Source organism: Intrasporangium calvum (assembly GCF_028446585.1).
Lineage (GTDB): Bacteria > Actinomycetota > Actinomycetes > Actinomycetales > Dermatophilaceae > Intrasporangium > Intrasporangium calvum_A.
The window spans coordinates 1-50,422 of record NZ_JAPFQL010000010.1 but is presented as its reverse complement, the minus strand read 5'-3'; the positions used below and the strand labels follow the sequence as shown (position 1 = coordinate 50,422).

Annotated in this window: 51 protein-coding genes; 23 read left to right on the top strand and 28 right to left on the bottom strand. The window is 72.0% G+C overall.

Annotated features, from left to right (window positions below):
- Window positions 1-248 (bottom strand): hypothetical protein (locus OO014_RS03845; RefSeq protein ID WP_272460951.1); only part of this gene is annotated, 248 nt, incomplete at its 3' end.
- Between the two features lie 242 nt (window positions 249-490).
- Here OO014_RS03845 and OO014_RS03840 point away from each other — a divergent pair.
- From OO014_RS03840 to OO014_RS03825, 4 genes are all read left to right on the top strand, one after another.
- Window positions 491-1,153, top strand: coding sequence for a hypothetical protein (locus OO014_RS03840; protein WP_272460950.1), 663 nt, complete (start codon window positions 491-493; stop codon window positions 1,151-1,153).
- 105 nt (window positions 1,154-1,258) lie between these two features.
- Window positions 1,259-1,969, top strand: coding sequence for a class F sortase (locus OO014_RS03835; protein WP_272460949.1), 711 nt, complete (start codon window positions 1,259-1,261; stop codon window positions 1,967-1,969).
- A gap of 17 nt (window positions 1,970-1,986) precedes the next feature.
- A complete protein-coding gene (locus OO014_RS03830; RefSeq protein ID WP_272460948.1) occupies window positions 1,987-2,289 on the top strand; it encodes a hypothetical protein in 303 nt (100 codons plus the stop codon).
- A complete protein-coding gene (locus OO014_RS03825; RefSeq protein WP_272460952.1) occupies window positions 2,289-3,224 on the top strand; it encodes an ornithine cyclodeaminase family protein in 936 nt (311 codons plus the stop codon). The genes OO014_RS03830 and OO014_RS03825 overlap by 1 nt, the downstream gene beginning before the upstream one ends.
- Window positions 3,225-3,234: 10 nt before the next feature.
- Here OO014_RS03825 and OO014_RS03820 read toward each other — a convergent pair whose 3' ends face one another.
- The 5 genes from OO014_RS03820 to OO014_RS03800 form a co-directional block, all read right to left on the bottom strand.
- Complete coding sequence (locus OO014_RS03820) at window positions 3,235-4,056, bottom strand: SRPBCC family protein (protein WP_272460947.1); 822 nt, start codon at window positions 4,054-4,056, stop codon at window positions 3,235-3,237.
- Between the two features lie 7 nt (window positions 4,057-4,063).
- A complete protein-coding gene (locus OO014_RS03815) occupies window positions 4,064-4,921 on the bottom strand; it encodes an FAD binding domain-containing protein (protein ID WP_272460946.1) in 858 nt (285 codons plus the stop codon).
- A complete protein-coding gene (locus OO014_RS03810) occupies window positions 4,918-7,407 on the bottom strand; it encodes a xanthine dehydrogenase family protein molybdopterin-binding subunit (protein WP_272460945.1) in 2,490 nt (829 codons plus the stop codon). The genes OO014_RS03815 and OO014_RS03810 overlap by 4 nt, the downstream gene beginning before the upstream one ends.
- Window positions 7,404-7,919: a (2Fe-2S)-binding protein gene (locus OO014_RS03805; RefSeq protein WP_272460944.1), complete on the bottom strand. Its 516-nt coding sequence runs from the start codon at window positions 7,917-7,919 to the stop codon at window positions 7,404-7,406. Before OO014_RS03805 ends, OO014_RS03810 begins: the two co-directional genes overlap by 4 nt.
- A gap of 108 nt (window positions 7,920-8,027) precedes the next feature.
- Window positions 8,028-8,636: an ArsR/SmtB family transcription factor gene (locus OO014_RS03800; RefSeq protein ID WP_272460943.1), complete on the bottom strand. Its 609-nt coding sequence runs from the start codon at window positions 8,634-8,636 to the stop codon at window positions 8,028-8,030.
- A gap of 66 nt (window positions 8,637-8,702) precedes the next feature.
- Between OO014_RS03800 and OO014_RS03795 the strand changes: the two genes are divergently transcribed.
- From OO014_RS03795 to OO014_RS03785, 3 genes are all read left to right on the top strand, one after another.
- Window positions 8,703-9,965, top strand: coding sequence for an MFS transporter (locus OO014_RS03795; RefSeq protein WP_272460942.1), 1,263 nt, complete (start codon window positions 8,703-8,705; stop codon window positions 9,963-9,965).
- A gap of 49 nt (window positions 9,966-10,014) precedes the next feature.
- Window positions 10,015-11,058, top strand: coding sequence for an L-glyceraldehyde 3-phosphate reductase (mgrA, locus tag OO014_RS03790; RefSeq protein ID WP_272460941.1), 1,044 nt, complete (start codon window positions 10,015-10,017; stop codon window positions 11,056-11,058).
- Window positions 11,059-11,223: 165 nt separating this feature from the next.
- The gene (locus OO014_RS03785; protein ID WP_272460940.1) at window positions 11,224-12,765 is read left to right on the top strand and encodes an HNH endonuclease; all 1,542 of its coding nucleotides are present in this window, start codon (window positions 11,224-11,226) and stop codon (window positions 12,763-12,765) included.
- A 4-nt stretch (window positions 12,766-12,769) separates the two neighbouring features.
- Here OO014_RS03785 and sigJ read toward each other — a convergent pair whose 3' ends face one another.
- Window positions 12,770-13,693, bottom strand: a complete 924-nt coding sequence (gene sigJ, locus OO014_RS03780) for an RNA polymerase sigma factor SigJ (protein ID WP_272460939.1) — start codon at window positions 13,691-13,693, stop codon at window positions 12,770-12,772.
- A 93-nt stretch (window positions 13,694-13,786) separates the two neighbouring features.
- Here sigJ and OO014_RS03775 point away from each other — a divergent pair, with 93 nt between their 5' ends.
- From OO014_RS03775 to OO014_RS03755, 5 genes are all read left to right on the top strand, one after another.
- Entirely contained in the window at window positions 13,787-14,740 is a 954-nt protein-coding gene (locus OO014_RS03775; protein ID WP_272460938.1) for an NAD-dependent epimerase/dehydratase family protein, read from the top strand.
- Window positions 14,741-14,845: 105 nt separating this feature from the next.
- The gene (locus OO014_RS03770) at window positions 14,846-15,391 is read left to right on the top strand and encodes an RNA polymerase sigma factor (protein ID WP_272460937.1); all 546 of its coding nucleotides are present in this window, start codon (window positions 14,846-14,848) and stop codon (window positions 15,389-15,391) included.
- On the top strand, window positions 15,388-16,383 hold the full coding sequence (locus OO014_RS03765; RefSeq protein ID WP_272460936.1) for a hypothetical protein: 996 nt from the start codon (window positions 15,388-15,390) through the stop codon (window positions 16,381-16,383). The genes OO014_RS03770 and OO014_RS03765 overlap by 4 nt, the downstream gene beginning before the upstream one ends.
- Window positions 16,384-16,560: 177 nt before the next feature.
- On the top strand, window positions 16,561-17,109 hold the full coding sequence (locus tag OO014_RS03760; RefSeq protein WP_272460935.1) for an RNA polymerase sigma factor: 549 nt from the start codon (window positions 16,561-16,563) through the stop codon (window positions 17,107-17,109).
- On the top strand, window positions 17,106-18,041 hold the full coding sequence (locus tag OO014_RS03755; RefSeq protein ID WP_272460934.1) for a hypothetical protein: 936 nt from the start codon (window positions 17,106-17,108) through the stop codon (window positions 18,039-18,041). Before OO014_RS03760 ends, OO014_RS03755 begins: the two co-directional genes overlap by 4 nt.
- A gap of 71 nt (window positions 18,042-18,112) precedes the next feature.
- Here the strand turns inward: OO014_RS03755 and OO014_RS03750 are convergent, their stop codons facing one another.
- From OO014_RS03750 to OO014_RS03700, 11 genes are all read right to left on the bottom strand, one after another.
- Window positions 18,113-19,315, bottom strand: a complete 1,203-nt coding sequence (locus OO014_RS03750) for an XdhC family protein (RefSeq protein ID WP_272460933.1) — start codon at window positions 19,313-19,315, stop codon at window positions 18,113-18,115.
- On the bottom strand, window positions 19,308-20,489 hold the full coding sequence (locus OO014_RS03745) for a vWA domain-containing protein (protein WP_272460932.1): 1,182 nt from the start codon (window positions 20,487-20,489) through the stop codon (window positions 19,308-19,310). The genes OO014_RS03750 and OO014_RS03745 overlap by 8 nt, the downstream gene beginning before the upstream one ends.
- Window positions 20,486-21,433, bottom strand: a complete 948-nt coding sequence (locus OO014_RS03740; protein WP_272460931.1) for an AAA family ATPase — start codon at window positions 21,431-21,433, stop codon at window positions 20,486-20,488. The genes OO014_RS03745 and OO014_RS03740 overlap by 4 nt, the downstream gene beginning before the upstream one ends.
- Before the next feature lie 80 nt (window positions 21,434-21,513).
- Window positions 21,514-22,188: a nucleotidyltransferase family protein gene (locus tag OO014_RS03735; protein WP_272460930.1), complete on the bottom strand. Its 675-nt coding sequence runs from the start codon at window positions 22,186-22,188 to the stop codon at window positions 21,514-21,516.
- A gap of 33 nt (window positions 22,189-22,221) precedes the next feature.
- Window positions 22,222-24,024: an ABC transporter substrate-binding protein gene (locus OO014_RS03730; RefSeq protein WP_272460929.1), complete on the bottom strand. Its 1,803-nt coding sequence runs from the start codon at window positions 24,022-24,024 to the stop codon at window positions 22,222-22,224.
- Between the two features lie 345 nt (window positions 24,025-24,369).
- Window positions 24,370-25,095: an esterase family protein gene (locus OO014_RS03725; protein ID WP_272460928.1), complete on the bottom strand. Its 726-nt coding sequence runs from the start codon at window positions 25,093-25,095 to the stop codon at window positions 24,370-24,372.
- 26 nt (window positions 25,096-25,121) lie between these two features.
- On the bottom strand, window positions 25,122-26,267 hold the full coding sequence (locus OO014_RS03720; RefSeq protein WP_272460927.1) for an alpha/beta hydrolase-fold protein: 1,146 nt from the start codon (window positions 26,265-26,267) through the stop codon (window positions 25,122-25,124).
- Window positions 26,264-27,214: a Type 1 glutamine amidotransferase-like domain-containing protein gene (locus tag OO014_RS03715; protein ID WP_272460926.1), complete on the bottom strand. Its 951-nt coding sequence runs from the start codon at window positions 27,212-27,214 to the stop codon at window positions 26,264-26,266. The genes OO014_RS03720 and OO014_RS03715 overlap by 4 nt, the downstream gene beginning before the upstream one ends.
- A gap of 15 nt (window positions 27,215-27,229) precedes the next feature.
- Complete coding sequence (locus OO014_RS03710; protein ID WP_272460925.1) at window positions 27,230-28,453, bottom strand: ATP-grasp domain-containing protein; 1,224 nt, start codon at window positions 28,451-28,453, stop codon at window positions 27,230-27,232.
- Between the two features lie 187 nt (window positions 28,454-28,640).
- Entirely contained in the window at window positions 28,641-29,249 is a 609-nt protein-coding gene (locus tag OO014_RS03705; RefSeq protein ID WP_272460924.1) for a response regulator transcription factor, read from the bottom strand.
- Window positions 29,246-30,346, bottom strand: a complete 1,101-nt coding sequence (locus OO014_RS03700; RefSeq protein WP_272460923.1) for a sensor histidine kinase — start codon at window positions 30,344-30,346, stop codon at window positions 29,246-29,248. Before OO014_RS03700 ends, OO014_RS03705 begins: the two co-directional genes overlap by 4 nt.
- Window positions 30,347-30,598: 252 nt before the next feature.
- Here OO014_RS03700 and OO014_RS03695 point away from each other — a divergent pair, with 252 nt between their 5' ends.
- The 9 genes from OO014_RS03695 to OO014_RS03655 all read left to right on the top strand — a co-directional run bounded on the left by OO014_RS03695 (window position 30,599) and on the right by OO014_RS03655 (window position 37,542).
- The gene (locus tag OO014_RS03695; protein ID WP_272460922.1) at window positions 30,599-31,042 is read left to right on the top strand and encodes a hypothetical protein; all 444 of its coding nucleotides are present in this window, start codon (window positions 30,599-30,601) and stop codon (window positions 31,040-31,042) included.
- Window positions 31,043-31,100: 58 nt separating this feature from the next.
- Window positions 31,101-32,624, top strand: coding sequence for a molybdopterin-dependent oxidoreductase (locus tag OO014_RS03690; RefSeq protein ID WP_272460921.1), 1,524 nt, complete (start codon window positions 31,101-31,103; stop codon window positions 32,622-32,624).
- Between the two features lie 81 nt (window positions 32,625-32,705).
- On the top strand, window positions 32,706-33,347 hold the full coding sequence (locus OO014_RS03685) for a fasciclin domain-containing protein (protein ID WP_272460920.1): 642 nt from the start codon (window positions 32,706-32,708) through the stop codon (window positions 33,345-33,347).
- A 55-nt stretch (window positions 33,348-33,402) separates the two neighbouring features.
- The gene (sigK, locus tag OO014_RS03680) at window positions 33,403-34,026 is read left to right on the top strand and encodes an ECF RNA polymerase sigma factor SigK (protein WP_272460919.1); all 624 of its coding nucleotides are present in this window, start codon (window positions 33,403-33,405) and stop codon (window positions 34,024-34,026) included.
- Window positions 34,023-34,793: an anti-sigma factor gene (locus tag OO014_RS03675; RefSeq protein WP_272460918.1), complete on the top strand. Its 771-nt coding sequence runs from the start codon at window positions 34,023-34,025 to the stop codon at window positions 34,791-34,793. Before sigK ends, OO014_RS03675 begins: the two co-directional genes overlap by 4 nt.
- A 121-nt stretch (window positions 34,794-34,914) precedes the next feature.
- A complete protein-coding gene (locus OO014_RS03670; protein WP_272460917.1) occupies window positions 34,915-35,319 on the top strand; it encodes a hypothetical protein in 405 nt (134 codons plus the stop codon).
- A gap of 23 nt (window positions 35,320-35,342) precedes the next feature.
- Window positions 35,343-35,996 (top strand): vWA domain-containing protein, encoded by a 654-nt coding sequence (locus OO014_RS03665; RefSeq protein ID WP_272460916.1) that lies wholly within the window; start codon window positions 35,343-35,345, stop codon window positions 35,994-35,996.
- Between the two features lie 46 nt (window positions 35,997-36,042).
- On the top strand, window positions 36,043-36,585 hold the full coding sequence (locus OO014_RS03660; protein WP_272460915.1) for a hypothetical protein: 543 nt from the start codon (window positions 36,043-36,045) through the stop codon (window positions 36,583-36,585).
- A gap of 15 nt (window positions 36,586-36,600) precedes the next feature.
- Window positions 36,601-37,542, top strand: a complete 942-nt coding sequence (locus OO014_RS03655; RefSeq protein ID WP_272460914.1) for a phosphotransferase enzyme family protein — start codon at window positions 36,601-36,603, stop codon at window positions 37,540-37,542.
- Here OO014_RS03655 and cobA read toward each other — a convergent pair.
- The 6 genes from cobA to OO014_RS03625 form a co-directional block, all read right to left on the bottom strand.
- The gene (gene cobA, locus OO014_RS03650; RefSeq protein ID WP_272460913.1) at window positions 37,535-38,767 is read right to left on the bottom strand and encodes a uroporphyrinogen-III C-methyltransferase; all 1,233 of its coding nucleotides are present in this window, start codon (window positions 38,765-38,767) and stop codon (window positions 37,535-37,537) included. The two genes, OO014_RS03655 and cobA, sit on opposite strands and share 8 nt — an antisense overlap.
- Window position 38,768: 1 nt before the next feature.
- Window positions 38,769-39,530 (bottom strand): phosphoadenylyl-sulfate reductase, encoded by a 762-nt coding sequence (locus OO014_RS03645; RefSeq protein WP_272460912.1) that lies wholly within the window; start codon window positions 39,528-39,530, stop codon window positions 38,769-38,771.
- Window positions 39,527-41,272 (bottom strand): nitrite/sulfite reductase, encoded by a 1,746-nt coding sequence (locus tag OO014_RS03640; RefSeq protein ID WP_272460911.1) that lies wholly within the window; start codon window positions 41,270-41,272, stop codon window positions 39,527-39,529. The genes OO014_RS03645 and OO014_RS03640 overlap by 4 nt, the downstream gene beginning before the upstream one ends.
- An 83-nt stretch (window positions 41,273-41,355) precedes the next feature.
- Window positions 41,356-42,180 carry a lytic transglycosylase domain-containing protein gene (locus OO014_RS03635; protein ID WP_420485474.1) on the bottom strand — a complete coding sequence of 275 codons (825 nt, stop codon included), beginning with the start codon at window positions 42,178-42,180 and terminating at the stop codon, window positions 41,356-41,358.
- A 198-nt stretch (window positions 42,181-42,378) separates the two neighbouring features.
- Window positions 42,379-43,620 (bottom strand): glycosyltransferase, encoded by a 1,242-nt coding sequence (locus tag OO014_RS03630; RefSeq protein WP_272460909.1) that lies wholly within the window; start codon window positions 43,618-43,620, stop codon window positions 42,379-42,381.
- Between the two features lie 38 nt (window positions 43,621-43,658).
- Entirely contained in the window at window positions 43,659-44,288 is a 630-nt protein-coding gene (locus tag OO014_RS03625) for a TetR/AcrR family transcriptional regulator (protein WP_272460908.1), read from the bottom strand.
- A gap of 90 nt (window positions 44,289-44,378) precedes the next feature.
- Here OO014_RS03625 and OO014_RS03620 point away from each other — a divergent pair, with 90 nt between their 5' ends.
- Window positions 44,379-45,533 carry a carbohydrate kinase family protein gene (locus OO014_RS03620; protein ID WP_272460907.1) on the top strand — a complete coding sequence of 385 codons (1,155 nt, stop codon included), beginning with the start codon at window positions 44,379-44,381 and terminating at the stop codon, window positions 45,531-45,533.
- A 93-nt stretch (window positions 45,534-45,626) separates the two neighbouring features.
- On the top strand, window positions 45,627-46,922 hold the full coding sequence (locus tag OO014_RS03615) for a UPF0158 family protein (protein ID WP_272460906.1): 1,296 nt from the start codon (window positions 45,627-45,629) through the stop codon (window positions 46,920-46,922).
- Window positions 46,923-47,005: 83 nt separating this feature from the next.
- Here the strand turns inward: OO014_RS03615 and OO014_RS03610 are convergent, their stop codons facing one another.
- The 4 genes from OO014_RS03610 to OO014_RS03595 form a co-directional block, all read right to left on the bottom strand.
- Window positions 47,006-47,758 (bottom strand): CPBP family intramembrane glutamic endopeptidase, encoded by a 753-nt coding sequence (locus OO014_RS03610; RefSeq protein ID WP_272460905.1) that lies wholly within the window; start codon window positions 47,756-47,758, stop codon window positions 47,006-47,008.
- Between the two features lie 117 nt (window positions 47,759-47,875).
- The gene (locus tag OO014_RS03605) at window positions 47,876-48,412 is read right to left on the bottom strand and encodes a mycothiol transferase (RefSeq protein ID WP_272460904.1); all 537 of its coding nucleotides are present in this window, start codon (window positions 48,410-48,412) and stop codon (window positions 47,876-47,878) included.
- Window positions 48,413-48,509: 97 nt separating this feature from the next.
- A complete protein-coding gene (locus tag OO014_RS03600; protein ID WP_272460903.1) occupies window positions 48,510-49,439 on the bottom strand; it encodes a carbohydrate ABC transporter permease in 930 nt (309 codons plus the stop codon).
- Window positions 49,436-50,350: a carbohydrate ABC transporter permease gene (locus tag OO014_RS03595; RefSeq protein ID WP_272460902.1), complete on the bottom strand. Its 915-nt coding sequence runs from the start codon at window positions 50,348-50,350 to the stop codon at window positions 49,436-49,438. The genes OO014_RS03600 and OO014_RS03595 overlap by 4 nt, the downstream gene beginning before the upstream one ends.
- Window positions 50,351-50,422 lie beyond the last annotated feature (72 nt).

The following is a 50,422-nucleotide window of genomic DNA, read 5'->3' as shown; positions in this document are numbered from 1 at the left end:
ACGAATCGGACGAGCTTCGGGGTGACGAAGTGGGTGAAGCTGAAGTCGAAGAGCGCCAGCAGGACGCCCTTCGAGTCCTGCGCCGCTCCCATGGCGGTCTGGATGGGGCTCTGCGCCGCAAGCGTCTCGGCTCGGGTCGGCTGGTGCGAAGCGATCGGGGTCGTCGGCTCGGTGGGCTCACCGAACACCGGTGGCTCAGCAGGGTGGTGGCCGAAGGACGTCTGCTCGGGCGGGCTCTGGTCGGTCATGTCTCTCCTCGCTGCAGGCCCGAATCCCTCGGGCCGTGGTTTCGGCACTGACGGGCATCGAGCCTAGGCCGTCGACCCGCTTGGTAACGACCGGGTGACAGCCCGGGCTCTGGAGTGGTGGTGCCGGCGAATCCCGAGTAGGAACGATATGTCCACTGGTCTCCCCTCCGGCAGCGTGGACGATCGGCGCCGTCGGGGGTGCCTGGGGACGCCGACATCGACTTGGAGTTAGGGGAACTGTCATGACCACCACCATCGGCCTGCGACGTCGAGCGCTCTCGCTCGCGACGGCCGTGGCCTTCGCCGCAACAGGGGCCTTCGCGCTCGCGAACGGGTCCGCAGCCAGCGCGAACGAGCACACCGTGTGGGTGTACGTCTGCAAGTACGTCGGGACGCCGGGAGAGGACGAGCGCCTGCAAACCGGGCAGAACCCCATCCTTGTGGAGGCCCACTCGCTCGAGTCACCGCCCGTGATCGGGGCCCCCTTCCAGGACGAGCAAGGACGCTCGGTCGTGATCGGCTACGGCGAGCCGGGCGGGGGCCAGGAGGGCGAGCCCGAGCCGGTCTGCCCGCCGGAGCTGCCGCCGCCTCCCACCGAGACGACTCCGCCGCCCACCACGAGCACCACCACGACCACCACCACCACGACGACAACGGCAACGACGCCGCCGACCACGGAAACGACGCCGCCGGAGACCGAGCCGACGACCACCACGCCGCCTACGGGTGCCGGTGGTGGCGTCACGCCCGGGCCCGGCGCTCCCGACACCGGTGGCGGCCCCGCAGACCCGAGCGGGGACTCGACGCCGATCAACGGCCTCATCGGCACCGGCCTGCTGCTCGGTGCGGCCGGCATCATGACGGCTGAGGCGGTCCGCCGCCGCCGCGAGACGACGCAGGGCTGATCCCCTGAGCTGAGCCAGCGATGCAGGGGCCGCCGGTCACGTCGACCGGCGGCCCCTGCATCATGCTGGGAAGCACAGCCCACGCCCAAGGCACCGGGAGGAGACGTGAAGCCGAGCCCACGGACCGTGCTCGCGACCGTTGCGGCCGCCCTCGTGGCGATCATCGCGGTCTGGGTCATCGTGGCCGAGCCGTTCGGCACCGGTGCTCCGCGGCAGGGGCAGGCCGCCACCCGGCGAGCCGATGTCCCGACCGCTCCGAGCGAGACCTCGACGGCACGCGAGTCCACGGCGACGTCAGCGTCGGCGTCGACGTGCCGGGCCGGTGTCCCCGCGCGTCTCGTCATCCCCGCCCTGGGTGTCGATGCGCCCTTCGAGCAGATCGGGCTGGATCGCGCGGCCCCGCCGGATGCGGAGGGCAGGCGGCCGCTCGGCAACCCCACGGACCGCACCAAGGCCGGTTGGTACGCCGACGGGCCGAGGCCCGGGACCGGCGTGGGCACCGTGCTCACCAACGGGCACACCTACCGCGACAACTCGGCGATCTTCCGGGAGGACTTCGCGGAACGCATCGAGGTCGGCCAGCTCATCCACGTCAGGCAGCGCAACGGCTCGACCTGCTCCTACCGCGTCGACCGGGTCTGGCGGGAGGTCAACGCCGCCCGGGAGTACCCACGCATCGTCGTGTCGGAGCGGCTCTACGACTTCGAGGGCCCGGAGCGCCTCTTCCTGACGACCTGCGGCGGCAGCTGGAACAGCCTCACCCAGAACTACGACGACATCAGCCTGCTGATCGCCTCTCCGGTGCGGCGCGGTTGACGACATACGCTCGGCGCATGCCGCAGGTCAGTGCCGACGCCCACGTCCCCCTCGGACCCGATGCCGCGAGCGCCCTCGCCGAGTCGCTCCCACCGACCCCGCTGCGCGTGCCGCCGCACGTCCGGTCCCTGCACGCGTCGTGGCGGTTCCGGCCGGAGCCCGAGGGAGCGCTCGCGATCCACACCATCGCGTATGCCGCTGGGCCGGCTTGGCTGGCCACGCTCGCTCACGAGCCCACCCAGTGGGTGCTGCGCCGACAGGCGACCCGACGGGTGGAGCAGCTCGCGGCGGCTGCTCGTTCGGGGGGGTGGGGCGCGTGATGGCGGCTCCCCGCTGGGTCGACGCGGCGGAGATCCACCGGGTGCTCTCACCGGATCGGGCCCGGCGGCTGATCCGGGCCACTCTCGAGGCCGGCTTCGACCCCGCCGGTGACCCAGCGCGACTGTCCCCCGTCGTGCCGGGCGGACAGCTGCTGATCATGCCGTCGTCGGCCCCCGGCGCCGTGGGTGTGAAGGTGTTGTCGGTCGCCCCGGACAACCCGGCGAGGGGGCTCGAGCGGATCCAGGCGCTCTACGTGCTCTTCGACCCGGAGACGTTGGCGCCGTCGGTGATCCTGGACGGCAGCGCCATCACCTCGCTCCGCACGCCCGCCGTGTCGGCCGTGGCGATCGACGAGCTGGCGCCGGCGACGGTGCACGAGGTCACGGTCTTCGGCGCCGGGCCGCAGGCCCTCGGGCACGTGGAGGCGATCCTGGCGATCCGGCAGCCGGAGCTGGTCACCGTCGTCGCGCGCCAGAACGACCGCGCCCGGGCCACTGCGGACCTGGTCGCGGGGCTCGGCGTGCGCGCGACCGCCCTCACCGCCGGCGACTCCGCCGTGGCGGCCGCCGTCGAAGCCTCCGAGATCGTCGTCACGGCCACGTCAGCGGGCACGCCCGTCCTCGACGGCTCGCTCGTCGCCGACGGCGCCTGTGTGATCGCCATTGGTTCGCACGAGCCGGACCGTCGCGAGCTCGACGCGGGCCTCATGGGGCGAGCGCTCGTCGTCGTGGAGGACGTCGCCACGGCGCTTCGTGAGGCCGGGGACGTCGTCATGGCCGTGGCCGAAGGGAGCCTGAGTCAGGATGCGCTCCGCCCCCTGAAGGACCTGGTGACCGGCGGCGTGACGCGCGCCGCCGGTCGACCAAACGTCTTCAAGAGCGTCGGCATGTCCTGGGAGGACCTCGTGATCGCGAAGGGTGCCGCGGAGGCCTGACGAGGCGGGGTCAGCGCGAGCCGCGCCTCCCCGCGAGCCAGCCGATGATGACGCCCACGGCCACGGCGGCGGCATAACCGGCATACCGCTGCGCGAGCACCGGCAGCACCGCCGAGCCGAGGTCGAGCGCGTCATCCGCCGACTCCGCGGCCGGTGCGGGCCGCCGGAGCGCCGCTGGTGGGCCCGCTGCCTCGGCCGCCTCGGCCGCCTCGGCCTTTGATCGGGCCACCTCCTGCGCCAGGGTGAGCGGCTCTCCGGTGTCACGCACCTGCTCGGGCACGGCGTCGGTGACGATCTCGGGACGCGTCGCGGCCTCGTCGACGTCCTGCACGGTCGCCTGTGGGACGGGGGCCCCGGCAGCGCCGGCGCCGGCGCCGGCGCCTCCGGCTGTCCCACCCAACTGCTTCTCGATGCAGGCGATGAACTGACCCAGCAGCTTGTCCGAGACGTCCTGCATGACGCCGCGACCGAACTGCGCGGGCTTGCCGGTCACCGCCAGGTCGGTGACGACATCGGCCCGGGCCCCACCACCGTCCGGCGTGAGCTGGACGGTCACGGTCGCGCCCGCGGTGCCGTTGCCCCGCTTGTCCTTGCCCTTCGCCTCGATGACCGCGCGGTGGTTCGCGTCGTCCCTCGCCACGAACGAGCCCGAGCCGCCGTAGACGAGGGCGATCGGCCCGAGCTTGACCTTGACCGTGCCGGTGAAGCCCTCGTCGGTCACCTCCGTGACGGTCGCACCGGGGAAGCAGTCGCCGACGCGCTGCAGGTCCGTCAGGAGCGCCCAGGCATCGTCGGCCGAGGTCGGCACGGTGAAGGAGTGGGTCAGCTCCATCGCCGGATCACGCCCCTGCCGCAGCGAGGACCGCCCGACGGGTCAGCACCGTCGCCAGGTGCCTGCGGTACTCGGCGCCACCGTTGAGGTCGGACGGCGGGTTGGTGCCCTCCGCGACCTGAGCCACTGCCGCTCGGACCGCCTCGTCGGTCGCCGCGCGCCCCACGAGCGCCTCCTCGACGGCCCGGGCCCGCAACGGCGTCGCCCCCATGTTGGTGAGCCCCACCCGCGCCTCGGCGATGGAGCCGCCGTCGACGCGCACCGCGGCGGCGACCGCGACGATCGACCACTGGTGGCTGACCCTCACGAACTTCTCGTAGTGCGAGCCCCAGCCCGTGTGCTTGGGGATCCGGATCTGCGTCAGCAGCTCGCCCTCGCCGACCGCCGTCGTGAAGAGGTCCTCGAAGAAGTCGTCAGCGGCCACGGTGCGGGTCTGCCCACCCGCGCCCGCGATGACCAGCTCGGCGCCCAGCGCAAGGACCGGCGCCCCCACGTCACCAGCCGGGTCGGCGTGGACGAGGGCGCCACCCACCGTCCCGCGGTGGCGGATCTGCGGATCGGCGACGGTCGCGACCGCCTTGGACAGCAGCCCGGCGTGAGTGGAGACGAGCTCGGAAGCGAGCACAGCGGCATACGGCGTCATGGCGCCGATGACGATGGCGTCACCTTCCTCGGACACCCCTTGGAGCTCGGGGATCCGCCCCAGGTCGACGACGACGCTCGGGGCGTTGAGCCGCATCCGGAGGATCGGCAGCAGGGACTGTCCACCGGCGAGCACCTTGGCGTCGTCACCGTGCTCGGCCAGCGCCGCGAGCGCGTCCGCGACCGTCGTCGGGGCCACGTAGTCGAACGATGCGGGGATCACTGGGCACCGCCTTCCGTCTCGGGGGTGTCTTGGTTGGGGGCCGCCGGATCGAAGTGCGGCTGGGCGTCACCGGAGGACTCGACCTGGCGGGTCGAGCCGCCCGACTGGATCGCCCGCCAGACACGCTCGGGCGTGCAGGGCATCGGCACGTCGTGCACGCCCATCGGGCGCAGCGCGTCGACGATCGCGTTGACCACTGCGGGTGTCGACGCGATGGTGCCCGCCTCGCCGACTCCCTTGGTGCCCAAGGTGTTCGTCGTCGACGGGGACTCCGTGCGGTCGGTGACGAAGCTGATCGTGTCGGCCGCCGTCGGGAGGGTGTAGTCGACGAAGGAACCGGTCACCAGCGTGCCGTTCTCGTCGTACTCCGCGCCCTCCCAGAGAGCCTGCGCGATGCCTTGCACGAGCCCGCCGTGCACCTGGCCCTCGGCGATGAGCGGGTTGACGACGACACCGATGTCGTCGACGCAGACGTAGGAGCGCATCTTCGTCGCGCCCGTCTCCGTGTCGACCTCCATGGCGCACAGGTGCGTGCCGTGCGGGAAGGAGAAGCTCACCGGGTCGTAGGTGGCGTCGGAGTCGAGCCCCGGCTCCACCCCGTCGGGGAGGTTGTGGGCCGCGAAGCTGGCCAGCGCGATCTCGGCGATGCCGAGGCCCTGGTCGGTGCCCTTGACGCCGAAGCGCCCGCCGGTGAACTCCAGGTCGTCCGCACTCGCCTCGAGCAGGTGGGCCGCGACGACCTTCGCCTTCTCGATCACCTTGTCCGCCGCGAGGACGAGCGCCTCGCCACCGACGACGAGGGAACGCGAGCCGTAGGTGTCGAGCCCCTTGTGGCTGATCTGCGTGTCGCCGTGGAGGACCTCGACGTCCTCGAAGGGCACGCCGAGCCGGTCCGCGACGATCTGGCTCCACGCCGTCTCGTGGCCCTGGCCGTGCGGCGACGTGCCCGTCACGACCTCGACCTTGCCGGTCGGCAACATGCGGATGTTCGCGTGCTCCCAGCCGCCCGCGCCGTAGCTCAGCGAGCCGAGCACCCGGGACGGGGCCAGCCCGCACATCTCCGTGAACGTCGAGACGCCGATCCCCAGCTGGACCGGGTCGTTGGACGCCCGCCGCCGCTGCTGCTCCGCTCGCAGGCCCTCGTAGTCGAAGAGCTCACGAGCCCGGGCCGTCGCCGCCTCATAGTTGCCGGAGTCGTAGGTCATGCCGGCGACCGTCGTGAAGGGGAACTCCTCGTGCTTGATCCAGTTCTTCTCGCGGAGCTCCAGGGGGTCGAGCCCCAGCTCGGCCGCGAGCTCGTCCATCATCCGCTCGATGCCGAAGGTGGCCTCCGGCCGGCCGGCGCCACGGTAGGCGTCGACCCAGGTCTTGTTGGTCAGGATCGTCTGGACGTTGAACCGGTAGGCCGGGAACTTGTAGATCGAGTTGAACATCCAGGCCCCGAGCACCGGCACCCCGCCGCCGACGAGGGCGACGTAGGCACCGAGGTCGGCGAGCAGTTCGACCTTGAGGCCGGTCACCGTGCCGTCCTTGGTGGCGGACAGGGTGAGCTTCTGCCACTGGTCGCGGCCGTGGTGGCCTGACAGGAGGGACTCGGAACGGGTCTCGGTGTACTTCACCGGCTTGCCGAGCTGCCGTGCCGCGGCGAAGGCGATGAACTCCTCCGGGGTCGTCTGGAGCTTGCCGCCGAAGCCGCCACCCACGTCGGGCGCGATGACCCGGATCTTCGACTCGGACACCCCGGTCGTCGCGGCGAGGAGGAAGCGCAGGATGTGCGGGATCTGCGTCGCCGACCACATGGTGATCTGCTCACCCGTCGGGTCGACGACGACCGACCGCGGCTCCATGAACGCCGGGATGAGCCGCTGCTGGCGGTACTCGCGTTCGATGACGACGCCGTCGGTGCGGGCCGCCTCGATGGCCGCGTCGACGTCATCGCCCGTGCCGCCCTCCTTGGAGTCGAGCTGCCAGAAGGCTGACTTGTTGGTGCCGAGATCGGGGTGCGCGAGCACCTCGTCCTTGAGCGCCTCCTTCATGTCGAGGACGGCGGGCAGCTCCTCGTAGTCGACGTCGACGAGCTCGGCGGCGTCGCGAGCCTCCGCGGCGGAGCGGGCCACGACGCAGGCGACGATCTCTCCGGCGCAGGCGACGTGGTCGACCACCATCGGCAGGTGCGTCGGAGTCACCTGGTCGGCGCTGATGGGCCAGGCGTTGGCGTTGGCGCCCTGGACGTCCTTGAGATCGGCCCCGGTGAGGACGGCGACGACGTTGCGGGCGGCCTTGGCCTCGTTGGTGTTGATCGCCGTGACCCGGGCGTGCGCGAACGGGCTGCGGACCATCGCGATGTGGAGCATCCCGGGCAGGGTGACGTTGTCGGTCCAGCGGGTCCGGCCGGTGATGAGGCGCTGGTCCTCCTTGCGCCGGCGGGCCCGGCCCACCTCGGCCTGACTCGACTCGGCGGTGGGGTTGTCCTCGGTGATCGTCATGACGCCACCTCCTCGCGGGCCGGCTCGGGCTGGTCGGTCGCCATCGCCGCGGCCGCCTGCTGCACCGCCTTGACGATGTTGTGGTAGCCGGTGCACCGGCAGAGATTGCCCTCCAGGCCCTCGCGGATCTCCTGCTCGGACGGGTCGGGATTCTCCTTGAGCAGGTCACACGCCTGCATGATCATGCCTGGTGTGCAATAGCCGCACTGGAGACCGTGTGCCTCGTGGAAGGCCACCTGCATCGGGTGGAGCTTGCCGTCGCTGCCGGCGGTCTCCGCCAGGCCCTCGATCGTGGTGACCTCGTGCCCGTCCGCCTGGACGGCGAGCACGTTGCACGACTTCACGCTCCGCCCGTCGAGGTGCACGGTGCACGCTCCACAGTTGCTCGTGTCGCACCCGACGACGGTGCCGGTCTTGCCGAGCGTCTCCCTCAGGTAGTGGACCAGCAGGGTCCTGGGCTCGACATCGTCGGAGTACTCCACTCCGTCGACGTTTACGGTGATACGGGTCATTCCTTGTCCTCCTGCCGCACTGCAGTGACGAATGCCATAGTTCGCGGGGGTTGCCCCTTGGGAGTCTCACCCGCCGCTGCCGCGGAAACAAGACCAGATCGTCACGGATCAGTCGGTTGAGTCGGGAGCGACCGGGACGAACGAGAGCACGAGGGACATTCGCGTGGCGCCTTCTGGCGCGTTGCCCGAGTGCCGCTCGGGCAACCCCCGCAGCAGGTCCTCGATGCGGGCCACGACCTCGCGGCGCTCCTCGTCGGTCAGCCAGGTCTCGCTGATGCTGATGCCGACGTTGTCCCTGGGTCCCGGGCGCTTGCCGCTGCCCGGCTGGGCGGCGGCCTCGCTCGCCGCGACCTGGGTGGCGATGTTGTGGGCGAGCCTGGCGAGCTCGCCACGCACCACCGCGTTGGCGACCACGACCCCGTCGGGTGACTTGGGTGCATAGCTGAGCTCGGTGAACCGCGACCGCCATGGTCGCGTGCGGGCGTCGCCGGCGCCCTCTGCTCGCTCGGCGATTCCGTAGCGCTCGAGAGCCCGCAGGTGGTGGCTCACGGCCGAGGGCGTGAGGCCGACGAGCTCGGCAGCCTCGGTCGCGGTCATGACACGGCCGGCCAGGAGCTCGTTGATGATCCGCTGCCGGGCGGGGTGGGACAGCGCGCGCAGGGCGCGAGGGTCGTCGACCTCGAGTGCGCGGGTGGGGCGGCGCCGGGGCGTGGCCATGGGGCCATCGTAGGACAGGTGTGAAGTCTTGACTTCACAACTTGTGAAGCACTACCTTCACTTCTTGTGAAGGAACTGCTTCAGATTCGGGATGCACGGATCGCCATCAGCGCGCGGGCCCTGGCGCAGCTCGGCGACGCCATGATCCTCATCGCCCTGTCGATCCTCATCGCCCAGACGGGGCGGCCCCTCGACCTCACCGTGCTGCTCATCGCCTTCGCGGCCCCGGTCGTGGCACTGTCGGGCTGGGCCGGTCGGCTCGTCGACACGCGCGACTCACGGGCGATCCTCACCTGGTCGGCGCTCGCCCAGGTCCTCGGCGCAGCGGGGCTCCTCGCCTCGACGTCGCTGGTCTGGCAGGTGGCCTGCATCCTCCTGATCCAGTCGGGACAGACCGTCGTCGCCCCCGGCTGGGGAGCACTCCTGCCTCGCATCGTCGGTGAGGAGAAGGTCGGCCGGGCCATCGGACTGCAGCAGGCGCTCGGGTCGGCGGCCTGGCTGGCCGGGACGGCCGTCGGCGGCCTCGCCTACGCGGCCGTGGGCTTCCGGGGAGTCGTCCTCGTGGCGGCGACGACGTTCGCGGCCCTCGTCATCGCCCCCCGCGCCGTGCGCACGCACCGCGGGCCCACCTCGGCCCCCAGGGCCACCGCATCGTCCACCGACACTCACCCGGACACCACCCGGGACCCTCGAACCTTGGAGTCGGGGTGGCACGTCCTGCGCCGCGACCGCGTGTCGGGTCTCGTCGTCGTCGGCCTGGTCCTCTTCGTCGTCGCTCTCGAGGGCACCAACGTCGTCGAGGCGTTCCTCGTCATCGACGTGCTCGGCGCGGGGCCCGCCGCTTACGGCCTGCTCGGCTTCTGCCTCGGCGGTGGCGTGACCGTCGGGTCCCTGCTGGCCGCACGGATCGAGGACGACCGGCGGCGGATCACCGTGCTCGCCTCGGCGGCCGCCGTCCTGGGGCTGACCATGTCCTCGGCCGGGCTCGCCCCCTCGGTCACCTGGCTCTACCCGCTCTTCGTCGTGGCCGGGCTGGCCAACGGGTTCATCAACGGCCTCGGCTTCGCGCTCGTCGTGGGCCGCACGGCGGACGCGGCGCGGGGCCGGGTCCTCGCGGCGGCGATGGGCACGATTCGGGCGGGATCGGTCCTCTCGCTCCTGGCGGCCGGTCTGGCCGCCGGCTGGTTCGGACCTCGCGCCGTGTTCGTGGGTGCCGGGCTGCTCACGATCACGGTCGCGCCAGCCCTGCTCCTCGGCCGGCGACCCCTGTCCGACGGCGTCCGGCCCGCGGCCGCACCGGTCCCTGACGCGGTCGAGTCAGCCGCGTGACGGATACCCACCCGCGTCCACACGTGGCGCCGCCCGGCAGACTGGGTCCATGACGTACCTCGTGGACGACTACCAGGCAGCCCGGACGCGCTACGACTCGATGACCTACCGTCGCTGCGGGCTGAGCGGCCTCGACCTGCCGGCGATCTCGCTCGGCCTGTGGCACAACTTCGGTGACGACGTCCCGCTCGACCGGCAGCGGGCCATCCTGCGGCGCGCCTTCGACCTCGGCGTGACGCACTTCGACCTCGCCAACAACTACGGCCCGCCCTACGGCTCGGCAGAGCGCAACTTCGGCACGATCTTCGCCCAGGACTTCAAGCGCTACCGCGACGAGCTGATCCTCTCGACCAAGGCCGGCTACGACATGTGGCCGGGCCCCTACGGACAGGGCGGCGGCTCGCGCAAGTACGTCCTCGCCTCGCTCGACCAGTCCCTCGCCCGGATGGGCGTGGACTACGTGGATGTGTTCTACAGCCACCGGTTCGACGAGACGACGCCGCTCGAGGAGACGATGGGTGCTCTCGACACCGCGGTCCGCAGTGGCAAGGCGCTCTATGCCGGCATCTCCTCCTACTCCGCGCAGCGCACCCAGGAGGCCATCGAGATCCTCGGCGAGATGGGCACCCCGATGCTCATCCACCAGCCGAGCTACTCCATGCTCAACCGGTGGATCGAGGAGGACCTCCTCGACACGCTCGGCGAGGAAGGGGTCGGCTGCATCGCCTTCTCGCCGCTCGCCCAGGGCATGCTCACCGACAAGTACCTCGGCGGCATCCCCGAGGGCTCGCGAGCGAGCCAGGGCAAGTCGCTGAGCCCCGACCTGCTGACGGACGACGCCCTCCGCCACGTCCGGGCCCTCAACGAGCTCGCCCAGTCTCGCGGTCAGACGCTGGCCCAGCTCGCTCTCGCGTGGGCGCTGCGCGACGAGCGGGTCACCTCGGTGCTCATCGGCGCCTCGAGCGTCAAGCAGCTCGAGAACAGCCTGGGCGCCCTTGACGGCCTGGCCTTCTCGCAGGAAGAGCTCGACCGGATCGACGAGCACGCGGTCGAGGCCGGCATCAACCTCTGGAAGCGGTCGAGCACCCACTGATCGTCGGGCGCGGTCCCAGCTCAGCGGCATACGACATCTGCCGTATGCCGCTGAGCTCGCTCCCAGCGTCCCTGACCGCGGGTGCGCGGATTCGTTTGATGATCAACCAGATTCGGTTGGGGATAACTCACACACCTCGCGGTCGGGTCGGTTAGAGTCGAACATATGATCGAGTCAGTCCGGAGGCCGGCGGCCCTCGCCGCCCACGATGTGGCTCCGTGGCTGTCCCGGCTCGCCGAGACCGACGGGAGCGGGCTCGGCGCGGCGGACCTCGTGGACGTGCTCGATGCGCTCGAACGGGCCAAGGCAGCGTGTGCGGCTGCGCAGGCTCGAGTGACCGCCGCCTTCGTCGACGCACAGGCCGCTGAGGCGGAGCACTGGCGTGGCCAGGTGCAGGAGCGGTTGGACGCCAACGACTTCGAGGGCCATCGCGCGGCGAAGGACGAAGTGCGCCGCCGCGGCTTTACACCCGTGCCACTCAGCTCGCGGAGGCCGGCGCGGCGGGCCGGACGAGGTGCCTACGACAAGGCCGGGGTCGCAGCACAGGTGGGCCTGGCGCGGCACGAGTCGCCGCGCCGGGGGGCGCAGCTCGCGACCACAGCGCTCGCCCTGGTGCGCGACCTGCCCTGCGCCCTCGAGGCGCTCACGACCGGCCAGCTGAACGAGCGGCGTGCCGAGCTCGTCGCCCGGCTCACCAGCCACCTGAGCGCCGAGGACCGCCTTGCCGTCGATGCGGAGGTCGTCGGCGCCAACCTTGCCGACCCGGTCGATGGGGCCACTGCGGGGATCGCCACGTGGGGCGACCGGCAGCTCGAGGGTGCCGTGCGGGCTGCCGCCGACCGCCTCGACGCCGAGGGCGCGGTGGCACGAGCGCGCACGGCTGAGTCGGAGCGCCGCGTCACGATCCGGCCCATCCCCGACACGATGGCCCTGGTCACCGCCGTCCTGCCGGTCAAGCAGGCCGTCGCCCTCTACGCGGCGCTCACGGCCGCAGCCTCGACCGCGCACGCGACGGGAGACCTCCGCAGCAAGGGCCAGGTCATGGCCGACACGCTGGTCGACCGAGTTCTGTCGGGCGCGGCCGCCGGGTCCGGCCTCCCGGGAGAGGTGCCGGTGGAGGTGCAGGTCGTGATCACCGACCGCGCGTTGTTCGATAGCGACGACACCCCGGCGCAGATCCCCGGCTACGGACCGGTGCCGGCAGGGTGGGCTCGCACGCTGCTGACCGAGGACCTTGGTCCTCCGGGGGAGGACGAGTCGACGAGGCCGCGGACCTGGTTGCGACGCCTCTACACCCATCCAGCGACCGGCACGTTGGTCGCGATGGACTCCAGGCGACGGTTGTTCCCGGCGGGACTGCGGCGCCATCTCATCGCCAGGGACGGCACCTGCCGCACGCCGTGGTGCGATGCCCCGATCCGGCACGCCGACCACGTGACACCGTGGGCGGAGGGCGGCCCGACCACGGTCGACAACGGCCAAGGGCTCTGCGAGCGCTGCAACCACGTCAAGGAGCAGCCCGGCTGGTCGCATCACGTGGACGAGGTCGCTGCTCGCCGGGGGACCCACGCCGTCACCGTCACCACGCCGACGGGACACCAGCACAGCTCGGTGGCTCCGCCGGTGCTTCCCGGCCAAACCGGGTTGGTCACTGCGGCGGGGGCCAGCCGGCTCGAGGCGGCCCTGTTGGAGCGCCTGACCGGATGACGGGCTAACCGGCTCCCTGCATCAGGGTCCGGAGGTCGCCCACCTGCCCGAGGTGCTGAAGCTTGTCTGGGTTGATCTGGTTGCGGAGGCCGACGACCCGACCCTCCTCGTCGAAGGACACGGTGAGGGCTCCGAGCAGGTCCCCGGACGGGCTGGTCGTGAGAAGTCCCGGCTCGCCGTTGAGGATGGTCGGTTCGAGGCGGAAACCGAGCGGCCCACCGCGACGGACGAGACCGGCGATGAATCGCGCCACGGCCACGGGACCGTGCAGCGGATGCGTCGCCGCCGGAGCCTTGCCGCCGCCGTCGGCCCAGAAGACCACGTCGTCAGCCAGCAGGCGCTCGAGCTCCTCGGCACGGCCGCCCTGCACGACGGCGAGGAAGGCCGCAGCCAGCTCGTCCCGGCGCGACGTCGACGCCCGGAACCTCGAGCGGCCGGCCTCGAGGTGCTTGCGGGCCCGGGAGAAGTGCTGTCGGCAGGTCGTCTCGCTCTGCTCGACCACGGCAGCGATGTCGGCGTAGTCGTAGCCGAGCGCCTCGCGCAGGATGAAGACGGCTCGCTCGTGCGGGGTCAGCGTCTCCATGAGCACGAGCATCGCCGTCGAGATCGAGTCGTCCACCTCCACACGATGCGCAGGGTCGTCGTCATGGCCCACCGTCGTCCGCAACGGCTCCGGCAGCCACTCGCCGACATAGGACTCGCGGCGCACCCTGGCCGAGCGGAGCGTGTCGATGGCCAGCCGCGTCGTCACGGTCGTCGCCCAGGCGTCGAGGTTGTCCGGCTCGACCCCGTCAGACGCGGCGCGGGTCATCTTCAGCAGCGCCTCCTGCACGACGTCCTCAGCCTCGGCGACGCTGCCGAGCATCCGGTAGGCGATGGAGAACATCAGCGGCCGCAGCTCGTCGTGGTACTCGGCGATAACCGTCACCACTCCAGCCTGACATGGCACGGGTGTCACAGCGGGAGCAGGTACCTCGTCGAACGGCGCATCGACACCGAACCTCCACACGAAGGAGCCACCATGCGAGTCCTGCTCGCCGGCGCCAGCGGCGCCCTCGGACACAGCCTCACACCCGCCCTCGTCGCGGCCGGTCACGACGTCTTCGGCACGACCCGCTCCGGCAACACGGACGCGATCGCCACGGCGGGCGCCACCCCACTTCAGATGGACGGCCTGGACCGCGACTCGGTCAGGTCCGCCGTCGAGGAGGCGAAGCCGGACGTCATCATCCACCAGCTCACCTCGCTGCGAGCGGGCATCAACCCGAAGAACTTCGACCGGGATTTCGCGACGACCAACCGTCTGCGCATCGAAGGGACGGACCACCTCCTCGAGGCGGCCCGAGCGGTGGGGGTGTCGCGCTTCCTGGCGCAGAGCTTCACTGGGTGGACCAATCCCCGCACCGGCTTCGGTGGGTCGTCCGTGCCGGCCGACGAGAACGAGCCCCTCGATTCCCAGCCAGCAAAGGAGTCCCGCGTGTCGCTGGCCGCCATTCGGCACTTGGAGGAGGCCGTCACTGCGGCGAGCGACATCGAGGGTCTCGTCCTGCGCTATGGCGGGTTCTACGGTCCGGGCACGGGGTTCGCGCACGGCGAGGACGGCGAGATGCTGGCCATGGTGCAGGCTCGCAAGCTGCCCGTCGTCGGGGCCGGGGGCGGGCGGATGTCCTTCGTGCACGCCGTTGACGCGGCCGCCGCCACGGTGGCCGCCGTCGAGCGGGGGGCCCCGGGTCTCTACAACGTCGTCGACGACGAGCCCGCCCGCGCTTCCGAGTGGATCCCGGCTCTCGCGGCGGCCCTCGGCGCCAAGCCGCCGCGCCACGTGCCCGTCTGGCTCGCCCGTCCGCTCATCGGCGAGCACGGCGTCAACTGGATGACCACGTCGCGGGGATCCTCGAACGCCAAGGCCAAGCGAGAGCTCGGCTGGACGCTTGCCTATCCGACGTGGCGGGTCGGCTTCGCCGAGGGGTTGTGACGAGTGCGGGCCTTTCTCGCACATTCTCGCGTGATGAGCGTCAACCTTTGAGTGTCGCCCGCGACTCCCGTGCAAGAGAGTCTCCGGGCGGTTGGAGGTGGCGACATGGATGCGGCAGCGATTCCGATCCGCTGGGCCGTCGAACAGGACCAGCGAGAGCTCGTGCTCACCGAGCTGTTCTCGCGGCACGGCGAGAGTCTCGTCCGCCTGGCGTACTGCCTGATCGGCGAGCGGGAGCTGGCCGAGGAGGCGGTGCAGGACGCCTACCTATCGCTCTATCGCAACTGGAGGACCGTGCGGAAGGAGTCGTCCTCCCTGGCCTACCTGCGGGCGACGGTGATCAACCGGTGCCGGTCCGACCAGCGCCGACTGATCCGGGCTCGCACGCGGGATCCCCTGGTGGCGATGACTCAGGCGACCACCGTGCCCAGCTCCGAGGCGTCGGTGATCGCCCAGGACGAGTCGAGCCGGATCTTCGCAGAGGTGGGCCGGCTGCCGCAGCGGCAACGGGAAGTGGTCGTCTGCCGGTACTACCTCGACCTCTCGGAGCGGCAGACGGCGGAGCTGCTCGGCATCAGCCTGGGCTCCGTGAAACGTCATGCGCACCGAGGCCTTGCCCACCTTCAGTCACGTCTGGGGGAGAACCGATGAACACCTTGGAACGCCGAGTGACCGACGCCCTGCACGAGCAGGTCGACGAGCTTCCCATCTCGACGAAGGACCTCGCGCAGCTCCAACGCGAACTGCATCGACGGGCACGTGGGCCGGAACTCCGCGACCGCCGCTGGGTCGGATCCAGGCCGTGGCAGCTTGTCGTCGCAGCCTGCGCGGTGACCGGAGTGGTGCTCGGCGTGCTCTCGCTGCGCAGCGACCCCGAGCCGCCTAAGCTCCCGGCTGGACCGGGACCGATCACCCTGACCGAACTTGCTGGAGTGTGGAAGGTGCAGGACCCCGACAACCCGTGGCTGTGGATCTTCGGGGCGGACGGCACACTGACCCACTCGGACGGGCCTGACGTGCCGCTCACGCCGGTGGAGGGGACTGCCTGGACCGTGACTCCCGTTTCCGGAGGTTTCCAGACCGTCAACGACACAGCGAGGTGGCGGACCGGTGATGGCGTGACGGGCGCGGGCGCGTGCATCGTCACCTGGGGCGCGACCCTCTCGACCGAGGGCCGCATGCAGGGGACCGTGAAGCAGGCCGGCCCGACCTGCCAGCTCCAGCCCAGCGACGAGGTCTGGGAGTGGATCCGGATCTCCCCGGCATCCATCGCCGGGACGAACCTCTCGCCCCATGGAGCCATCACGAACGAGGAGATCCTCACCGGAACCACCAAGCTGTTCGGTACCTGGCTGCTGAAGGGCACGGGCAAGGTGCTCGCCGTGCAGCCCTCCGCAACCGGCCCGGGCCGGGAGCAGGCTCAGTACACGCTCTATGACTTCGGTGTGGCTGCCGAGCCGGAGACCGGTACCGTGCGGTGGCAGACCGATGGGTGGACCTTCGTTCTCACTCCGGACCAGGGCACGTGTTCAGCGGTGTACGAGAAGGCTGCCTACCGAACAAGCACCATGGTGGCCACTCTCGCCGTGGGCAGCTGCGCCAGACTCGGCGGGGCCATCGACACCTGGATCAGGCTCAACTGACCAAATGCGGCGCGGACTCGGCCTCACTGGGACGGAGGAGCCAGTGGGACCGAGCGCGAGCGGGTGGCGCTCCGCGTGTCGCGATTGCCGGGCGGGTTCGTGGCGCTCCGTGTCAACCTTTGAGGAGATCGAGCGACCTATCCCCTGACACGCAGTTCAGCCATCAGGAGGTCGGCGATGGTCACGGGAGCGATCCGGGTGGGTTCATTCGCGGCGCAGCGGGAGAGGGAGCAGGTCCTGACCGGGCTCTTCAGGTCCCACTGTGTCGAGCTCGTCCGTCTGGCCTACGTCCTCCTCGGCGACCGGCAACGCGCCGAGGAGACGGTCCAGGAGGTCTACCTGTCCCTCTTCCGGCACTGGCCGCCACGAGATCATGCGTCCGCCCTGGCCTACCTGCGGGCCGGTGTCATCAACCAGTGCCGGTCCGACCAGCGACGCACCATCCGCGCCCGGCGTGGGGAGCCGCACCTGCGGGCCAGCCTGCTCTGGTCCGAGAACGCCTCGGACACGGCGACGGATGTCGTCATCAGGGACGAGGCCAGTCGGCTCGCGGAACTCGTCCGCGCGCTGCCTCGCCGTCAGCGGGAGGTCATCACCTGCCGCTACTACCTGCAGCTGAGCGAGAGGGAGACCGCCGAGCTCCTGGAGATCGGCATCGGATCGGTCAAGACCCACGCGCACCGCGGCCTGGCCGCTCTGCAGACACGACTGGAGGGATCACGATGAACACGCTCGAGCGCAAGGTCAGCGAGGCGCTGCGGGCCTATGGGGAGGGACTCGACATGACAACACAGGACATCGACCGGCTGGAGGAGCAACTCGAGGTCAAGGACGAGGCGCACCGCAAGGAGCGCCGCGGGAGGCTCTGGCAGGCGGCTGTCGCCGCGTGCGCCGTCACGGGGGTGGTGCTCGGCGCGCTCGCACTGCGCAGCGATCCGGAGCCGCGGACGGTACCGGCGAGCCCGCCCCCTCTCACCCTGAACCAGCTCGCCGGCCTCTGGGCCAATACGGGTGACGGCCCAGGGCTCCTGTGGCTCTGGTACTTCACCGAGGACGGCAGGATGACGACCGTCGGTCCAGCCGCTGGGCTGATTTCAGACGAGCCCTGGGTGGACTGGACCGTCCGGCCCGCACCCGGTGGGTTCACGTTGGACCGCACGGAGAACGGGGAGCGCTGCCACTTTGACGCGAGTGCGTCGATGACCGCTGCCGGAAGGATGACGGCGACCCTCACGACCACCACGCCTGACTGCGACGACGCGGCGATAGCGCAGGACTGGGGCTTCGTCCGGATCTCACCGGTCTCGGCCGCCGGCGCCACCCTCGACTCGGGTCTGCCCACGCTGGAGCCCAAATCGGTCAGCTCGACCTCCGATCTCGACGGGACCTGGCTGATTCGCGGCACGGGCACGCTGGTGGTTGTCGTCCATGAGCGCTACCGAGTCCTGGATCTCGGCGAGCCGGCCGCTGCAGAGAACGGCAGCCTCTCGCAGACCAAGGCCGGCTCTTTCGTGTTCACGCCGAAGGACGATCCGGACTGCCCGACCACCTACGCGTCGGCCGTCACACGCGGCAGCACGGTGGCACTCGAGCTGGCCGGGAACAGCTGCGGTCGGCTCGGCCAAGCGACAGAGACGTGGGTCAAGCTGCACAACTGATCACGCCCGGGAGCAACCCGGCCCCGCTGGGAGGGAGGAGACCAGCGCGGCCGGGCCCGGCGGCATACGGCTCAGGGGTGGTCGGGCTGCTCGTGGTGGTGGATCGGCCCCTCGAGCCCACTCAGCCGATCCCCCTGGCCACCCCATCGCAGCGCGATGATCTCGGCGGCGATGGAAATCGCCGTCTCCTCCGGGGTGCGCGCGCCGAGGTCGAGCCCGATCGGTGACGACATCCGGGCCAGCTCCTCGTCGGTCAGGCCGGCCTCGCGGAGCCGCCGGAGCCGGTCCTCGTGGGTGCGCCGCGAGCCCATCGCCCCGATGTAGGCGACCTCGGGCAGGCGCAGGGCCACCTCGAGCACGGGGACGTCGAACTTCGGGTCGTGGGTGAGCACGGCGACGACGGTGCGCCCGTCCACGCGCCCGGCATCGACCTCCTCGCTCAGGTAGTCGTGCGGCCAGCGGACCACGACCTCGTCGGCCTCGGGGAACCGCGAGGTCGTCGCGAACACCGGCCGCGCATCACAGACGGTGACGCGGTAGCCGAGGAAGCTGCCCACGCGGGCAACCGCCGCCGCGAAGTCGATCGCGCCGAAGACGAGCATCCGCGGCTTGGGGGCGAAGCTCTGCACGAAGACGCGCATCCCCTCGCCGCGCCGCTCCCCGTCGGGGCCGTAGCCGAGCGTCGCCGTGCGGCCCTGCGCGAGGAGTCCTCGAGCGTCGTCACGCACGGCGGCGTCGGCTCGCTCGCTGCCGAGGGACATGCGCAGGCCGTATGCCGCTGGGCTGGCTCCCACACCGCCGCTCGCTTCCGCTCGAGTGGCCTCGTCATCCACAGCCTCGGGATGCACGACGAGCCGGCGGCCGAGCCAGGCTGCGTCGGGGTGCTCGATGACGGTGGCGATCGCGAGGGGCCGCCCTGCCTCGATGTCGGCCGCGACGGCCCCCAGCTCGGGGAAGGTGTCCCTGGAGACCTTCTCGACGAAGACGTCGAGGATCCCGCCGCAGGTCAGCCCGACGGCGAAGGCATCGTCGTCGCTGACGCCGTAGCGCTGGAGTGTCGGCTCGCCGGACGCCATGACCTGCTGACCGAGCTCGTAGACGGCCCCCTCGACGCAGCCACCCGACACGGAGCCGACCGCCTCGCCGCCGGGGCCGACGAGCATCGACGCGCCCGGCTGGCGGGGTGCGGACCGCCATGTGCCGACGACGGTGCCGACGCCGACCGTCTCGCCGGCCTCCCACCAGGTCATCAGGTCCCGGAGCACCTCACGCACGCGCCACCACCTCGATCAGCTCCTCGAACGTCGCGAGCGAGTGGCCCGCGACGAAGTCGTCAACGTGCGGCAGGACCGCAACGATGCCCTGCTGCACGGGGAGGTAGCCCGCCTTGCCCCGGTGCGGGTTGGACCAGACGACCCGGTGCGCCAGCGCGGCCAGACGGCGCAGCTGCTCGCCGAGCAGCTCGGGCCCCTGCCGTTCCCAGCCGTCCGAGAAGACGACGACCACGGCTCCCCGGGCCATGCCCCGACGCCCCCAGCGGTCGAGGAACACGGCGATCGACTCGCCGAGACGTGTCCCCCCGGACCAGTCGGGGACGGCTTCGCCGGCCGCGACGAGGGCACGGTCGGGGTCCCGCTCGCGCAGTGCCCGCGTCACGTGCGTCAGGCGGGTGCCCATCGTGAACACCTCCACCGCCCCGCGTGGGCCGGCGGCCTGGACGAAGGTGTGGGCGAGGCGCAGGAGGCTGTCGGCGTAGGCGCTCATCGAGCCGGACACGTCGATGAGCAGGACCACCCGTCGAGGCCGGCTGCCGCGGGCCCGGTGGTGGATGCGACCGGGCTCGCCCATCCAGCGCAGCTGCGCACGCAGCGTCGCCGGTCCGTCCACCTCGCCACGGCGGGAGCGGACGTGGCGGCGCGCGCGGCGGCGCGGCGGCCGTGGGTGCAACGCCCCGAACAGGCGGGCGAGCGCCTGCCGCTCCTCCACGTCGAGCGTGGCGACGTCCCGGTGGCGGAGCACCTCCTGGCCGCTGGCGCGAGCCCGGACCGCCTCGTCGTCGGCCTCGCCCCCAGAGCTGCCTTCGGTCTGGTCCAGGGCGGCGCGGGTCGCCGGCGGCACCTCGCGATCCGGTCGACGGGTCCGCGTGGGTTGGTCCGCACTGAACCACGCCGCGAACACCTGGTCGTAGCGCTCGACGTCGGCGGGTGAGGACGTCAGCGTGGCTCGACCGGTCCAGTAGACGTGCCGTCGCTCGCCGAGCCCGACGGCACCGAGGGCGACGAGGAAGGTGCGCTCGCGGTCCGCGGTGACCGGCAGCCCGGCCGCCCGGAGGGCCCGCGCGAACCCGAGCAACCAGGCCTCCGCCGCCCAGGGCGGGCCGCCCGGGGCTGGGGACTGGGCCTGGCTCTGCGGCGTCGGCGTCGGCGTGGGCGTGGGCGTCGATGTCATGACGTGAGGAGGCGATCGAGCATGGCCCTGACCCGCTCGGCGTCCTCGCGGTACTTCACGGCCGACCCGAGGGACGCCGCTGCGACCTCGGGGTCGACGGCTGCCGCGCCGAGCGCCACGAGGGCGCGCGCCCAGTCGAGGGTCTCGGCGACGCCGGGCGGCTTGATCAGGCCCACGTCGTGGCGCAGCCGCTGGATGAGGCCGACGACCTGCTCCGCGAGGACCGGGGGCACCTCGGGCAGGCGGGTGCGCACGATCTCCAGCTCCCGGGCCAGGCCGGGGTGGTCGATCCAGTGATAGAGGCACCGGCGCTTGAGGGCGTCGTGCAGCTCTCGGGTGCGGTTGGAGGTGAGGACGACGATCGGCGGCGTCCGGGCGGCGATCGTGCCCACCTCGGGGACCGTCACCTGCCACGTCGACAGCACCTCGAGGAGGAACGCCTCGAACTCGTCGTCAGCACGGTCGATCTCGTCGATGAGCAGGACGCACGGCGCCTCACGGAGCGCCCGCAGCACCGGCCGGGCGAGCAGGAACCGCTCGTCGAAGAGCTCCGTCTCGAGGGCCCGCGGGTCGCGGTGTTCCTCCCTCGCGAGGGCCTCGACCGCGCGCAGGTGGAGGATCTGCCGCGGGAAGTCCCAGTCGTAGAGCGCCTGCGTCGCATCGATCCCCTCGTAGCACTGGAGCCGGATCAACGGCAGGTCGAGCGCTTGGGCGAGCGCCTCGGCCAGCGCGGTCTTGCCGGTCCCGGGCTCACCCTCGAGGAGAATGGGGCGGCCGAGCCGGATGGCGAGGAAGGTGACCGTGGCGAGGGCGTCGTCCGCGAGGTAGCCGGTCCGTCCGAGCGCGGTCGCGACATCGCTCGGGGCGGTGAAGGTGCCGGCGGGCAGGCTCTCGGTGACAGGCCAGGCGGCCGGTCCGGTGTCGAGCCCAGAGACGGTGTCCATGCCCCGAGCATTACCGACAAATGCGCAGCGCGGAAGGATCCGGCCCGCTCGATGCGTCGCGGAGGCCTGGGTGCGTCCCCTCAACCCGACGCATCGAGGCCGAGGCGGCGCGCACTGTCGGGGGAGTCGACGTCCCGGCCGGTGGCCAGGTCACCGCACTCGACGAGGGCCGGCTCGTGCGTCTCGAAGTAGTCGCGCGCACCCCGGTCCCCGCGAGCCACGGCGATCACACCCGCCCAGTGGTCCCGCCCGATGAGCGTCGGGTGGCCCGGAAACCCGCGGTATGCCGCTCGGCTCAGTGCCGCACTCAGTGCCGCACTCGGGCCCGGCCCGCCATGGGGCCGCCTCACCTGCGGACCCCCGGAGCCCACCCGGTGCACGACGTCCGGTCCCACGTCCGGCAGGTCGACGAGGGAGATGAGCACCGCCTCGACGTCCGAGCGGGGCGTCAACGCCAAGAGGCCCGCCCGCAAAGAGGCGCCCATCCCCTCGGCCCAGTCCGGACACCTCACGCCCTCGACCGGACCGGATTCCTGGAACGAGTCGTGCAGGGCCGCCGACACCTCGTCCGCCGCGGCACCGAGCACCACGGTCACCCCGTCGCACCCCCCGCGCAGGAGAACGTCGACGGCCCGCTCGACGAGGCTCGGTCCACCCCCGACCGGTCGGAGCAGGGCCTTGGGCCGGCCCATCCGGCTGCCGGACCCCGCCGCGAGCACGAGTCCACGGACGTGCGGGAGGGGGCTCAGCGGCATACGGCCATTGTTGCGGCAGCGGCCGGATCGTGGTCAGCGGATCCCGGCGAGGTCGACGGAGCCGATCGGCGTGCGCGGCACGGCCGTCACCCGTTCGCCGTGAGCCGTGTGAGCGGCCGGTTGGAAGAGCGGCACGAACGACCCGGTCCGCGCCATCTCGAGCTGCCACCGGGCGAACGCCTGCGGGCGGTCGTCCCCGTAGGAGGTGCGGGCCTGCTCGGTCAGCGTGTCGAGGACGGAGCTGACGCCGCGGACGGAGCGCGCCCGGTGGCCGACGTGGCCGCCAGGGGCGAAGGCGAGCGCGGCCTCCGGCTCGGCGTACTCGGGCGACCACGCCCAGAGACCCATTGCGGTGGAGCCCTTCTCGTAGTCGGCCCATGCCTTCTGGATCGGCGCGGGTGCGAGCACGACGCGGATCCCGACACGCTTGAGCTGGGCGCGCACGGCCCTGGCGACGCTGGCGAGATCGATGCCGTTGACGGGGCGGTCATCGGCCCAGCTGAGCCGGATCGGCTGTCCGCGGTAGCCGGAGCGCTTCAGCGCCGCCTTGGCCGCAGGGAGGTCGCGGGCCGGTGGCGCGGTGGGCGTCGTGGCGGGGCCGGGCTCGGGGGTCGCCGTCGGCGAAGGGGTGCTCGTTGCCGGGGCTGTCGGGGTCGCCGGGCTGGTCGAGCTCGTCGCGGTCGGACCGCCGGTCGCGGTCGGCACGTCGGTCGGCTCTGCACTCGGCTGAGGGGCGGGCGGCTCGAAGGCCCCGGGGAGGCCGCGCGGCACCAGCCCGAGGGCAGGGACGGCACCAGGTCCGGCCAGGCGTGCCAGCGCGTCGACGTCGAGGCCCAGACGGACCGCCCTCGCGAAGTCCGGGTTGCCAGTCCACTCGCTGACGCCCGCGTCGTCGTTGAGCAGCAGGAAGGTCAGGGCTGCCGACGTCTGGGAGGTGATCGCGACGCTCGACACCTTGGGCCGCAGCTTCATCGCGTCGGCATGGTCCGGCGGGAGGTCGAGCACGACGTCGGCCGCTCCGGACTCGATGTCCCGGACCTGCTGCGCCGGCGTGGCGTTGCGGACGATGACAGCGGGGAAGGTCGGGGCGGGACCGTCCCAGTGCGGGTTCGGCTCCAGGCGGATCGTCCGGCCGCGGTCCACCTCCGCGACGACGTAGGGACCGGAGCCGGCGGAGTTCCAGCTGAGCCAGCTGCCCGCCGTGTCACCCGGGCCCGTCGCGCCCCCGTGCTCCGTGACGACGTCGGAGTTGAGGATGCCGAACGCCGGGTTGGCGAGGAGGGCGGGCAGCGCGAAGTCGGGGCCGGGGACCGTCACGGTCAGCGTGCGGTCGTCGACCTTGGTGAAGCCGACCGGGCCGAGCAGCTTGGCGGCCGTCCCGCCGAGGGCTCGGGCCCGCGCGAGGGTGAAGATGACGTCATCGGAGGTCACCCGGCTCCCGTCGGAGAAGGTGGCGTCGGGGCGGAGGCGCAGGGTCAGCCAGTTGCGCTCGGGCGACATCGTCCACTCGGCGAGCCCCGGCAGGACGTTGGTCGGGTCCTCGGGGTCGAGCGTCGTCAGGGTCTCGTAGGTCGCATCGGCGACGAGGAGGCCACTGCGCTCCACCAGCTCTCGCGGGTCGAGCGAGGTGAAGTCGAAGGCCGCCTCGACGACGAGGGGCGCTCGCTCGACCGGGGAAGTCGTGGGCGATGGGGTGCCGGTGCCGGTCGCGGTGGCTGTCGTCGCCGAGGGGGTCGCGGGACCGGCCGTCTGCACCGGCGTCGTGCACGCGCCGAGGAGCACCAGGCCGAGGAGGGTGCCGACGACGCCCGGCTTCGGGGCGATGGGTCGGCGCATTGCACTGGTCCTCTTCGGTTGCGGCGCCACGGCCGGGGCCGGGGCACGAGTGGCGACGGAGCAGGCAGCGACTCGGCCCCCGTCCGAAGACACAGTTTAGCCGCGGGGGTTTCGAGGGGTGTCCGGCCATCCCATACCCACTCCCGCCGTATGCCGCTGGGCTCGCTGCCGCCGACCGGCTGAGCCCGAGCGCGTGGCCGGATCTGGTGCGTCGAGGGTGCGGACGTGGCCACTGGGGTGTCGTGCGACGTCCGCGCCTCGGCGAAGGAGCCACCTCCAGTGTGCTCCTCGCCGTCGGCTGGCGCCCGTTTCTGGAGCCGCGCGCCGTGCCGCGGCAACGACTGCTCAGGGGACCACGTCGTCGAGATACATCGGCAGCATCTCCCACCAGGTCGGCCAGTCGTGCTTGTAGGCCGGTCCCCAGTCATCCACGCGGTTGGGGATCCCCTTGGAGCCGAGGACGTGGGCAGCGGTCCAGGACTCGCCCACGTCCTCCCACTCGCCGCTGCCCGACGCAAGGATGACCATCCGTCGGCGGAGCGTGTCGAGGGCCGACCCCTCGAGACCGGGCAGGAAGTGGAGCGGTGAGCTGAAGTAGAGGTCGTCGGTGAAGCGGCCGCCGATGAACTTCTCGATGGCGTACGTCCCGCTCATGCAGACGGCGGAGTCGACGAGGTGCGGGTAGCGACAGATCATCGCGAGCGAGTTGAACGCCCCGATCGACGCGCCTGCGACGACGACCCGCAGCGGCCCGCCGCAGTCGCCGTGGATGGCAGGGACGACCTCCTCCGCCACGGCCTGATGGAAGGCGTTGAAGAGGGCGAGCCGCTGGTCGGGCGTGCCGATCCGCTCCGCCATCGCCTTGCCGGCCACGCTGTCACATGAATAGACCTTGACGCGCCCGTCCTCGATGAGCGGCGCCAGGTGCTGCACCATCTTGTGCCGCTCGACCTCCTCGGCGTCACCGCCGGCAGTCGGGAAGAGCAGGACGGGGACACCGTAGGTGCCCCACCGGGCCAGCGTGATGTCGGTGTTGAGCCGGTCGGAGAACCACCGGTCGGTCGTCTTCATCGCGTTCCCTTTCACCTGGCCGATCCCTATTCGTAGAGGAACTTCTGCGGGCCCGGGAAGAGCCATGACAGCCCGTCACCGAGGCGGTCGCGCCAGTTCTCCCAGTTGTGTCCGTCACGAGCCTCGGCGTAGCGGACCTGCATGCCGGCCTGCCGGAAGACGCCCACCATCGACCGGTTCGGCGTGATGAGCGGCTCATAGACGCCGCACGACTGGTAGATCCGCTCGACGACGGCCGTCGGCCGGGCCCGGTAGCGGTTGACGAAGGCGACGACCGGGTCGAACGCCGGCCCGCCGCCGTGGTCGAAGCCGATGTCCGTGAACACGAGTGAGGCGGACTGCAGGAGCAGCGAGCCGAAGTAGCCGGGATAGCGCACCGCCGTCGAGAGGGAGGCAATGCCGCCGAAGCTCGACCCCATCAGGCAGCGGGCCTCGGGTGCGTCGAGCAGGGGCAGCCGCTCGGTGAGCAGCGGCACGAGCTCGCGGGCGATGAAGCGGGCGTGCGGCGCGTGGTTGGCGTATTCGCGCAGCCGGTCGCCGGGTGGCACGAAGACCGCCACGAGCGGGTCGACGTCGAGCCGGTGGATGAGGTTGTCGAGGACGGTCTTCATCGCGGCGAAGCCGAGGTAGTCGGTGCCGTCGTGCACGACGAGCAGCGGGTAGCGCAGCGCGCGGTTGAACCGAGCCGGGAGGTAGACGTGGATCGGCTGCTCGCGTCGCAGGGCCTTGCTCCGGATGCTGTCCTCGATGACGGATCCGGGACGGGCCTCCGGGTCGAAGGCCACCCAGTCGGGGACCTGATAGCCCCGGCTCGCGCACACCGATGACGAACCGAGCGGGCTGTGGGCCAGTCGCGGGTTGAGCGGGTCGTTGAACTGCTCGTAGGCCTCGCCGCGCCGGATCTCGACCTGGTACTCGACCCGGGACCCCTCGGGGAGCACCGTCGTCACGGCCCACAGGTCGGTCCCCTGGACCGGCGACAGCGGCAACGGGTCGGGCAGCCCCACGACGCGGTGCCGCACGCGCACCTCGTCGGCCTCGCCGCGCCAGAGGAACGTCGCCCGCTCACCCTCGACGATCGGCGAACCGTAACGGGCCACGAAGCGGTCGACCGCCGCCCCGTCGAGAGGGACCCGGTCGCGGAGCCGGTTGATCGCCAGGCGGGCACTCACCGCGCACCCCACGTCTCGACGGTCCCGTCCCGGCCGATGAACCGGGCCCCTTCTGGCGGCTCGACCCTGGCATCGGGGCGGTCCGGCGTCGCCTCGAAGCGCAGCACCGTCCCGTCGTCGAGCGGGAGCAGGTGGTGTGCCGGGAACCGCTCGGCGAAGACGGTCATGCGCTCGCGGTCATCCAGCGCCAGCCTGCGACGGGCGTGCGGCAGCGGCACGATGCCCCGGAGCCGGCCCAGGCCGCGGTCGTGCACCTCCGGCGCGGTCACCCCTTGGGGCGCGAAGTCGTGGAAGAGGACCACGGGGTCGCACAGGGCCATCGCGCCAGCCGACCACGCGATGACGGGCTTCTCGGCGGGGACGGACACGTCCAGGAGCCGCAGCGTCTCCATGAGGATCCCCACGTGCCCGCCGGCCAGGACGACGACACTGGCCGCCGCGATCGCCTCCGCGACCTCCTCGCGGTGCCGGGCCAGCGCCTCGCTCGACCGGACGACGTCGGACGTCGCGGTCCCTTCGACGATCCGGGCCACCTCGTAGGCGTACCAGTCGTCGACGTCGCGCAGGGCCTGCATCGCAGAGCGCACCGCCCCATCCCGCACGTCGTCGGTGGCGAGCCGCGACGGCCGGCGTCGCACCGCGAGGACGGTGTCCCACGCCGCCTGGAGCCGCAGGCCGTAGAAGGCGCGCAGCTCCGCGTGGCAGGCGCGGTGCTCGAGCACGGCCCTGCGCAACGCGCGGTCGGCCGCCAGCACCTCCACGGCCCGCTGGTAGAGGCGGAGATTGAAGCCGCGGTGGTCGAGCACACCGTCGAGCTCGGCGTCGTCGACCTCGCGCTCCTCCCAGCCCGCGTTGACCATCGCCACCGGCCCGTCCACGGACAGCGAGCGCAGCACCGCCTGCGCCGTCGTCGTGAACCGTTGCGGCCCGAGGAGGATGGTCGTCACCGGGGGGCTCGCGACTCAGCCGGCGTGGACCGAGACGGCGCGGCCGACGTCGTCGAGCATGGACCGCAGCGTGTCGTAGTCGGGATGGCGCAGCCGGACCCACGCGTTGGCCATGAACCCCGCCTCGACCGGCTGGGTGGGCTGCCCGGCCGGCGGGAAGTGCGCGTCGATGACCCAGTCGCCGTAGCGCGCCTCGATCTCGTCGATGCCGTCGTAGCCGGTCACCACCCCGTCGCGGTCGGGTCGGAGCGCGACGAGCCCAGCGGCATACGACCGCTTGAGCTGGTGCTCGGGCCGGCGGTGGACGATGATGTGCGCCCACTCGCGGTAGACGTCGACGTCGTTGGCGGCGGAGTAGAGGTCCCAGGCGCCGACACCCGGCGGGCGACAGCCGATCTCGGAGAAGCGCAGGCCCTTGGGGCCGTAGAACCACTCCATGTGCGTCGCGGACGTCTCGATGCCGAGGGCCTCGATGACGCGGCGGCCGAGATCGCGGACCTCGGCATAGAACTCGTTGCCGTCGACGCGGTTGGTGGTGACGAACTGCGGGGAGATCCACCGGTGCCGCATCGCCTCGAGGACGTTGGGGTAGTAGTGCGTCACCCAGTCGTGGGTGACCCGCCCGTCGAGGGTGACGGTGTCGTAGAACCCCTCGTGCCCCTCGACGAACTCCTCGATTGCGAGGGAGGTCGCGCCCGCGTCCCCGAACTCGTGCAGGACGCGGGCCAGCTCGTCGTCACTGTCCACACGAGCGGTCCCCTGGGCACCGGCGCCGCTGCGGGGCTTGACGATGAGGGGGTAGCCGACCCGGTCCGCGAACTCCTTCGCCTCCGCGGACGAGTCGATCGCGGCGGACGCCGCCGTGGGCACGCCGGCGGCCCGGAGCGCCTCCTTCATCGACGGCTTGTCGCGGCAGAGCCACGTCGTGCGGACGCTCGTGCCGGGGATGTTGGTCGCCTCGCGGGCCTGCGCGGCGGGCATCATGTGCGCCTCGACGGTGGCCTCGAGCGCGTCCACCCAGACCTGTCCCTGGAAGTGGCGGACCGCGTCGATGAGCTGCTGGACGTTCGTCACCGAACCAACGCGGTAGTAGCCGCGCAGGGCATCGTGCAGGTCGGCCCCGAGGTGGGCCTCGTCGGACTCGCCGATGCCGTAGACGTTCGCGCCCACCGACGCGAGGGCGTGCACGAATCGGCGCTGGTTCGCGGGGAAGGCCGGCTCGACGAAGATGATGTTCACCCCACCGACCCTAGGCGCCAGCGGGGTGGACGTCACGGGGTGCGCGCGTCGTCAAACCCTATGGGCGTCGAGCAGCTCGCCTCCCCTTCGAGTGGCGCACGCGGGTTCGACACGCTGTGGACAAACCGCGGTCGTATGCCGCTGAGCTCGGTCCCCGGGCCCACCGGGCCACTCGCGGGACGGGGCCTCAGAGCCAGCCACGCTCCTGGGCGACGCGGGCCGCCTCGGCGCGGGTCGAGGTGTTGGTCTTGCCGATCGCGGCGCTGAGGTGGTTGCGCACCGTGCCGGGCGAGAGGTTGAGCTGTCCCGCGATGGCCGCCACGGTGCCACCGGCCAGCGCGACGGCCAGCACGTCGCGCTCCCGCTCGGTCAGCGGGCTCGCGCCGGAGACGAGTGACTCCGTGGCGAGCGACGGGTCGACGACCCGCAGGCCGGCGTGGACCCGGCGCACCGCCTCCGCGAGGGCTCGGGCCGGGGTGTCCTTGACGACGAAGCCCGACGCGCCCGCCTCGAGTGCGCGCCGGAGATAGCCCGGCCGACCGAAGGTCGTGACGATGAGGCTGTGCACCTCGGGCAGGGCCGCGTGGAGCTGCGCGGCCGCGGTGATCCCGTCGGCGCCTGGCATCTCGATGTCGAGGAGGCAGACGTCAGCCCCGGAGGCGCGGGCCGCGTCGAGCACCTCGTCCCCGCGCTCCACCTCTGCGACGACCTCGAGGTCGGGCTCCAGGTCGAGCAGCGCGGCGAGCGCGCCCCGGACCAGGGCCTGGTCGTCGGCGAGGAGCAGCCGGATCGTCACAACCGCACCTCCAGGACCGTGCCGTAGCCCGCCTCGGGCGTCCGGATCGTGAGCGTGCCGCCTGCCGCGGTGACGCGTTCGCGCAGGCCGCGCAGGCCGTTGCCCTCCGGCCGCGCCTCCATGCCCCGGCCGTCGTCGGCGACGGTGAGCCGGCTCGGCCCCAGCGTCACGGTGCAGGCGTCCGCGTCGCTGTGCCGGACCACGTTGGTGACCGCCTCCCGGAGCACCCAGGCGAGGACGGTCCGGTGGCGCGGGTCGACGACGGCGGAGTCGGTCGGGACATCCGGGTCGATCCCGGCACCGGCGAGCGCGCCACGCGCCGCGGCGAGTTCCTCGCTGAGATTCGCGACCCGCAGCCCCCCCACGGTGGCCCGGACCTCGGCGAGCGCCTGGCGACTCAGGATCTGGATGTCGGCGAGCTCGGCCCGCGCCCGCTCGGGGTCGATCGCGAGCAGCCGCTCGGCGAGCTCCGCCTTGACCGTGACGACGGTGAGGGAGTGGCCGAGCACGTCGTGGACGTCCCGGGCGACGCGCTCGCGCTCTTCGACGACGGCCAGGTCGCGCGACATCGCGTCGTGGTGCGCCCCCTGCTCGCCGAGAAACCTGGAGCCGGCAGTCATCACGGCGACCGCGAGGGTGATGAAGGCGATGACCCAGAGGCCGGTGCCCTCCGCGATGAGGAACGCCCAGATGCCACTGCCGACCACCGCCACGGCGGCCGTGACGACTCCCCAGAAGAGCGGCAGGGCGAACATGCCGAAGGCGACGATGAAGGGCAGGAAGGTGAGGACCTCCGAGCCGATGATGGGTGCCGTGCCGAGGGCGATCAGGGTGAGCCCGACCAGGTGGATGGGCCCCGTCAGGGCCGCACCGGGGTCGAGCGAGGAGTAGCGCTGCAGTCTGCGGATCCCCATGGTGTAGACGACGGCGAAGACGACGACCATGCCGATGCCCAGGACGCGGGCCGAGATGGGGTGCTGGTCCGAGCCGAGGAAGGCGGAGATCGGGAAGAAGAGGAAGACGAGCCAGACCGACTGGACGATCCAGCCGTAGCGCTCCCAGGGGGAGTGCACCTGCACGGCAGCGTCGTCGGCCATGAGGGCAGCATCCCAAAGTCGCCGACCTCCGGACAGCGACTCGTCGAATGTCGGCTCCCGGCGCGGCCGGGCGATCCCCTCTGTCGCCCGGCCCCGGGCCCCCTCAACCATCTGTGGCACGTCACATCCCCCTGTGGGGCCACCCCAATGGCACGGAGTCATGGTGTCCGACCCCGACGGCGTCCACCCCGGGCAATCATCACGACCTCCCCATGACATCCGTCATGCCCCCGCGCGACGTAGGGTCCGTGCATGGCGAGGTTCCGAGTCGAGCTGTCCTCCCCCCTGCCCGCGAGCGAGTCCTGGAACCGCATCCTCGACCTGCGGGCCCATGACCGGGTCATCCCGCTCACGCGCATCACTGAGGGCATGGTGCCGGCTGCGGAACTGCGTCCCGGTTCGCGCTTCGTCGCGCGGACCGGGGCGGGCCCGCTGGCCTTCGACGACGTCATGGTGGTCGACACCGTCACCCCGCCGCGTGCTGGCGAGCCGGGCCGTGCGCGGATCCACAAGGAGGGCACCATGATCCGCGGCTCCATCGAGCTGTGGGTGGCGCCGGACGGGGCGGGCTCGCAGGTGTCCTGGACCCAGGACATCCACGTCCGGGGCGTTCCCCGCGCGCTCGGGCGGCTGACCGCGGGAGCGAGCCGAGCGGCATACGGCTGGGCCCTGCGGCGGCTGCTCAGCGCCAGCTGACCTCGTCGGGGCACGGGGCCGACCATCCACGGCCCAGGTCGGCTCCGAACCGTCCTGCATGGGACGAACTCACGACGCCTGCCTCGGCATCCTGGCCGCCTCCGCCGGGCTCGCTGCCGGCCACCTCGCCGCCTCCCTCGTCGACCCCGCGTCGTCACCCGTCGTCGCGGTCGGCGCCGCCGCCATCGACCTCGCACCCACGCCGGTCAAGGAGTGGGCCGTCGCCACCTTCGGCACGGCCGACAAGCCGATCCTCCTCGGGTCGGTGCTGGGGGCGACGCTGGCCGCGGCGGCCCTCATCGGCCTCTTGGCGCGTCGCCGGCTCGCGCTCGCCACGGCACTGCTCACCGGCCTCGGGCTCGTCGCGGGGATCGCTGCGCTGGGCCGACCCGTGGCGTCGCCGGGTGATGCCGTGCCTGCCGTGGCGGCTCTCGTGGTCGGGGCGGGGGTGCTCGTCGGCCTCAGCCGCCTGACCCGGGAGGTGGCTGCGTCCGGGAGGACGTCTGCTGAGGGCACGTCGGCTGGCGGGGTGTCACGCCGGACGATGGTCGGGGCGTCGCTCGGTGTGGCTGTCGCCGCGGTCCTGGCCGGGGTCGCCGGGCAGGTCCGGGCGACCACACGGGCGGTGCGCGACCGCGTCCTCCCGCGGCCCACGGAGCCGGCGCCGCCGCTGCCGGCCGGGCTCGAGGCGTCGGTCCCCGGCATCTCGCCCCTGCAGACCCCGACGGACCGGTTCTATCGCGTCGACGTCAACCTGGCCGTGCCCCGCGTGCAGCTCGACGCGTGGGCGCTCGACGTCGACGGCATGGTGGCGCGACCGCTGCGGCTGACGTTCGAGGACCTCGTGCGCCTGCCTCTCGTCGAGCGGGACATCACCCTGACCTGTGTCTCCAACGAGGTCGGTGGCAGCTATGTGTCGTCGGGCCGGTGGCTCGGGGTGCGCGTGTCCGACCTGCTCGAGGCGGCCGGACTCGAGGACGCGCCGGACCAGGTGCTCAGCACCGCGGTCGACGGCTTCACCATCAGCACCCCGCTGGCCGCGCTCACGGACGGGCGTGACGCGCTCGTGGCCATCGGACTCAACGGCTCCCCGCTGCCCGACGAGCACGGTTTCCCCGCGCGGCTCGTGACTCCGGGGCTCTACGGCTTCGTCGGGGCGACCAAGTGGCTGCGCCGCCTCACCGTGACGACCTACGCCGCCGAGCAGGCGTACTGGACCCAGCGACAATGGGCCACGGACGCGCCGGTCAAGACGAGCGCGCGGATCGACACGCCCACGCCGCTCACCACCGTCGCCGGTGGACGCGTCGCCGTCGGCGGCGTCGCCTGGGCGCAGCACCGGGGCATCGCCCGGGTGGAGGTGCGTGTCGATGACGGGCCGTGGCGAACGGCGCAGCTGGGGCCTGACATCGGCGACGACTGCTGGCGCCAGTGGTACCTGCCCTGGGACGCGACGCCGGGCCTGCACCGCCTCGCGGTCCGGGCGACCGACCGCGACGGTGATGTCCAGACGGCCGAACGCGCGACCCCCTTCCCCGACGGCTCGAGCGGCATCCAGGAAGTCGTCGTGACGGTGACCTGATCTCGAGGTCAACCCAATCCGTATGCCGCTGGGCTCCGAACCGCTCACGACCTGCACCTCTCGACTCAAGGAGTTCACCTCATGAAGACACGCAGCACTGCACTCGCGCTGGCCCTCGTCCTTCCCCTCGGCCTCGCTGCCTGCGGCAGCGACGAGGTCGGGTCGACCGCGGCGCCCGCCGCGAGCTCGCCGGCGCCGTCGGCTGCCCCGTCCTCGAGCGAGCCGTCGGGGGACTCAATGCGCGACCCGGCCGCCCAGGTGTTCGGCGCTGCCTGCTCCGCGGTGCCGAACGACGGCAAGGGCTCGTTCAGCGGGATGGCGACCGATCCGGTGGCCACGGCGGCGAGCAACAACCCGCTGCTGACCACGCTCGTCGCGGCCGTGCAGGAGGCCGGCCTCGTCGACACGCTCAACTCCGCCCCGGACGTCACGGTCTTCGCACCGGTCGACGACGCGTTCGCGAAGATCCCGGAGGCCGACCTCAAGGCGGTCCTCGCCGACAAGCCGACCCTGACGAAGATCCTCACGAACCACGTCGTCGCCGGGTCGCTCTCGCCCGACGAGGTCGCCGGCACGCACGAGACCCTGGCCGGGACGAAGCTCACGGTGGCGCCGGCCGGTGACTCGTTCACGGTCGGCAAGGAGAAGGCGACCGTGCTGTGCGGCAACGTGCCGACCGCCAACGCGACGGTCTACATCATCGACACGGTGCTCATGCCATGAGCGGCGGATCGACCTCGTCGGCTCGGCTCGGGCCCGGGTGAGGAGAATGGCACCCATGGCTCGGTTCTCGGTGGTCCCCTCGGGCGACGGTTCGTCGCCGGAGGGGGGCGCCGGCCCGGTCACGCCGGACGCCGGGGAGACGCTGGCCGATCTGCTGGCGCAGGCCGCGAGGGGGGACGAGGGCGCGTTCGGAGTGTTCTACGACCGCACCTCGGCCCGGGTCCACGGCCTGGTCCGGCGGGTGGTCCGCGACCCCGCCCAGTCCGAGGAGGTCACCCAGGAGGTGTTCCTCGAGCTGTGGCGGCAGAGCTCTCGCTTCGACCCGAGCCGGGGCAGCGTGCTCGCGTGGGCCCTGACCATCGCGCACCGCAAGGCCGTCGACCGGGTCCGGTCGTCCGAGGCGTCGCGCGGACGCGACGCGTCCTACGGTGCCGCGGCGGTGGACGTCGCCCATGACCACACGTCCGAGGCCGCCGTCGGCCGGCTCGAGGCCGAGCGTGTGCGACGGGCGCTGGACACGTTGACCGACGCCCAGCGCCGGGCCATCGAGCTGGCGTACTTCTCCGGCTACACGCACACCGAGGTCGCCTCCCTGCTCTCCCTGCCCCTGGGCACGGCGAAGACGAGGATCCGGGACGGCCTGATCAGACTCCGAGACACGTTGGGGGTGACCTCATGACCGACGACATCCACGCGCTGTCGGGCGCCTACGCCGTCGATGCGCTCGACGACCTCGAGCGAGGGCAGTTCGAGCGCCATCTGGCTGGCTGCGCGGCCTGCCGGGCGGAGGTCGCGAGCCTTCGTGAAGCCGCCGCGGAGCTCGCTGCCGGGGTCGAGCTGCCACCGCCCCCCGCGCTGCGGGGCAGCGTGATGGACGCCATCGGGGCGGTCCGCCCCCTGCCGCCCACTCCAGTGGCCCCGGTGTCCACAGGAGACGGGGACGCCACCGGACCCGGAGACACCCGGCTCCCCTCACCTCGAGTGGCCCCGGGATCCACAGGTCCGACCCGGTGGCGGCGCGTCCTGGTCGCCGCCGCGGCGGCAGGGGTCTTCAGTGTCGCGGGCGTCGGCATCTGGCAGGCCCGGGATGACGGGCCGGCACCGACCCTGGCCCAGCAGGTGCTTGACGCCTCGGACGCCTCGCGCGCGAGCCAGACCCTCCAGGGCGGTGCGACGGCCGCGGTCGTCCGGTCGCCGTCCCTGGGAAGGGCCGTCCTCGTGACCACCGGGATGCCCGCCGCGCCGGAGGGGAAGGTCTACCAGCTGTGGCTCCAGACCGCGGACGGGCGGATGGCGTCTGCGGGCATCTTGCCGGCCGGAGCGGACCAGGTCGTCGTGCTCGAGGGCGATGCCCGGACCGCCACTGCGGCCGGGATCTCGATCGAGCCGGCCGGCGGGTCCACGCAGCCGACCACCGAGCCGATCGCCCTCTTCTCCTTCACCTGACGCAACACGCCCGGCGCCTGGCAACCCACCCCTGCTGCAACGCGGTGAGTTCCGAGGCGCCGGGCGTGTTGCTGGCAGTTCGTTGTTGCGGGGCCGCAGTTAGTGCGGGTACGCTGAAACCATGGCACCGAAGTCTCCGAGCCCGATCGCCCTCGCCGTCGCCGCGGCCGAGGAGGCCCTGCGCCACGTCGACCCGGACCAGGCCGGCGCCGCCCTGCCACACCTGCGCGCCGCCCAGGACCACCTCACCCGCGCCATCGACGAGGCCATGGCGGCCGCCGTGCTCGCCGAGGGCAGCTCGATCCGGACCGCGGGGTCGCTGGCCGGACTGTCCGAGAACGCCGTGGGCCCACGACTGGCCAGGACCTCGCTCCTGTCCGCCTACGCGGCCCCGGACGCCGACAGGGTCACGGCCTCGGGCGTCGAGCGAGCGCGCTACGACCTCGAGGAGGGTCGGCACCGGCGCACCGACCCCGACACGAGCACGCCCCGGCCCATGCGCTTCCGCGCACGACGCACCACCTGACCCAGGCCCCGAGGAGGGAGACCATGACCAACCCGCACCTCACCCACATCGCGTTCCTGCTCGACCGCAGCGGGTCGATGCAGTCGATCAAGGACGACACCGAGGGGGGCTTCAACGCCTTCGTCGAGGAGCAGCGCCGGCAGGGCGGCGACTGCCGCGTCACACTCGCTCAGTTCGACAACGAGTACGAGGAGGTCTACCGCGACCTGCCCCTCGCCGACGTCCCGCCACTGCACCTCGTGCCGCGGGGATCGACGGCCCTGCTCGACTCCATCGGCCGCCTCGTGACGTCGACGGGCGAGCGTCTTGCCGCCCTCACGGAGGATGAGCGGCCGGGCATGGTGATCATCGGCATCATGACCGACGGCCACGAGAACGCCTCGCGGGAGTGGACCCATCCGGCCGTCAAGGCCCTCATCGAGCAGCAGACGAAGGCCTACGGCTGGCAGTTCCTCTACATGGGGGCGGACCAGGACGCGATCGAGGTGGGGGCCAGCATCGGCGTCGCGGCAGCCAACGCGATGACCTACAGCCGTGGCCGGGTCCACGCGATGATGTCGGCCACGTCGCGCAACATCGGCCGGACCCGCGCAGCGATGGCGTCGGGCGCGACCGCAGCGGAGGCAGCCAAGCTGATCGCCTTCGACGACGACCAGCGAGCCGCCTCCCAGGACTGAGCGCCGGATCACCGCCGCCCGCACCCGGGCCGAGTACCTTGTGCGCATGACCAACGTGGGCGGAGGCGCATCCGAGGTGGCGCAGCGCGACGACGACGAGTTCGAGGTGGCTGTCCCGGCCTCGCCGACCGGAGAGACCGAGGTCATGCCGGCCTCCGCTCCTGACCACACGCGACGAATCCCGTTGCTGGACGAAGAGCCCCGTCCCATCACCCCCATGCCGGGCGACGACGCGGCAGCACCGGTCGCCCCACCTCCGAGCCGCACCTCACGGACCGCCCGCTTCGGCGCCGCCCTCTTCTGGATGGCCGCTGGGTGGTGGCTGTTCGCCGTGGTGCGGTGGGGGACCGAGGTGGCCCGGGCCAGCAATGTCGACGGCGTGTGGCGCCAGGTCCCGACCGCGACCCTCACCGATGCGGCGCGCGACGCCACCGACCGCGCCCCCAGCGAGCTCATCGCCCTCGTGGCCCTCTCCTTCATCGCCACCCTGGTCCTGCTGATCAGTCGGGGCCGCCGGTGGCTGGGAGTGCCTGGCCTCGGGCTGGCTGCCGCAGCGGTTGTCGTCGCCTGGTGGCACCTGGGGCCGTGACCCCGGCCGGACCCCATGCTCCGTCCCGCTGATGCAGGCGCCATCGCCGCGGCCTTCGGTCTCCCGCCGGACGCGGTCCTGAGCGGTCCGGTCGCACGCGGCCAGCTGGGGCAGATCTGGCGCCTCCGGTCCGGTGCGGGCTCGTGGGCCGTCAAGGAGTGGTTCGCCTCGCCGGATGTCACCGCGGTCGAGGCGGACCACGGCTTCTCGGAGGCGGCCCTGTCCGCCGGCGTGCTCACTCCGCGGTCTCGGCTGTCGTTGGCGGGCAGCGTGCTCGCTCACGTCGGCGGCACGCCCGTCCGGGTGATGGAGTGGATCGACCTCGCCGCCCGGACCCGTCGGCTCGACCCCGCGGCGGTCGGACGGACCCTGGCCCAGCTGCACCGGGCCGGGGCGCCGACCGACGAGCGAGTCGGCAACTGGTTCGCCACAGGCGTCGGTGAGGCCGGCTGGCGGGAGCTGCACCGGGCGCTCGTCGGTGCGCAGGCGCCCTTCGCCGACGAGCTCGAGACGCTGATCCCCGAGCTGCTGGCCGTGGAAGGGATCATCGAGCCGCACGACCGGCCGCGGATCTGTCACCGCGACCTCTGGGCCGACAACGTCCTCGCGACGGCTGACGGACGCATCTGCGTCATCGACTTCGAGAACATGGGGCCCGCCGACCCCTCACAGGAGCTGGCCATGGTGCTCTACGAGTTCGGCGACGACGATCCTGCACGGGCGAAACTGCTCCACGACGCCTACGCCGCGGCCGGTGGGCCGGGTCGCGTGCTCCGACGAGGGCACTTCAGCATGCTCGTCGCGGAGCAGGCGCACATCACCAGCTATGCGTGCGCGCGGTGGGTCGGGGAGAGCGATCCCGCGGAACGCGTCCGCCTGGAGGCGTGGATCCGCGAGACGCCGGAGGACCCGGTGACCTTGGCCCGGATCGACCGGATCCTCGCAGCGGTCAGCTGACCCCGCCCGCGACGGCCTCGGACCACTCCGGGCCGAGCCGGACGACGTCGCCGACGACGATGACGGCCGGCGACTCCACGCCACGCTCCCGGGCCAGCGCACCGATGGTCGACACCGTCCCGACCGTCGTCCGCTGCGTGGGCGCAAAACCCCGCTCGACGACGGCGACCGGGCAGTCAGCCGAACGACCCTGGGCCACCAAGGTAGTCATCGTCTCGGACAGCTGGCTGACACCCATGAGCAGGACGAGCGTGTGGTCGCTCCCGGTCGGCAGGCCGGGAATGGCCTCATGCCCGGTGACGACGGTGAAACCACGCGCGACGCCCCGGTGCGTGACGGGGATGCCGGCCGCAGCGGGCACGGACACGGCGCTCGTCACCCCCGGCACGACCTCGACGGACAGCCCGGCGGCCTCGCAGGCCAGTCGCTCCTCGCCCCCGCGCCCGAGCACGTAGGGGTCCCCACCCTTGAGGCGCACGACCCCGAGGCCCCGAGAGGCCTCCTCGACGAGGATCTCGTTGATGCGCCACTGCGGCACCGCGTGATGGCCTGGAGTCTTGCCGACATCGATGACCCGCACGGAGGCCGGCAGCCGGTCGACGATCGCGCGCGGTGCCAGCCGGTCCACGACGACGACGTCGGCCGAGCGCAGCAGCTGGTGCCCGCGGGCAGTGAGCAGGCCGTCGACACCCGGCCCGCCCCCGACGAGCGCGACCCAGCCGGACGTGGTCCGGTGACGGGTGCGCCGGAGATCCAGGTCGCCTCGCGTGGCCGCGTCGGCAACCCCGTCCCGAAGGGAGGTCGCCAGACCAGGGTCCCCAGCGGCATACGTGCTGATGGTGACCCGGCCGTCCGGGATGGTCACGTCAGCCCGGGCCGGGACGCTTGCGGCCGTCGTGGCGGCGTCCGTGGCGTCGACACACCAGACCCGCAGGCTCTCGGCGTCCCGTGCGACCTGCCGGTCGACGCCGGACTCGCCGACGGCCGTGTGCACCAGCCAGGCACCGTCGAGGTCAGTGGCGTCCACATAGTCGCGCGCCTGCCACTCGACGGCTCCCTCGAGGACAAGGTCGCGCAGGTCCTCGCAGACCCACGGCGAGATGACGCGCACGGCGGCGCCCTCGTCGACGAAGGCGCGGACCCGACGCGCCGACACCGGGCCGCCGCCGACGGCGACGACGAGTCGACCGGTCAGGTCGAGGACGAGGGGCAGGGCGGACTTCATGTCAGGTGTGCAGGCCGCACTCGGTCTTGGTGAAACCGGCCCACCGTCCGGCCCGGGGGTCCTCGCCCGGCTCGACCCGGCGCGTGCACGGCTCGCAGCCGATCGAGGGGTAGCCGTCGGACAGGAGCGAGTTGACCTCGACCTGGTTGTCGACGGCATAGGTCTGGAGCTCGTCGAAGGTCCAGGCGGCGAGCGGGTTGATCTTCACCAGCCCGTTCTTGTCGTCCCACGTGACGAGCGGCGTGTTCGTCCGGGTCGGCGCCTCGTCGCGGCGCACGCCGGTGACCCACGCCTCGTAGAGGGGCAGGGTGCGGGCGAGCGGCTCCACCTTCCGTAGCTGGCAGCAGAGGGCCGGGTCGCGCTCCCAGAGCCGGGGCCCGTACTGCGCGTCCTGCTCGGCCACGGTCTGGGCCGGCGTCACGTTGACGAGGGTGATCGGCAGGTCCTGCGCGACGATGTCGCGCGTCACCAACGTGTCCGAGAAGTGATACCCCGTGTCCAGGAAGAGGACATCCACGCCCGGCGCGTGCTGGGCGACGACGTGCGGCAGCACGGCGTCGGCCATGGAGCACGCCACGGCGAGGGAGCGGGCGAAGTGCTCCGCCGCCCAGGCTGCGACCTCGTCGGCCGTCGGCTCGTCGGCCGGGTCAGCCGCAAGACGCGCCTCCAGCCGGTCGTTGAACTCGGCGACGAGCGCCTTGAGCTCGTCGTCGGACCGGCGGCGGCGTGGCACCGCCGGCGTGCCCAGCGCCACGGCGCTCACAGCAGCACCCCCTCGTCGGCGCGGGCGGCCCACGACGAGAAGGTCTCGCCGGCCGCGCGGTCGGCGAGGAACCGCCGCACGACCCGCTCGACGTAGTCGGGCAGCTCACCCGCGGTCACCTTGAGCCCGCGGACGGTCCGGCCGAGGCCGGCCTCGTCCCGGTCGGACGAGGCGAGCCCTCCCCCGAGGTGGACCTGGAAGCCGGGCTGCTGCACCGGCCCGTCGGGCCCGTCGACGGTGATGATCTGGCCCTTGAGCCCGATGTCCGCCGTCTGGATCCGAGCGCAGGAGTTGGGGCAGCCGTTGACGTTGAGCAGGATCGGGGTGTCGAGGCTGCCGTCCGCGACGGCGTCCGCGAGGCGCCGCTCGAGCTCGGTGATCGCGGCTGCCGCGGTGTCCTTGGTGTCGACGATGGCGAGCTTGCAGTACTCGATCCCGGTGCAGGCCATCGTCGTGCGGCGGAAGGGGCTCGGCTGCGCGGTGAGCCCGAGGTCCTCGAGACCGGTGACGAGCCGCTCCACGCCCGCCTCGGGCACATCGAGGATGACGAGCTTCTGGTGGGCGGTGAGGCGGACGCGTCCGGCGCCCACCTCCTCGATCAGGTCCGCCAGGCCGGTGAGGACCGGCCCGCCAACCCGGCCCACGACGGGGGCGGCGCCGACGTAGTAGTTGCCGTCCTTCTGCAGGTGGACGCCGACGTGGTCGCCGGGGCTCGTGGCGGGCTCGGGCGCCGGGCCGTCAGGCAGTGGGTAGCCGAGGTACTCGTTCTCCAGGACCGCGCGGAACGTGCCGACACCCCAGTCGGCGAGGAGGAACTTGAGGCGCGCCTTGTTGCGCAGCCGCCGGAAGCCGTAGTCCCGGAAGACCTGGATGACGCCGTGCCAGACCTCGGCCGCGCGCTCCTCGGAGACGAAGACGCCGATCCGCTCGGCGAGCCGGGGCGCGGTCGACAGTCCGCCGCCGACCCACAGGTCGTAGCCGGGGCCGAGCTCGGGGTGGACGACCCCGACGAGGGAGACGTCGTTGATCTCGTGCACGACGTCGAGGCTCGGGTGGCCGGTGATGGCCGTCTTGAACTTGCGTGGGAGGTTGGCGAGTTCGGGGTCGCCGATCCAGCGGCGCTTGATCTCGAGAATGACCGGCGTGGGGTCGATGATCTCGTCGGCGGCGATCCCCGCGACGGGGCTGCCGAGGAACCCGCGGGGGGTGTCGCCGCAGGCGGTCGTCGTCTCGAGGCCGACCGACTCGAGGCGCCGCCAGATCTCCGGGACGTCCTCCACGGCGATCCAGTGGTACTGGAGGTTCTGGCGGTCGGTGATGTCGGCGCTGCCCCGAGCGAAGTCGGCGGAGATGCCCCCGAGCACCCGCAGCGCCGCGGGCGAGAGGGCCTGCCCGTCGGTTCGGACGCGGAGCATGAAGTACTTGTCGCTCAGCTCGTCGTCGCTGAGCTGGGCGGTGCGGCCGCCGTCGATGCCGGGCTTGCGCTGGGTGTAGAGCCCCCACCAGCGGAAGCGGCCCGTGAGGTCCTCGGCGGGAATCGCGTCGAAACCCTCCTTGGCATAGACGGTCTCGATGCGCTCGCGCACGGCGAGGCCGCCCTCGGCCTGCTTCCACACCTCGTTGGCGTTGAGCGGCTCGGTGCCGTCGACGTTCCACTGACCGTTGGAGCGGTTCCCGCGCGGCGGCCTGGTGGCGGGGCGCGGGGGCGCGGGGGCCTCGACGGGGCTCTGGGTGACGGTCATGTAATGCAATGTATAACCGACGCTTATCTATACCCAAAGCCGGTCCATGATCCGGGCCAATCCCACTGCTCCGGTGGGAATGCTCAGGGACCGGCGACGACGCCACCCATCACCGAGTCGTGCAGGTCGAGCACCGCGGCGAGGTACTGCCTCGAGTGGTTGTAGGACAGGATCGCCGCCTCGAGGTCGGCGGGCCGGGACAGGTCCCGCCCGCCCGCGCACAGGTAGCGGCCGGCTGCCAGGGCGGCGTCCTCGACGTTCTGGGGGTCGGCCACCCCGTCGCCGTTCCCGTCCGCACCCCACAGCCGCCACGTCCCGGGGATGAACTGCATCGGCCCCACCGCCCGGTCCCACACGGGGTCTCCGTCGAGACGCCCGCCGTCGGTGTCCCGGATCGCGGCGAACCGCCCTCCCGCGAGGGCCGGCCCGACGACCGGCGGCACGACGTCGTGATCCTTGTCGAGGCGGCGCCCGCGCAGGGAGCTCGACTCGACCTCGCCGAGGGCCATGAGGAGGGCGGACGGCAGGTGGCACCGGTCGCTCAACGCGTCCGCCGCCTTCTGGTACGCGGCGCCGAGCACGTCGTACTTCGTGCGCTGGCGCTCGGGGATCGTGCCGGAGATCGTGCCGGGGGCCGTGGCGATGGGCGGGGTCTGGAGGTCGGCGGGAGGCGTCCACGCCCTGTCCGGAGCGGCCGCGGAGCCACCACCAGGCTGAAGGCGGGTGGCAGCGACATATCCGGCCGTCACCCGGACGAGGTCGTGCAGGCGCAGCACCGGCTCAGCCGCAGTGGAGCCCAGGGCGAGGCCGCTCCGCGGGATCGGGGTCGGGATCGGGGTCGGGATCGGGGTCGGCTCCGCCCGGGCGGGAGCAGCGGCGGCCACGAGCACGGCGCACACGACGGTCATCACGCTGCCGACCCTGAGGCGCACCTGCCTCCTGCTCCCCGACCTGCTCCCCGAACTGCTCCCCACGTCACGACCATACGTTGGGGTGGGCCTGCTCACGGCCGAATGGCTCGTATGCCGCTGGGCCGGCTCCCAGCCCAGCCCACCGGCTGAGGGCGGCGGGCTGCGGGAGCGAGCCCAGCGGCATACGGCATGGGGTCAAGCGCGACGGGCGGCGGAGCGTTCCACGAGCTCCTCCACGGCAGCCGCCCCCGCAGCAGCGCCCCCGGCGGCTCGGTAGCCGGCCGCAACCCGCTCGGCTCCCGCCTTGCACCCGATGGCCGTGCGGACCTGCTCGCGCAGCGCCTCCGGAGTGAGCTTCTTGGCAGCGAGTCGCGTGCCCGCGCCCGCGTTGACGACCCGGGCCGCGACCTCGAGCTGGTCCCGCCCGAACGGCACGACGCACACCGGCACTCCACGGGCGAGCGCCTTCTGCGTCGCTCCCATGCCACCGTGGGTCACGGCCGCGACAGCACGGTCAAGAACCGGCCCGTGCGGCACGAAGTCGACGACGCGGACGTTGGCCGGCAGCGCACCGACGTCGCTCACCCCGGCCGGCATGGTCGCGATGACGGTGTAGGGCTCGCCGGCCATCCCCTCGGCGGCCGCCCGGACGAGCGCCTCGTCGGCCTGGTACTCCGAGGACGTCGTCACGAGGACCAGCGGACCGTCGATCTCGGCGAGCCAGGCCGGCGCGTCCTGGGGCGGCTCCCAGTTGAGCGCGCCGATCATCCGGATCCGGTCCCCCCAGTCCGGATGGGGGTACTCGAAGGGCTCCGACGTCGTCACGAGCATCAGCGGCGCCTGCCGGTAGAACTGGTCGGCGGTCCGGATCGGTGGCAGGCCCCACTCGGCTCGGAGCGGGTTGACCCTGGGCCGCAGGACCCGCTCGGCTGCGCCCGTGACGAACGGCCGCGCCACGCCGTCGCGCAGCCGCCCGAGCAGGCCTGGCAACGGAGCGAAGCCGGGGCCGAAGGGCGGCGTGCCCGATGACGAGAGGGGCGGCGTGTAGGGGCTGAAGGTCACCCACGGGCGGCCCCAGGCCTGAGCCGCCAGCTGGGCGCCCCACGAGTTCGTGTCGACGATGACGACGTCAGGTCGGACCTCGTCGAGTGCCTTCTTGAGGTCCGGACCGTCGAGCCGGGCGCGCTGGCTGAACGTGAGCACCGCCAGCTTGAGCCCCTCGATCGGGTTGGTCGCCTCCCAGTCGGGATGGACGATCTCGCCGATGGCGGGGTCGATGGGCTCGACCTCGAGCCCGGCGCGGCGCGCGGCAGCGACCTGCGATCCGAGGGTGCGCAGGTGCACCTCGTGGCCCCGATCGCGCAGCTCGAGCAGGAGCGGCATCAGCGGGAAGAGGTGCCCTATCGCGGGCGACGTGTAAGCGAGGATGGTGGACATCGGTGGTGCCTTTCCCTGTCAGTGCGCCGGTGGCGCGCTCAGCGGGGCCCGCGGGACCCGCCCGGAGCGGTGGTGGAGGTGAGTGGTTCGAGCAGCTCGGTCAGCGCGACGGTCACCTGGCGACGGCTCAGGCCTGCGTCGCGCCGCAGGAGCTTCCACAGGTAGACGTCACAGACTGCGACGAGCTGGGCGAGCCGTCGGTCCCGCTCGACGCCGGTCAGCCCGTCCAGGGACGGGCCGAAGACGCGCTGGCACCAGGCTCGGTGGTAGCCGCGCGCCGCGGTCGTGATCTCGGCGATCACCGGCGAGCCCTCCTCCTCGGCGAGCAGCCGCAGGGAGAGGTCACCGACCATCTCGTAGTGCTCGACGAGGTTGGCCACGATGGCCGGGACGTCACCGACCGGCGCCTCGCCACGTTGGGCGGCGATCTCGCCGCTGGCCTGCTCGGCTGCGGCGGCCAGGAGCCCGTCCCGGTCGCCGAACCGCCGGATGACCGTCTGCACGGTCACACCGGCTCGCTGCGCGACCGCCGCGAGAGTGAGCTGCGAGAGCGGCATCTCGACGAACAGCTGCGTCACCGCAGCGAGGATGCGCTCACCGGTCCGCTCCGCAGCGCGGGCCCGCTCACGCATGACGTACGCCCTGGGAGGCGTCGTCTCGATTTTCATGTTAATCAGGCTAACTTCAATTCAGGCAGAGCGCCACGGGTTTTCTCCGCATCCACAAACCCCGCGACCGGGCCGGCGCGATGGAGGATCATGAGGGGAATGCCGGAGAACACGTTCGACCCGCTGGCTGCGCGACGGGCACCCGACGCGCCGGACGTGGACGTCTTCGTGTGGGGGACCGTCTTCCTCGACATCATCTTCGCCGGCCTGCCGACGGCACCCAAGCCCGGGACCGAGGTCTGGTCGGAAGGGCTGGCGTCCTGCCCCGGCGGGATCGCCAACCTCGCCGTGGCGACCCGCCGCCTGGGCCTGCGCACCTCCCTGGCCGCGGCCTTCAGCGACGACGACTACGGCGACTTCTGCTGGCGGATCCTCGCCGAGCAGGAGGGCATCGACCTCGGCCGCAGCCGGCAGTTCCCCGACTGGCACAGCCCGGTCACCGTCTCGATGGCCTTCGCCGGCGACCGCAGCATGGTCTCCCACGGGCACCCGCCACCCGTCCCGTCGGTCGACCTCATCGGTGACCCTCCGCGCTCGCGGGCCGTCATGGTCGACCTCGCGGAGCAGGGCCTCTTCGAGGCCGCCGGCCCGCCGGGATCAGCTGGTGAGAGCTGGGTCGACGCGGCCCGCCGGCACGGGGCGCTCGTCTTCGCCGATGTCGGGTGGGACCCGGAGGAGCGGTGGGACCGCTCGGTCCTCGACCGGCTGAGCCGGTGTGACGCCTTCCTACCCAACGCCGTCGAGGCCATGGCCTACACCGGCACGAGCTCGGCCCGCGACGCGCTCTTCGCGATCGCTGACCGCGTGCCCATCGCTGTGGTGACCGCCGGCGCGGACGGCGCGCTGGGGATCGACACGAGGACCGGTGAGGAGGCCCAGGTGCCGTCGCTGCGCGTGCGTGAGGTCGACGCCACCGGCGTCGGCGACGTGTTCGCCGCGGCCATGCTCGTCGGCACGCTTGCCGAGTGGCGGCTCGCCGACCGGATGTCGTTCGCCAGCCTCGCGGCGGCCCTCGCACTCCAGCAGTACGGCGGCTCCCTCGCCGCCCCCGGCTGGGGCGACATCGCGGACTGGTGGACCGGCCTGTGCTCCGACGCCACCGACGACGCCTACCACCGGTCGCTGCGGCGCCGGTATGCCTTCCTCGACGACATCGTCCCGCGGGTTCCCGTCACGGCCTGCCGACGGGCCACGGCGACCATCGCGCGACGGGCCGACGTGCAGGACGTGCGGGAGGTCCGCTGACACCGGGTCGCTTCGAGGGTCCGGCTCACGCACGATGAGGTGCCGGTGGCCCCGAATGTGCCGGTGCGCCTCTTTGCTGGCAGAGTTGGTCGAGTGGCACCGCGATGGCTGAGGATCCGCGTCGACCTGGTGGCCGGACGCGGAGAGACCCTCCGACCAGCCCCCGGGCGCGTCATGCTCGTGCCACCCACGGCCACGTTCGACGACTTCGGTCTCGGGGTCGACCTCGCGCTCGGGCGCTGGGAGGTGACCCGGCCGCGCTCCTTCAGGACCGGCTGGCACGGACGCCATGAGCGACGCGGCGCCGGCACCGGCGACCTCGCGCCGGACCGCACCCTCCACGGCTCGGTCGCCAAGGGCAGCCGCTTCGAGTACCTCTTCGACGACGACGAGAAGTGGATCCACGAGTGCGTGGTCGAGGAGTTCGTCGCCCGCCGCGAGACGGAGGGACGGCCACCGATCCCGGTGCCGCTCCTCGGCTGGGGGTCGGTCCCCGACCAGTTCGGGCGCACCGTGCCCGAGGAGGTCGGGCTGCCGGCGCTGGGGGACGACTCGGCCGCGGGGTCACCTCCCGACCCTGATGCGGCGCCGGATCGCGGCGGCCGTTCCAGCACTCCCTCGGGCGTGGCATCCTCCAGCTCGCGCCCGCCCGCCCCGCGCGAGGGCAGGCGCCGGCACCGGGGCCGCGCCAAGCCCCTCGACCTGACCGCGGTGCGTGCCGCCTCACGCACCGGTGATGTCAGCGCGCTCCTCGCCGGCCTCGACGGGCGCGACCTCGGCCCCGCGCTCCAGCAGGTGGGCGACGCGCTCCTGCGCACCTACCGGTCCGCCGACGGTGCCGACCACGCGCGCCTCGAGCCCGCGCTGCGGGAGGTCGAGACCCTGCTCGGCCACCGGGGCTGGGACGGCGACGACGTCCTGGCCGAGGAGATCGACGTCCTGCTCAGCGGCTCCGAGCGGCGCGGCCGGACGCTGACCGTCGACATCGAGGAGCTCTCGGAGGTCATGGCCAACGGCGGCGACGACCCCGGCGGCTACCTGCACCTCGACACCGGCGAGGTGGTCCACGCCTTCCTCCACCACAGCTTCGAGGACCTCGACAGCCTCGAGCCGGAGGAGGAGCCCGGTGACGAGGTGGACAACCTCTGGATCTACGTCGACCACGACACCACCGCCGCCTACGCGGACATGGAGGCCTTCGCCCAGGCCGTCTCCGACCGGGTCGCCGGAATCCTCAGCGTGGCGATCCGCGGCAAGGGTGCCTTCGCGCGGTTCCGGCGGACAGTGGACGAGCTCGACCTGTGGGGCGAGTGGCAGGTGTTCTCGGACGACCGGGCCTTCGGCCGGGCGCGTGCGCTGCTGCGGTCGCAAGGCATCAGACCCGTCTGACCCCAGCCCCCCAACTCGAGTGGCCCCACTTTCCACAGGGGACAGGTCCGACCAGGTCCGACCAGGTCAGGTGAGGCGCCAGGTCAGGTGAGGCGCCAGGCCACCACGCCGAAGAGGACGCCCAAGGCGTTGGTCGCCCAGTGCATGCCGACGCTGGCCAGGATGCTGCCGCTGCGACGCCGCAGCTCACCGGCGATGAGGCCACCTGCGGCCGTGAAGAGCACGGTGCCCGCCACGCTGACGACCTGCTGCCAGGCACCGAGCCCGACCATGACCGCCCCCAGGGCGGGGTTCGCGGTGACGGCGGCCGACGCGGGCAGCACGTGCCAGAGCCCGAAGAGCAGGGACGACCCGAGAGCCACCTGCCAGACCCGGGCGTGCCGGGACAGGAAGCCCCAGAGCACCGAGCGGAAGGCCACCTCCTCGAGGAGGACGGTGCCGACGGGGATGATGACGAAGGCCGTGAGCAAGGCGCTCGCGGGCGGCAGGTGGTAGCGCGCGTCCAGGAAGGCGGTCCGCGTCTGGGGGATGAGCACGCCGGCGAGATAGACCAGGGCGACGACCCCGATGACCCCGAGGCCCCAGCGCACTCCGGCAGCGTGGGTGCGCCGGCTCAAGCCGAGCTGGCGCCACGTCAGGCCGGAGAACCGGGCGAACGCCATGAGCGCGACGGCGCCCACCGGTCCCAGCCAGAGGGACCCCCAGCCGAAGACGTGGTTGGCCAGGTTGAGGCCGACCAGGGCCAGGACCACGACGACCGTCGCCCAGAGACCCGGGCGGCGCCGGGCCGGCGCGGTCCGCTGCTCTGGGTGGGGGACGGTGGCTGTGGCAGTCATCGCCCCGAGGGTCGCATGCATACCTGTCAATTACCCAGCCGCATCCGTCTCGTGGGCACCCCATCGCGCCTGATCCGCCTGATCCGCCTCATCCGCCCCTCAGGTCACGTCAGTCTCTCAGGCTCGACGTTGAGCCAGTCCACGCACATACTGCGCCTGGCCAAGATGCTTGGCCGAGTCGTCGAGGACGGAGACGACCCGGACGGCGACCGTGACGGGCGGGTCCCAGTTGCGGTCGATGACGCGGGCGAAGTCGTCGGCGTCGAGCCCACGCAGGACCTGAAGCGTCAGGTCGTGCACGGCCTCGTGATAGCCGACGAGGTCCGCGGGGTCCGGCGCGGTGAACGCACCCACGTCGGCCGACGACATGCCGTAGCCGTGGGCGTCCTCGGGGTAGGGCAGGGCGAACCGCTCGGCCCAGGCACCGGAGCGCCAGGCCGAGCGGACGTGGCCCAGCTGGGCGAGCTGTTCGTCCTGCTGGCGACTCAGGTGCCAGACCAGCCAGGCGATGTGGTTGGCGTCGGCGTCTGGTCGCCAGAGCAGTTGCTCGACGCTGAGGCCTTCGACGACGTCCGGCACGCCTTCCGCGATGCGACCGAACCCGTCGATGAGCAGCTCGGTGGCCAGGCCGGCGGTGGTGCGACTGTCACCCATCCACCCAGCATGGCCCGAAACGCTCCAGCAGGCGACCCTCCCCCCTCGAGTGGCCCCGCCTTCCACCGGGAGGCTGTGGACACCGGGGCCACTCGAGCTACTTGACGGAGCCGCTCATCAGGCCGCCGATGAAGTACCGGCCCAGGAGGATGTAGACGAGCAGGGTCGGCAGCGACGCGAGCAGCACGCCGGCCATGATCGACGGGTAGTCCGGGTTCTGCCCACCGGCGAGCTCGTTCAGCGCATACGTGACCGGGCCGGTGTTCCGGTTCGTCAGGAACAGTGCGAAGAGGAAGTCGTTCCACGCCGAGGTGAACTGCCAGATCATCGTCACGACGAAGCCGGGCGCCGAGAGCGGCAGGACGATCGACCGGAAGGTCCGCAGCATCCCGGCACCGTCGACCTTGGCGGCCTCGAGCATCTCGTTGGGCACCGCCGTGGCGTAGTAGTTGCGGAAGATCAGGGTGCAGATCGGGATGCCGAAGATCACGTGGACCGCGACGAGCTTGGCGATGCCGTCGAACCACGAGAACCCTGGCGTCGCCTGGACGTCGAGCAGCATCCCCTGCAGCGGGATCATCACGGCCTGGTAGGGGATGAACATGCCGAAGAGGAAGAGCGTGAAGATCGTCGTCGCCCCCGGGAAGCGCCACTTGGCGAAGACGAAGCCGTTGAGCGACCCCAGGGCCGCCGACAGCACGGCCACCGACGTCGCGAGGATGACCGAGCGGAACAGCGCCGGCGAGAGCGCGTCCCAGGCGGCCCGCCAGCCGCCGACCGACCATGCGCTCGGGAACGTCCAGGCCTGGCTCGCGTTGACGTCCGCGCTCCGCTTGAAGCTCGTGACGAAGAGGACGTAGAGGGGGATGATGATGACGATCACGAAGAGGATGAGCAGCCCGTAGCGGAGCGTCCGCCCGGCGACCGTCCCCTCAGTGCCCGGGGCGTGCCCCGTCGAGACGCGCGGGGGGATGACGTCAGGTCCCGCTGCGCCGGCCGGGGGGGCCGTGTTGGTCGTGGCGGTCATCCGCGGCTCTCCTTCTCGGTCTTGTTGGTGTAGATCAGGTAGGGCACGACGACGACGGCGACGAGGATGAGCAGGATCGTCGCGTTGGCAGCCGCGGCCGTCGGGTTGTTCTGCTGGAACATCTGCGTCCACATCAAGGTGGCCGGCACCGACGCCTTGTAGGAGCTCTGGCCGGCGATCGCGTAGATGAGGTCGAACATCTTCATCGACATGTGGCCGATGATGATGAGCGCCGAGAGTGCGATCGGCGACAGCTGCGGGAAGAGGACGTGCCGGTAGATCTGCCGCTCCGTGGCGCCGTCGATCCGCGCGGCCTCGCGCTGGTCGTCGGAGATGCCGCGGAAGCCGGCGAGGAAGAGCGCCATGACGTAGCCGGACAGCTGCCAGATCGCCGGGATCGCCATCGCGGCCATCGAGAACATGTTGGGCGACTGCCACCACGAGCTCTGGAAGCGTTCCAGCCCGATCATCGCGAGCAGCTGGTTGAGGCCGACGGCCTGGTCGCCCTTGCCGGGGGAGAGCAGCCAGCGCCACACGATGCCGGCGGCGATGAACGAGATCGCCATCGGCAGCAGGTAGACCGAGCGGAAGATGCCCTCGGCGTTGACGCCCTTCTCGAGCAGCACCGCCCAGAGCAGGCCGAAGAACATCGTCCCGGCGACGAAGACGACGGTGAGGACGAGCAGGTTGAACAGGGCGTGCTGGTAGCCCTCGCTGCCGAGCAGGTTCGAGTAGTTCTCGACCCCGCCGGGGTTTGTCACCCGCTTGCTCGCCTTGGTCACGGTGCGCTCGAGCGAGGTCGCGACGTTCCGGAAGATGAGCCAGTAGACGAAGATCCCGACGAGGATGATCGACGGCAGGACGAGCAGGAAGCCGGGCAGCCAGTCACGCAGCTTGGTCGCCGTACGCATGAACGTCTCCTTGGGAGGGCGGTAGGGCTGGAAATGAGGGTATGCCGCTGAGCCGGCTCAGCGGCATACCCT

Coding starts and splice junctions, on each gene's coding strand:
- OO014_RS03640 (WP_272460911.1), bottom strand. CDS start 41,272: ATGACCGTCACCCAGAGCCCCGTCGAGGCCCCCGCGCCCCCGCGCCCC.
- OO014_RS03625 (WP_272460908.1), bottom strand. CDS start 44,288: ATGAAAATCGAGACGACGCCTCCCAGGGCGTACGTCATGCGTGAGCGG.
- OO014_RS03775 (WP_272460938.1), top strand. CDS start 13,787: ATGCGAGTCCTGCTCGCCGGCGCCAGCGGCGCCCTCGGACACAGCCTC.
- sigK (WP_272460919.1), top strand. CDS start 33,403: ATGGCTCGGTTCTCGGTGGTCCCCTCGGGCGACGGTTCGTCGCCGGAG.
- OO014_RS03620 (WP_272460907.1), top strand. CDS start 44,379: ATGAGGGGAATGCCGGAGAACACGTTCGACCCGCTGGCTGCGCGACGG.
- OO014_RS03605 (WP_272460904.1), bottom strand. CDS start 48,412: ATGGGTGACAGTCGCACCACCGCCGGCCTGGCCACCGAGCTGCTCATC.
- OO014_RS03635 (WP_420485474.1), bottom strand. CDS start 42,180: ATGACCGTCGTGTGCGCCGTGCTCGTGGCCGCCGCTGCTCCCGCCCGG.
- OO014_RS03810 (WP_272460945.1), bottom strand. CDS start 7,407: ATGACGATCACCGAGGACAACCCCACCGCCGAGTCGAGTCAGGCCGAG.
- cobA (WP_272460913.1), bottom strand. CDS start 38,767: ATGAAGTCCGCCCTGCCCCTCGTCCTCGACCTGACCGGTCGACTCGTC.
- OO014_RS03755 (WP_272460934.1), top strand. CDS start 17,106: ATGAACACGCTCGAGCGCAAGGTCAGCGAGGCGCTGCGGGCCTATGGG.
- OO014_RS03600 (WP_272460903.1), bottom strand. CDS start 49,439: ATGACCGCCACGACCAACACGGCCCCCCCGGCCGGCGCAGCGGGACCT.
- OO014_RS03840 (WP_272460950.1), top strand. CDS start 491: ATGACCACCACCATCGGCCTGCGACGTCGAGCGCTCTCGCTCGCGACG.
- OO014_RS03665 (WP_272460916.1), top strand. CDS start 35,343: ATGACCAACCCGCACCTCACCCACATCGCGTTCCTGCTCGACCGCAGC.
- OO014_RS03805 (WP_272460944.1), bottom strand. CDS start 7,919: ATGACCCGTATCACCGTAAACGTCGACGGAGTGGAGTACTCCGACGAT.
- OO014_RS03785 (WP_272460940.1), top strand. CDS start 11,224: ATGATCGAGTCAGTCCGGAGGCCGGCGGCCCTCGCCGCCCACGATGTG.
- OO014_RS03690 (WP_272460921.1), top strand. CDS start 31,101: ATGGGACGAACTCACGACGCCTGCCTCGGCATCCTGGCCGCCTCCGCC.
- OO014_RS03660 (WP_272460915.1), top strand. CDS start 36,043: ATGACCAACGTGGGCGGAGGCGCATCCGAGGTGGCGCAGCGCGACGAC.
- OO014_RS03655 (WP_272460914.1), top strand. CDS start 36,601: ATGCTCCGTCCCGCTGATGCAGGCGCCATCGCCGCGGCCTTCGGTCTC.
- OO014_RS03695 (WP_272460922.1), top strand. CDS start 30,599: ATGGCGAGGTTCCGAGTCGAGCTGTCCTCCCCCCTGCCCGCGAGCGAG.
- OO014_RS03830 (WP_272460948.1), top strand. CDS start 1,987: ATGCCGCAGGTCAGTGCCGACGCCCACGTCCCCCTCGGACCCGATGCC.
- OO014_RS03740 (WP_272460931.1), bottom strand. CDS start 21,433: ATGGACACCGTCTCTGGGCTCGACACCGGACCGGCCGCCTGGCCTGTC.
- OO014_RS03725 (WP_272460928.1), bottom strand. CDS start 25,095: ATGAAGACGACCGACCGGTGGTTCTCCGACCGGCTCAACACCGACATC.
- OO014_RS03595 (WP_272460902.1), bottom strand. CDS start 50,350: ATGCGTACGGCGACCAAGCTGCGTGACTGGCTGCCCGGCTTCCTGCTC.
- OO014_RS03820 (WP_272460947.1), bottom strand. CDS start 4,056: ATGGAGCTGACCCACTCCTTCACCGTGCCGACCTCGGCCGACGATGCC.
- OO014_RS03685 (WP_272460920.1), top strand. CDS start 32,706: ATGAAGACACGCAGCACTGCACTCGCGCTGGCCCTCGTCCTTCCCCTC.
- OO014_RS03735 (WP_272460930.1), bottom strand. CDS start 22,188: ATGCCGCTGAGCCCCCTCCCGCACGTCCGTGGACTCGTGCTCGCGGCG.
- OO014_RS03760 (WP_272460935.1), top strand. CDS start 16,561: ATGGTCACGGGAGCGATCCGGGTGGGTTCATTCGCGGCGCAGCGGGAG.
- OO014_RS03610 (WP_272460905.1), bottom strand. CDS start 47,758: ATGACTGCCACAGCCACCGTCCCCCACCCAGAGCAGCGGACCGCGCCG.
- OO014_RS03730 (WP_272460929.1), bottom strand. CDS start 24,024: ATGCGCCGACCCATCGCCCCGAAGCCGGGCGTCGTCGGCACCCTCCTC.
- OO014_RS03800 (WP_272460943.1), bottom strand. CDS start 8,636: ATGGCCACGCCCCGGCGCCGCCCCACCCGCGCACTCGAGGTCGACGAC.
- OO014_RS03700 (WP_272460923.1), bottom strand. CDS start 30,346: ATGGCCGACGACGCTGCCGTGCAGGTGCACTCCCCCTGGGAGCGCTAC.
- OO014_RS03630 (WP_272460909.1), bottom strand. CDS start 43,620: ATGTCCACCATCCTCGCTTACACGTCGCCCGCGATAGGGCACCTCTTC.
- OO014_RS03745 (WP_272460932.1), bottom strand. CDS start 20,489: ATGACATCGACGCCCACGCCCACGCCGACGCCGACGCCGCAGAGCCAG.
- mgrA (WP_272460941.1), top strand. CDS start 10,015: ATGACGTACCTCGTGGACGACTACCAGGCAGCCCGGACGCGCTACGAC.
- OO014_RS03675 (WP_272460918.1), top strand. CDS start 34,023: ATGACCGACGACATCCACGCGCTGTCGGGCGCCTACGCCGTCGATGCG.
- OO014_RS03765 (WP_272460936.1), top strand. CDS start 15,388: ATGAACACCTTGGAACGCCGAGTGACCGACGCCCTGCACGAGCAGGTC.
- OO014_RS03670 (WP_272460917.1), top strand. CDS start 34,915: ATGGCACCGAAGTCTCCGAGCCCGATCGCCCTCGCCGTCGCCGCGGCC.
- OO014_RS03825 (WP_272460952.1), top strand. CDS start 2,289: ATGGCGGCTCCCCGCTGGGTCGACGCGGCGGAGATCCACCGGGTGCTC.
- OO014_RS03770 (WP_272460937.1), top strand. CDS start 14,846: ATGGATGCGGCAGCGATTCCGATCCGCTGGGCCGTCGAACAGGACCAG.